The sequence below is a fragment of the Capnocytophaga sp. oral taxon 323 genome, from assembly GCF_001278825.1.
Lineage (GTDB): Bacteria > Bacteroidota > Bacteroidia > Flavobacteriales > Flavobacteriaceae > Capnocytophaga > Capnocytophaga ochracea.
The window spans coordinates 115,343-173,013 of sequence record NZ_CP012589.1 but is presented as its reverse complement, the minus strand read 5'-3'; the positions used below and the strand labels follow the sequence as shown (position 1 = coordinate 173,013).

The 57,671-nt window shown below is 39.4% G+C and carries 59 protein-coding genes and 2 pseudogenes (2 of these 61 running past the window's edge); 44 read left to right on the top strand and 17 right to left on the bottom strand.

All coding sequences use genetic code 11. The features are described from left to right. A protein-coding gene (locus AM608_RS00790; RefSeq protein WP_053580439.1) for a hypothetical protein crosses the window boundary here: on the bottom strand, positions 1-548 show its 5' portion. The gene continues 1,045 nt to the left of window position 1, outside the view; 548 of the gene's 1,593 nt are visible here — the first part of the coding sequence; its start codon is at positions 546-548; its stop codon lies off the left edge, out of view. 542 nt (positions 549-1,090) lie between these two features. Between AM608_RS00790 and AM608_RS00785 the strand changes: the two genes are divergently transcribed. The 5 genes from AM608_RS00785 (at position 1,091) to AM608_RS00765 (ending at position 5,556) form a co-directional block, all read left to right on the top strand. Continuing rightward, positions 1,091-1,774, top strand: coding sequence for a cell division ATP-binding protein FtsE (locus AM608_RS00785; RefSeq protein WP_053580438.1), 684 nt, complete (start codon positions 1,091-1,093; stop codon positions 1,772-1,774). A gap of 50 nt (positions 1,775-1,824) precedes the next feature. Continuing rightward, the gene (locus tag AM608_RS00780) at positions 1,825-2,784 is read left to right on the top strand and encodes a D-2-hydroxyacid dehydrogenase (protein ID WP_053580437.1); all 960 of its coding nucleotides are present in this window, start codon (positions 1,825-1,827) and stop codon (positions 2,782-2,784) included. A gap of 7 nt (positions 2,785-2,791) precedes the next feature. Continuing rightward, positions 2,792-3,187 (top strand): DUF937 domain-containing protein, encoded by a 396-nt coding sequence (locus tag AM608_RS00775; protein ID WP_009409989.1) that lies wholly within the window; start codon positions 2,792-2,794, stop codon positions 3,185-3,187. Positions 3,188-3,259: 72 nt separating this feature from the next. Beyond that, entirely contained in the window at positions 3,260-3,694 is a 435-nt protein-coding gene (locus AM608_RS00770; RefSeq protein WP_015782728.1) for a nucleoside deaminase, read from the top strand. Beyond that, positions 3,691-5,556: a hypothetical protein gene (locus AM608_RS00765; protein WP_053580436.1), complete on the top strand. Its 1,866-nt coding sequence runs from the start codon at positions 3,691-3,693 to the stop codon at positions 5,554-5,556. Before AM608_RS00770 ends, AM608_RS00765 begins: the two co-directional genes overlap by 4 nt. Here the strand turns inward: AM608_RS00765 and AM608_RS00760 are convergent. After that, positions 5,509-5,751 carry a hypothetical protein gene (locus AM608_RS00760; protein WP_172672727.1) on the bottom strand — a complete coding sequence of 81 codons (243 nt, stop codon included), beginning with the start codon at positions 5,749-5,751 and terminating at the stop codon, positions 5,509-5,511. The two genes, AM608_RS00765 and AM608_RS00760, sit on opposite strands and share 48 nt — an antisense overlap. A 147-nt stretch (positions 5,752-5,898) precedes the next feature. Between AM608_RS00760 and rsfS the strand changes: the two genes are divergently transcribed. Beyond that, positions 5,899-6,270 carry a ribosome silencing factor gene (gene rsfS / locus AM608_RS00755; protein WP_009421553.1) on the top strand — a complete coding sequence of 124 codons (372 nt, stop codon included), beginning with the start codon at positions 5,899-5,901 and terminating at the stop codon, positions 6,268-6,270. A gap of 4 nt (positions 6,271-6,274) precedes the next feature. Continuing rightward, complete coding sequence (gene ftsH / locus AM608_RS00750; protein ID WP_009421535.1) at positions 6,275-8,233, top strand: ATP-dependent zinc metalloprotease FtsH; 1,959 nt, start codon at positions 6,275-6,277, stop codon at positions 8,231-8,233. A 50-nt stretch (positions 8,234-8,283) separates the two neighbouring features. Here the strand turns inward: ftsH and AM608_RS00745 are convergent, their stop codons facing one another. Next, a complete protein-coding gene (locus AM608_RS00745; protein WP_053580434.1) occupies positions 8,284-9,003 on the bottom strand; it encodes a carboxypeptidase-like regulatory domain-containing protein in 720 nt (239 codons plus the stop codon). An 18-nt stretch (positions 9,004-9,021) separates the two neighbouring features. Continuing rightward, positions 9,022-9,663 carry an orotate phosphoribosyltransferase gene (gene pyrE, locus AM608_RS00740; RefSeq protein ID WP_053580433.1) on the bottom strand — a complete coding sequence of 214 codons (642 nt, stop codon included), beginning with the start codon at positions 9,661-9,663 and terminating at the stop codon, positions 9,022-9,024. A gap of 5 nt (positions 9,664-9,668) precedes the next feature. Here pyrE and AM608_RS00735 point away from each other — a divergent pair, with 5 nt between their 5' ends. The 3 genes from AM608_RS00735 to AM608_RS00725 all read left to right on the top strand — a co-directional run bounded on the left by AM608_RS00735 (position 9,669) and on the right by AM608_RS00725 (position 11,265). Then, positions 9,669-10,253, top strand: coding sequence for an NUDIX hydrolase (locus AM608_RS00735; protein ID WP_053580432.1), 585 nt, complete (start codon positions 9,669-9,671; stop codon positions 10,251-10,253). A gap of 108 nt (positions 10,254-10,361) precedes the next feature. Then, positions 10,362-10,556 (top strand): hypothetical protein, encoded by a 195-nt coding sequence (locus AM608_RS12205; protein WP_172672734.1) that lies wholly within the window; start codon positions 10,362-10,364, stop codon positions 10,554-10,556. Positions 10,557-10,917: 361 nt separating this feature from the next. Beyond that, complete coding sequence (locus AM608_RS00725; RefSeq protein WP_034575697.1) at positions 10,918-11,265, top strand: hypothetical protein; 348 nt, start codon at positions 10,918-10,920, stop codon at positions 11,263-11,265. Positions 11,266-11,340: 75 nt separating this feature from the next. Here AM608_RS00725 and AM608_RS00720 read toward each other — a convergent pair whose 3' ends face one another. Further along, positions 11,341-12,915 (bottom strand): Na+/H+ antiporter, encoded by a 1,575-nt coding sequence (locus AM608_RS00720; RefSeq protein WP_053580430.1) that lies wholly within the window; start codon positions 12,913-12,915, stop codon positions 11,341-11,343. 132 nt (positions 12,916-13,047) lie between these two features. Between AM608_RS00720 and AM608_RS00715 the strand changes: the two genes are divergently transcribed. From AM608_RS00715 to AM608_RS00605, 23 genes are all read left to right on the top strand, one after another. Then, complete coding sequence (locus AM608_RS00715) at positions 13,048-13,686, top strand: NAD(P)H-binding protein (RefSeq protein ID WP_053580429.1); 639 nt, start codon at positions 13,048-13,050, stop codon at positions 13,684-13,686. A gap of 124 nt (positions 13,687-13,810) precedes the next feature. Continuing rightward, entirely contained in the window at positions 13,811-14,752 is a 942-nt protein-coding gene (locus AM608_RS00710) for a DUF6268 family outer membrane beta-barrel protein (RefSeq protein ID WP_053580428.1), read from the top strand. A gap of 49 nt (positions 14,753-14,801) precedes the next feature. Continuing rightward, complete coding sequence (locus tag AM608_RS00705; protein WP_053580427.1) at positions 14,802-15,881, top strand: sensor histidine kinase; 1,080 nt, start codon at positions 14,802-14,804, stop codon at positions 15,879-15,881. Further along, positions 15,878-16,570, top strand: coding sequence for a LytTR family DNA-binding domain-containing protein (locus AM608_RS00700; RefSeq protein ID WP_053580426.1), 693 nt, complete (start codon positions 15,878-15,880; stop codon positions 16,568-16,570). The genes AM608_RS00705 and AM608_RS00700 overlap by 4 nt, the downstream gene beginning before the upstream one ends. Positions 16,571-16,698: 128 nt before the next feature. Then, positions 16,699-17,130 (top strand): hypothetical protein, encoded by a 432-nt coding sequence (locus AM608_RS00695; RefSeq protein WP_053580425.1) that lies wholly within the window; start codon positions 16,699-16,701, stop codon positions 17,128-17,130. Positions 17,131-17,284: 154 nt separating this feature from the next. Continuing rightward, complete coding sequence (locus AM608_RS00690) at positions 17,285-18,823, top strand: glycine betaine ABC transporter substrate-binding protein (protein ID WP_053580424.1); 1,539 nt, start codon at positions 17,285-17,287, stop codon at positions 18,821-18,823. Beyond that, positions 18,820-19,530 carry an ABC transporter ATP-binding protein gene (locus AM608_RS00685; RefSeq protein ID WP_053580423.1) on the top strand — a complete coding sequence of 237 codons (711 nt, stop codon included), beginning with the start codon at positions 18,820-18,822 and terminating at the stop codon, positions 19,528-19,530. The genes AM608_RS00690 and AM608_RS00685 overlap by 4 nt, the downstream gene beginning before the upstream one ends. 12 nt (positions 19,531-19,542) lie before the next feature. Further along, complete coding sequence (locus AM608_RS00680) at positions 19,543-20,502, top strand: zinc-binding dehydrogenase (protein ID WP_053580422.1); 960 nt, start codon at positions 19,543-19,545, stop codon at positions 20,500-20,502. Between the two features lie 51 nt (positions 20,503-20,553). Then, positions 20,554-21,003, top strand: coding sequence for a hypothetical protein (locus tag AM608_RS00675; RefSeq protein WP_053580421.1), 450 nt, complete (start codon positions 20,554-20,556; stop codon positions 21,001-21,003). Positions 21,004-21,219: 216 nt separating this feature from the next. Beyond that, a complete protein-coding gene (locus AM608_RS00670; RefSeq protein ID WP_053580420.1) occupies positions 21,220-22,038 on the top strand; it encodes an alpha/beta hydrolase in 819 nt (272 codons plus the stop codon). A 40-nt stretch (positions 22,039-22,078) separates the two neighbouring features. Further along, positions 22,079-22,573, top strand: coding sequence for a 3'-5' exonuclease (locus tag AM608_RS00665; protein WP_053580419.1), 495 nt, complete (start codon positions 22,079-22,081; stop codon positions 22,571-22,573). A 107-nt stretch (positions 22,574-22,680) separates the two neighbouring features. After that, positions 22,681-23,433: a helix-turn-helix domain-containing protein gene (locus AM608_RS00660; protein WP_172672757.1), complete on the top strand. Its 753-nt coding sequence runs from the start codon at positions 22,681-22,683 to the stop codon at positions 23,431-23,433. A gap of 62 nt (positions 23,434-23,495) precedes the next feature. Then, positions 23,496-24,338 carry a hypothetical protein gene (locus AM608_RS00655; RefSeq protein ID WP_053580417.1) on the top strand — a complete coding sequence of 281 codons (843 nt, stop codon included), beginning with the start codon at positions 23,496-23,498 and terminating at the stop codon, positions 24,336-24,338. Beyond that, positions 24,281-25,243, top strand: coding sequence for a hypothetical protein (locus AM608_RS00650; protein ID WP_053580416.1), 963 nt, complete (start codon positions 24,281-24,283; stop codon positions 25,241-25,243). The genes AM608_RS00655 and AM608_RS00650 overlap by 58 nt, the downstream gene beginning before the upstream one ends. Before the next feature lie 4 nt (positions 25,244-25,247). After that, on the top strand, positions 25,248-26,048 hold the full coding sequence (locus tag AM608_RS00645; RefSeq protein WP_053580415.1) for a hypothetical protein: 801 nt from the start codon (positions 25,248-25,250) through the stop codon (positions 26,046-26,048). A gap of 75 nt (positions 26,049-26,123) precedes the next feature. Beyond that, positions 26,124-26,501, top strand: a complete 378-nt coding sequence (locus AM608_RS00640; protein ID WP_053580414.1) for a VOC family protein — start codon at positions 26,124-26,126, stop codon at positions 26,499-26,501. A 154-nt stretch (positions 26,502-26,655) separates the two neighbouring features. Next, positions 26,656-27,507, top strand: coding sequence for a hypothetical protein (locus AM608_RS00635; RefSeq protein WP_253273490.1), 852 nt, complete (start codon positions 26,656-26,658; stop codon positions 27,505-27,507). Between the two features lie 62 nt (positions 27,508-27,569). Next, on the top strand, positions 27,570-28,139 hold the full coding sequence (locus AM608_RS00630) for a Crp/Fnr family transcriptional regulator (RefSeq protein ID WP_053580412.1): 570 nt from the start codon (positions 27,570-27,572) through the stop codon (positions 28,137-28,139). 80 nt (positions 28,140-28,219) lie between these two features. Next, the gene (locus tag AM608_RS00625) at positions 28,220-29,089 is read left to right on the top strand and encodes a pirin family protein (protein ID WP_053580411.1); all 870 of its coding nucleotides are present in this window, start codon (positions 28,220-28,222) and stop codon (positions 29,087-29,089) included. A gap of 75 nt (positions 29,090-29,164) precedes the next feature. Continuing rightward, complete coding sequence (locus AM608_RS00620; protein WP_053580410.1) at positions 29,165-29,881, top strand: pirin family protein; 717 nt, start codon at positions 29,165-29,167, stop codon at positions 29,879-29,881. Between the two features lie 211 nt (positions 29,882-30,092). Then, complete coding sequence (locus tag AM608_RS00615; RefSeq protein ID WP_053580409.1) at positions 30,093-30,647, top strand: NAD(P)H-dependent oxidoreductase; 555 nt, start codon at positions 30,093-30,095, stop codon at positions 30,645-30,647. Between the two features lie 62 nt (positions 30,648-30,709). Continuing rightward, on the top strand, positions 30,710-31,162 hold the full coding sequence (locus AM608_RS00610) for an EVE domain-containing protein (RefSeq protein ID WP_053580408.1): 453 nt from the start codon (positions 30,710-30,712) through the stop codon (positions 31,160-31,162). Further along, entirely contained in the window at positions 31,137-31,586 is a 450-nt protein-coding gene (locus tag AM608_RS00605) for a MarR family winged helix-turn-helix transcriptional regulator (protein WP_053580407.1), read from the top strand. The genes AM608_RS00610 and AM608_RS00605 overlap by 26 nt, the downstream gene beginning before the upstream one ends. A 136-nt stretch (positions 31,587-31,722) precedes the next feature. Here AM608_RS00605 and AM608_RS00600 read toward each other — a convergent pair whose 3' ends face one another. Beyond that, positions 31,723-32,100, bottom strand: coding sequence for a helix-turn-helix domain-containing protein (locus AM608_RS00600; protein ID WP_009745231.1), 378 nt, complete (start codon positions 32,098-32,100; stop codon positions 31,723-31,725). Between the two features lie 94 nt (positions 32,101-32,194). Here AM608_RS00600 and AM608_RS00595 point away from each other — a divergent pair, with 94 nt between their 5' ends. From AM608_RS00595 to AM608_RS00560, 9 genes and pseudogenes are all read left to right on the top strand, one after another. Continuing rightward, positions 32,195-32,740 carry an NAD(P)H-dependent oxidoreductase gene (locus AM608_RS00595; protein WP_053580406.1) on the top strand — a complete coding sequence of 182 codons (546 nt, stop codon included), beginning with the start codon at positions 32,195-32,197 and terminating at the stop codon, positions 32,738-32,740. Between the two features lie 128 nt (positions 32,741-32,868). Continuing rightward, positions 32,869-33,483: an endonuclease III domain-containing protein gene (locus AM608_RS00590; protein ID WP_053580405.1), complete on the top strand. Its 615-nt coding sequence runs from the start codon at positions 32,869-32,871 to the stop codon at positions 33,481-33,483. 14 nt (positions 33,484-33,497) lie between these two features. Then, a pseudogene (locus AM608_RS00585) lies at positions 33,498-33,811 on the top strand (hypothetical protein). Further along, entirely contained in the window at positions 33,790-33,930 is a 141-nt protein-coding gene (locus AM608_RS11945) for a hypothetical protein (RefSeq protein WP_172672733.1), read from the top strand. Before AM608_RS00585 ends, AM608_RS11945 begins: the two are co-directional and overlap by 22 nt. A 24-nt stretch (positions 33,931-33,954) precedes the next feature. Further along, positions 33,955-34,329, top strand: a complete 375-nt coding sequence (crcB, locus tag AM608_RS00580) for a fluoride efflux transporter CrcB (protein ID WP_053580403.1) — start codon at positions 33,955-33,957, stop codon at positions 34,327-34,329. A gap of 72 nt (positions 34,330-34,401) precedes the next feature. Beyond that, on the top strand, positions 34,402-35,016 hold the full coding sequence (locus AM608_RS00575; protein ID WP_015782710.1) for a DUF4230 domain-containing protein: 615 nt from the start codon (positions 34,402-34,404) through the stop codon (positions 35,014-35,016). Positions 35,017-35,084: 68 nt separating this feature from the next. Next, complete coding sequence (cdd, locus tag AM608_RS00570) at positions 35,085-35,567, top strand: cytidine deaminase (protein WP_002671252.1); 483 nt, start codon at positions 35,085-35,087, stop codon at positions 35,565-35,567. Between the two features lie 627 nt (positions 35,568-36,194). Further along, the gene (gene sprA, locus AM608_RS00565) at positions 36,195-43,277 is read left to right on the top strand and encodes a cell surface protein SprA (RefSeq protein WP_053580402.1); all 7,083 of its coding nucleotides are present in this window, start codon (positions 36,195-36,197) and stop codon (positions 43,275-43,277) included. A 9-nt stretch (positions 43,278-43,286) separates the two neighbouring features. Then, positions 43,287-43,892: a YigZ family protein gene (locus tag AM608_RS00560; protein ID WP_053580401.1), complete on the top strand. Its 606-nt coding sequence runs from the start codon at positions 43,287-43,289 to the stop codon at positions 43,890-43,892. Between the two features lie 281 nt (positions 43,893-44,173). On the opposite strand, the gene tyrS is transcribed toward AM608_RS00560, so the two are convergent. The 4 genes from tyrS to AM608_RS00540 all read right to left on the bottom strand — a co-directional run bounded on the left by tyrS (position 44,174) and on the right by AM608_RS00540 (position 48,840). Further along, on the bottom strand, positions 44,174-45,469 hold the full coding sequence (gene tyrS / locus AM608_RS00555; protein ID WP_053580400.1) for a tyrosine--tRNA ligase: 1,296 nt from the start codon (positions 45,467-45,469) through the stop codon (positions 44,174-44,176). A gap of 118 nt (positions 45,470-45,587) precedes the next feature. Then, the gene (locus AM608_RS11940; protein WP_157466219.1) at positions 45,588-45,878 is read right to left on the bottom strand and encodes a hypothetical protein; all 291 of its coding nucleotides are present in this window, start codon (positions 45,876-45,878) and stop codon (positions 45,588-45,590) included. A 51-nt stretch (positions 45,879-45,929) separates the two neighbouring features. Then, positions 45,930-47,756 carry an ABC transporter ATP-binding protein gene (locus AM608_RS00545; protein WP_053580399.1) on the bottom strand — a complete coding sequence of 609 codons (1,827 nt, stop codon included), beginning with the start codon at positions 47,754-47,756 and terminating at the stop codon, positions 45,930-45,932. Position 47,757: 1 nt separating this feature from the next. Next, positions 47,758-48,840, bottom strand: a complete 1,083-nt coding sequence (locus tag AM608_RS00540) for an AMP-binding protein (protein WP_053580398.1) — start codon at positions 48,838-48,840, stop codon at positions 47,758-47,760. A gap of 675 nt (positions 48,841-49,515) precedes the next feature. Between AM608_RS00540 and AM608_RS00535 the strand changes: the two genes are divergently transcribed. Both AM608_RS00535 and AM608_RS00530 read left to right on the top strand, forming a co-directional pair. Next, the gene (locus AM608_RS00535; protein WP_002671239.1) at positions 49,516-50,004 is read left to right on the top strand and encodes an Lrp/AsnC family transcriptional regulator; all 489 of its coding nucleotides are present in this window, start codon (positions 49,516-49,518) and stop codon (positions 50,002-50,004) included. A gap of 2 nt (positions 50,005-50,006) precedes the next feature. Beyond that, a complete protein-coding gene (locus AM608_RS00530) occupies positions 50,007-50,621 on the top strand; it encodes a deoxynucleoside kinase (RefSeq protein ID WP_002671237.1) in 615 nt (204 codons plus the stop codon). A 56-nt stretch (positions 50,622-50,677) separates the two neighbouring features. Here AM608_RS00530 and AM608_RS00525 read toward each other — a convergent pair whose 3' ends face one another. The 7 genes and pseudogenes from AM608_RS00525 to AM608_RS00495 all read right to left on the bottom strand — a co-directional run. Next, positions 50,678-51,532, bottom strand: coding sequence for a hypothetical protein (locus AM608_RS00525; protein ID WP_009419361.1), 855 nt, complete (start codon positions 51,530-51,532; stop codon positions 50,678-50,680). 82 nt (positions 51,533-51,614) lie between these two features. Beyond that, complete coding sequence (gap, locus tag AM608_RS00520) at positions 51,615-52,613, bottom strand: type I glyceraldehyde-3-phosphate dehydrogenase (RefSeq protein WP_053580397.1); 999 nt, start codon at positions 52,611-52,613, stop codon at positions 51,615-51,617. Between the two features lie 53 nt (positions 52,614-52,666). Further along, positions 52,667-53,647 (bottom strand): 6-phosphofructokinase, encoded by a 981-nt coding sequence (gene pfkA / locus AM608_RS00515; protein ID WP_053580396.1) that lies wholly within the window; start codon positions 53,645-53,647, stop codon positions 52,667-52,669. Positions 53,648-53,765: 118 nt separating this feature from the next. Next, positions 53,766-54,958 (bottom strand): annotated as a pseudogene (locus AM608_RS00510) (pyridoxal phosphate-dependent aminotransferase). 104 nt (positions 54,959-55,062) lie between these two features. Continuing rightward, positions 55,063-56,262, bottom strand: coding sequence for a peptidase T (gene pepT, locus AM608_RS00505; RefSeq protein ID WP_053580395.1), 1,200 nt, complete (start codon positions 56,260-56,262; stop codon positions 55,063-55,065). Between the two features lie 64 nt (positions 56,263-56,326). Further along, the gene (gene lptB / locus AM608_RS00500; protein WP_009410048.1) at positions 56,327-57,070 is read right to left on the bottom strand and encodes an LPS export ABC transporter ATP-binding protein; all 744 of its coding nucleotides are present in this window, start codon (positions 57,068-57,070) and stop codon (positions 56,327-56,329) included. A gap of 6 nt (positions 57,071-57,076) precedes the next feature. After that, a protein-coding gene (locus AM608_RS00495; RefSeq protein WP_009410049.1) for a hypothetical protein crosses the window boundary here: on the bottom strand, positions 57,077-57,671 show its 3' portion. The gene runs 59 nt beyond the window's last position; only the last 595 of its 654 coding nucleotides appear in the window; its start codon lies off the right edge, out of view; it ends in the stop codon at positions 57,077-57,079.

The window sequence follows — 57,671 nt, the reverse complement described above, 5'->3', positions numbered from 1 at the left end:
GAGGCCTCGTTATTATCTATAATTCGATAACTTCCTTTGCGTTTGGGTACTATTTTATGAGTAATAACTCCATCTGTCATTCGGTAAGCCGAAAGAAAGACACCTTTAGTATCAAGCAAATAAAAATCAGCATTTATAATACGACGATCTGCCATAATACTATCTATCTGAGTAAGAAAAAGATATTGCTTAGTCTTCCCATCTTTTTTAAGGAAGAGTACTTCTCCATTGAGTTCTGTTTTAGAGATCCTCACAGGCACTTTGGCATAAGGCATTTCCTCAAAGTCTTTCATTTGCTCAAAATACCGCCAATCGGTTTCTAATTCAATAAACGGGTACTTCCTACGGCTTACACTGTTGGCTGTACGTTTCTGGTTTTCCGAAGCCTCAAAAAGGCTCTTGGCTTCGTCTAAGCTCACTACCGCTTGTGGGTCTACGGCAGGAACAGGGTCTTGTTGTGGTGCCTCAGGGGCATCTTCACGTTGGCAATAAGTAAGCGCAAGGGCTACCAATGCCAACATTCCAAATTTGATAATTTTATGACTCATTGTTTGTTTATTTTTGCCCCAAAAGTATAATGTATTTCTTTAAAAGTCAATAGGCAAAAGTAAATTTTAACATTTCGTTCCTCTTTCAAACTTTGCTGAAAAATAGGGTAAATCCTTCATTTTAACATTTTTTTCTCAATCATTTTGCCCAAACATTGCTGAAAACTCAAAGTTTAAGTCAAATCATTGTATTTTTTTCAATAACACAAACTATAATATTTAACACATTTTAACCCTCTACAATCTGTAAATTTAACTTATTTCTTTCTAAGCCTCTCCAAGAATTCCAAATAAACTCTCATTTTCTCATTCTCACATTTTCTCATTCTCTCATTTTCTAATTTTCTCATTTTCTAATTTTCTCATTTTCTAATTCTCCCACTTCCCTGCCATCGTGTTACGACCGCCTACTGTGCTACGGCTATTTTCTATATAACCTCCTTTTTTCACTTTTTCTCCAAAAAATTTCCATCATCAAAATATTTTTTCTACCTTTGCAGGAATTTTGTAAGGTAAATAGTTGCCTTACTGAACTTATATCAATGGAAGAACCAGTATTAGATTTAAAAGAAGTATCAGTATATCAAAAGAATACCCTCATTCTCTCCAATGTAAATCTCACCATTGGAAAAGGTGAATTAGTGTACCTTATCGGCAAAACAGGGTCAGGAAAGAGTAGCTTAATCAAGTTGCTCTACGGCGATTTACCCCTTACCAAAGGAAAAGGAAAAGTCGTTGGTTTCAACCTAAATAAACTCACCGAAGACGAAATCCCTCTGCTCCGCCGTAAACTAGGAGTCGTATTCCAAGATTTCAAACTGCTTACCGATAGAAGCGTGCACGATAATCTCGCTTTTGTGCTGAAAGCTACCGGATGGACTGATAAAGCAAAAATACAACAGCGCATAAAAGAGGTACTTGCAAAAGTAAAAATGCAGAATACAGGTTTTAAGTTCCCTCACGAGCTATCAGGAGGCGAACAACAACGCATAGCTATCGCACGTGCCTTGCTCAACAACCCCGAACTCATCTTAGCCGATGAACCTACAGGTAACTTAGACCCCGAAACCAGTGTAGAAGTAATGCAAGTCCTAAAAGAAATCAACGCCTCCGGACGAACCATACTTATGGCAACTCACGACTATGCCCTCATTCTCAAGTTCCCTTCCAAAACCCTAAAATGCGATGGCGAACGCATCTTTGAGGTTGTACAGAGAAGGGTATAATTGAAATTGGCAATTTGCTAATTCACTAATTTACTAATTAAATTAATATAATGGCGATGAAGATACTTGCAAACGATGGAATTTCCGATTCAGGAAAAGAAGCGTTAGAAAAAGAAGGTTTTGAAGTTATCACTACCAAGGTAGCTCAAAACCAATTGATAGACTATATAAACAAACACGCAATCGATGTGCTCTTAGTGCGTTCGGCTACACAAGTGCGAAAAGATATCATCGATGGCTGTCCGTCACTCAAACTCATCGGTAGAGGAGGCGTAGGAATGGACAATATAGATGTGGCACACGCCAAAAGCAAAAACCTACACGTGATTAATACCCCAGCCTCTTCGGCTAATTCGGTAGCCGAGCTCGTTTTTGCTCACCTTTTCAGTGGCGTACGCTTTCTACACGATGCCAACCGCAATATGCCTTTGGAAGGCGACACTCAGTTTAACGAACTTAAAAAAAACTATAACAATGGCGCCGAATTGCGCGGTAAAACCATAGGCATTATAGGGTTCGGGCGTAGCGGGCAAGCGGTAGCTCGCATTGCTATCGGTTTAGGTATGAACGTAATGGCTTACGACCCCAAAGTAACTGAGGCAGTAATAACCCTCGACCTTTTCGACGGACAAACCTTGCCTTTCACTATCAAAACCGTAGAAAAAGAACACCTACTCGCAAAAGCTGATTTTATCACTCTCAACAACAGCCCAGCAGAAGGAGGTTATATACTCGATGCAAAAGAGTTTGCCTTGATGAAAGATGGTGTAGGAGTCATCAATTTAGCACGTGGAGGTGCTTTAAATGAAGTAGCCCTTATAGAAGCCTTAGATAGTGGCAAAGTAGCTTTCGCAGGTTTAGATGTATTTGAAAACGAACCCAACCCCGCTATACAAGTGTTAATGCACCCTCAGGTATCGCTTACCCCACACATAGGGGCAGCTACTAACGAAGCTCAGAACCGCATAGGTTTTGAGTTAGCCTCACAAATTATAACCTTATTTAAATAATTATTATATGGCAGGAATGTTAGATTTTTTAGGAGGTGATAACCTTCAACAACTCGTAAAAGGATTGAGCGAGAAAACAGGTATCGGTAGCGATAAAGTAAGCTCGGTAATGGATTCACTCAAATCGATGCTCGGCAAAGCCGAAGGTAGTGAGATTTTAAACAAACTCACAGGCGACGGGCAATCGTCTACCTTAAAAGCTATCAGTGAGAAAACAGGTGTTTCATTGGATAATGTAAGCAAGATTTTCCAAAACTTAACCCCAATGATATCCAACTTTTTCTCAGGTAAAGGAGGTAACATCAGTGAAATGATGAACTCTTTCTTCGACAAAAACAAAGACGGAAATGTAATGGATGATATTATGGGAGGTATTGGCAACCTCTTTGGCGGTAATAAATAATTACCTTATAACCGTATTTTTAACATTACTTTGGCAAAGTTTTTGTACTTCGCCAAAGTAATTTTTATTTCAATGAATACTGACGAATACTTTATGCAAAAGGCTTTAGAAGAAGCACAATTAGCTTTCGAGGAAGACGAGATTCCCGTAGGAGCCATTATCACCATTGATAACAGAATTATCGCCAAAGCCCATAACCTTACCGAGCGCCTCAACGATGTGACAGCACACGCCGAAATGCAAGCCATTACTATGGCTGCTCACTATTTGGGAGGCAAATACCTCATAGGTTGCACTATGTACCTCACGTTAGAGCCTTGTGCAATGTGTGCAGGTGCTTTGTATTGGAGTCAGTTATCGCGTTTGGTCTATGCTGCCCCCGATACCCATAGAGGTTACAGCGTAATGGGGGGCAAACTCCACCCAAAAACCGAAGTAGTTACTGGCATTTTAAGCCAGGAAGCTACAACCTTGTTAAAACAGTTCTTTCAGCAAAAAAGGAAATGAGAAAAACCTTTACTCTTATAGCTCTCTTTCTCTTGGGAATGAATTATCTTCTTTCTCAAGAAATAGATACTTTAAAGGTAAAAGACTCGCTATTAGAAGGCATTTCACCTGAAAGAGAAGCTAAAAACAGAGTATTTTATGAGAGAATCAAAAACTTCTTTAGCAAATATAAGCTCACTAAAAATCTCAATAACTTTATTATAATTGAGGAAAAGACATCCGAAGGTACAAGCACCTCTACCGTTACTCCTAAAAAAGCCCCTTCTTATCAAGGGAAAATCATTAGAAATATCGTTATTACTACCTTAGACCCTTTTGGGTTTGACGAAAGAGATTTAAGCAAAGTACCAAACACTCGTTTGGAGCGTTTTGGCAATGCACTTCACGTGAAAACCCGCGAAAGTACGGTACGCAAGTTTCTTCTGTTTAAAAAGGATAAGCCCTTAGATACCCTTTTGCTGAGTGAAACCGAGCGTGTATTGCGCAATCAGCGGTATATCCGTAGGGCACAAGTGTGTGCTATCCCTGTGAGTCAAACCTCCGATTCAGTAGATGTGCAAGTGAATGTGCTCGATAGCTGGTCTATATACGTCGACGGCGACTTGGCAGGCAGTAGAGGCTGGACACGACTTACCGAGCAAAATCTCTTTGGGATAGGACACGAACTCTCGCTCACCTATCAACAATACTTTTCAGGAATCGGGAACAATGGTAAAGGTTTTAACTATGTGGTGAGAAACATCAAAAACACTTACATCAATGTGCGAACCGGTTATTATTCCGATTACGAGAACTATTTTTCAAAGAGCATACAGGTAGAGCGACCGCTGTATTCACCTTTGGCACGCTGGTCGGGGCGCTTAGGTTATTACGAATACCGATATGAAGACGAAGGCATTAGTTATCGCGACTCTATCTATATTCCTATCCTAATGACACGCACCTTCGATGCTTTTGGTAGTTGGGTAAAGCCCCTCAGAAAAGTAGAAAACAAGCGCATCAATAACTTTATCATAGCTGGGCGTTTTCGCAATATAAATTATTACGAGAAACCTTCTCCCGAGATAGACCCCGAGCAATATTACGGCAACGAGAACTTATATCTCACCCAATTCAGTCTCAATAGTACAGGCTTTGTGAAGGACCGCTATATATTTCGCAACGGCGATATCGAGGACGTAGGAATAGGACGCTCTTTGTTTCTCACCTCAGGGATACTGCGGAAGAACTACGCTACTTTGCCCTATCTCGGTATAGGCTTTGCTGAGGCAAACTATACCAAGCGTGGTTACCATTCTATCAACTTTGAGGTAGGCACATTCCTCAAGGACGGCACGAACAAAGAAACTGTGCTAAAAGGGGAAGGCACCTATTTCAGTAAATTGTTCGACATAGGCGATTGGCATTTTCGTCAGTTCTTGCGTTCCTCATTTGTAGTAGGTTTTAACCGAAATGTATACCAGCGCGACAGAATCAACTTAAATGAATCTAATGGTATCTTAGGCTTCAGTAGTCGTGAAGTATACGGCACACGCAAACTTATTCTCACCTCACAAACGCAAGTATATGCTCCTTTTCAGCTGATAGGTTTTAGGTTTAGCCCGTTTCTCTCAGCCGATATAGGTTTTATAGGTAGGGAAAACACTGCCTTTCTAAAAACAGAAGTATACTCTAAGGTTTCCATAGGTTTTTATATCTCCAACGACTATTTTCCCTTTGGAGCCATACAATTCTCCTTTGGGTATTATCCTAATATCCCAGGTACAGGTAACAATATCTTCAAATTTACAGGCGTTACCAACGACGATTTCAGGCTACACAGCTTTTCTCAACGCTTGCCTAATATCGTATCGTTTAGGTAACTTCGCCTCACCTTCGTTCATTCTTCGTTCATTCTTCGTTCTTTCTTCGTTCATTGTTCGTCTTTTCTTCGTCCATCGTTCGTCTTTCCTTCGTCTATCGTTCGTCTTTCCTTCGTTCATCGTTTGTCTTTTCTTCATTTGTCCGTGCGGCTCGCACCTTCCCGTGTAACTCACACCTGCTCGTGCGGCTCGCACCTCCACATCTTTAACTACGTGACAAAATGTCTGAAACTAACTGACAGAAGAATAATGGCAATGTTTTTGCTTTTCTAAAAGGAATGTTTTATCTTTGCGCGCTTTCAAGAGAGATACAACAAGTTTAAACTGTAAAAATAAAGAACATTGAATAAGGAAATATCATCAAATCAGCTTATTAGTAATATTATAGCTGGTATAGAAAAAGTAAAAGGAACCGATATTACCATTATGGATTTGCGCGAGGTAGAGAATACCGTGTGCGATTATTTTATTTTGTGCAATGGGTCTTCTAATACCCAAGTGTCGGCTATCTCTGGTGCTATCCAAAAGGTAGTGAGTCAAGCCGAAGGTCATCAACACCCGTGGCACGTAGAAGGTGAAGCTAATGCCGAGTGGGTACTCATCGATTATGTGGATGTAGTGGTGCATATCTTCCAAACACAAATACGTGAGCATTACGACCTCGAAGGACTTTGGGGAGACGCTAAAATTATCAACTTAGAAACTAACTATTAAAAATATGTCGGACAATAAAAGCAACGGGTCTCGTTTTTCAGCCTATTGGTTATATGCCATATTACTGCTGATACTTATAGGTTTTAATTATTATTCAGGAGCCAGTTTTTGGTCACAACCCAAAGAGATTCCGCAATCTAAATTTGAGGAATACCTTAGCAATGGTGATGTATCCAAAATCATCATCTTAAACCATAAAGAAGCTAATGTATATCTCACCCCCGATGCTCTTAAAAAAGAAGAGCACAAAGAGGTAAAACCTACGGGAAATACCTTTATGCAAGGTGCTAACGCAGGCGACGTACCCCAATACCGTTTTGAATTAGGCGATTTGAGTAATTTCGAAAACCGATTCGACCAAATTGTAAAAGATAACAACCTCAGCACTACTCGTGAGAACAAAACCCAGCAAAACATCTTCGGCGATTTGCTGTTCTCTATTTTGCCTTTTATAGTCATCATAGGCTTATGGATTTACGTAATGCGTCGTATGGCAGGAGGCGGAGGAGCTGGTGGTATCTTCAGCATTGGTAAATCTAAGGCGCGTGTATTCGATGAAAAGAAAGAAACGCGTGTAACTTTTCAAGATGTAGCAGGCTTAGAGGGAGCAAAAGAAGAAGTACAAGAGATTGTAGACTTCCTCAAAAACCCCGATAAATACACTTCATTAGGAGGTAAAATACCACGTGGAGCCCTATTAGTAGGTCCTCCTGGTACAGGTAAAACTCTTCTTGCGAAAGCTGTAGCAGGTGAAGCCCAAGTACCTTTCTTCTCACTCTCTGGTTCTGACTTTGTAGAGATGTTCGTAGGGGTAGGTGCCTCTCGTGTGCGCGACCTTTTCAAGCAAGCTAAAGAAAAGTCTCCTTGCATTATCTTTATTGATGAAATTGATGCTATAGGTCGTGCTCGTGGTAAAAATGTAATGACGGGAGCTAATGATGAGCGTGAGAATACTCTCAACCAACTCCTTACCGAGATGGACGGTTTTGGTTCACATACTAATGTTATCGTATTGGCAGCCACTAACCGCGCTGATATCCTCGATAAAGCACTAATGCGCGCAGGACGTTTCGACCGTCAGATTTATGTGGAGCTTCCTAACTTAAATGAGCGCAAACAGATATTTGAAGTACATTTGCGACCTATCAAAACAGCAGAAACATTAGATATAGACTTCTTAGCAAAACAGACCCCAGGATTCTCTGGCGCTGATATTGCTAACGTATGTAATGAAGCAGCTCTTATTGCAGCACGTAAAGGTAAAACAGCGGTAAGCAAACAAGAATTCCTTGATGCAGTGGATAGAATTGTAGGTGGTTTGGAGAAGAAAACTAAAATCCTTACTCCCGAAGAACGCAAGACAATAGCCTTCCACGAAGCAGGTCACGCTACTGTAAGTTGGCTCTTAGAACACGCCGCACCACTTGTAAAAGTAACTATCGTGCCTCGCGGACAGTCGTTAGGCGCAGCTTGGTATTTGCCAGAAGAACGCCAAATAGTGCGTACTGAACAGATACTCGATGAAATGTGTGCTGCCCTTGGCGGTAGAGCTGCAGAGAAAGTGATATTCGATAAGATTTCTACAGGTGCTCTCAGCGACCTTGAGAAGGTAACCAAACAAGCGCGTGCAATGGTAACCATTTATGGGCTTAATGACAAGATAGGTAACCTTACTTATTACGATTCAGCCCAAGCCGATTATAGTTTTACCAAACCTTATAGTGAGAAAACAGCGCACCTAATAGATGAAGAGATTTCTAAGATTATAGAAGAACAATATCAGCGTGCTATTGATATTCTCACCGAGAATAAGGATAAGCTTACTACTTTGGCAAACTTGCTCTTAGAACGTGAAGTAATCTTCCGCGAAGATCTTGAAAATATCTTTGGTAAGCGCAAGTTTAAAGACCCACACGATATTATTGAGGAAGAAGAAGATAAATCCTCAGAAGTTGTATCGTAATTACAATAAAAAAGATGTATCAAACTCTCTTTGATACATCTTTTTATTCTTTATTTTTCTGCTTTTGCTAATCTTTGGTACTCACCCCACGCTTCTATAAGCATAAACTCCATTTGCTTATTTTCCTTCTTCCTTACAAGATCGTGGAACTCGGTTCTCTCCATTACATAATAGGCTAAAACGTCTATTTCCTCTTCGTTTAGTTTGAGTTCTTTTTGTAGAAAGACTTTCATATTTTCACGTATATAGTTAGCGACAGCTAAGTTCTGTTCATTAGCTACAATTTTCTTTAAGAGCTTCTTTCGTCCACTTATAGTATTAATGAGTAAATCAATGCTTAATAAATTTCCTCCTGCACTATGAGTAGCACTATACAACCGTTTTTCAGCAAAAGTACGCTCTACAGGAGTATGCTGTAAAATACCTAACCTTTGAGCAGAAACCCCTTGATATTTTGATACTTCAACTTCATCAAGCTGATTGACCTGTTCTTTCATCTGTATTAAAACTCCTCCGAAACCAAAATCAGCTTTTGTAAGAGTGTGATAAACAGTTTGCATTCCTACAAAAGTAATTTGCAAAGTATTACGTTCACTTGCTTTTAGTGTAAAATAACCATTGGCATCAGTAGTAGTAACAGCATTGGTATAAAGATTCATCACGTGCGCTCCTGACAAAGGTATTGTATCACGCACCACTCTACCACGCACTTGTTTTTGTGCAAAGACTCCTACACTAAAAAACAACCATATAATTGTTAGATATTTCATAAAATTACTATGAATATTTTACTGTTTCCAAGTATCCGGACTTTTGCGCCATTGCTGGAGCATCTCTAAATCTTCTTTTTTGATACGACCAAAAAGCAAGGCTTTTTCTAATAGACTGTCGTAATCGCCAGCAGTGTAAAGCGGTACCTTTTCCTCGGTAAAACGCTCATTGGCTACATCAAAATTGTAAGAGAAAAGGGCTATCATTCCCAATACCTCAGCACCACTATCGCGTAGGGCTTTTACCGCATTAAGGCTACTCATTCCGGTACTTATCAGGTCTTCTACCACTACTACCTTTTGTTCAGGGCGCAAAAAACCTTCAATTTGGTTTTGTCTGCCGTGTTTTTTAGGTTCAGGACGCACATACACGAAAGGCAATTGGAGTGCATTAGCTACCAACATACCGATGCCAATAGCCCCCGTAGCTACCCCTGCAATAACTTGTACTTCGGGAAATTTCTCTTTTATGCCTCTTGCCAATACGCTTGCAAAGTACGAACGAACCTCTGGAAATGAGAGAATTATACGGTTATCGCAATAAATTGGTGACTTCCAACCGCTCGCCCAAGTAAAATAATTTTCAGAATTCAATTTAATTGCGTTAATTTGCAATAAAAATTCAGCGGTATTTTGTGCCGTAATACTATCTAAAATCATAGGTTATGTATGAAATATTTTTAGACGAAAAGTCGATTATTTTGACAAATGTACGAGAAAATATTGAGAACGTCAAATGTTTTCCAATAAAAGATGTTACTCTTGATGTTATCTTGGAGGAACTCAAGCGAAAAGAGGTAGAAAAAATCTACTTATATCACCCTAAGGAAGAAAAACTTATGAAGAAATTTAAGCAACTTATTCCTACCATAAAAGCAGGGGGTGGCATTGTGTATAATCAAGATGGAAAAGTACTGATGATTAAGCGTCACGGCAAGTGGGATTTGCCCAAAGGAAAGAAAGAAAAGGGCGAAAATATCGCTACTTGTGCTTTGCGTGAGGTAGAGGAAGAAACAGGTGTTAAAAAACTGCTTATCCAGCGCTTCCGAATGATTACTTATCACATATTCAAACGCGATGGACAATATTTTTTGAAAGAGACCTATTGGTATGATATGACTACTACCTTTAAGAAGAAATTGGTACCCCAAACTGAAGAAGATATAGAAAAAGCGTGTTGGAAAGACGAGGTAGAAGTACGAGAGTTGGTGAAGGATTCGTATAAAAATATTCAGAAGCTATTCAATTAGCAAAGAATCTCTCTCACAAGCTGATGCGAACAAAACGCTCGTGTCCTTTTTATTACTACCTACACCGAAGCTATACCGAATCTTCAGTGGTTCTTCAGTGGTTCTTCAGTGGTTTTTCAGTGGTTCTTCAGTGGCTCTACAGTGGCTCTACAGTGGCTCTACAGTGGCTCTACAGTGGCTCTACAGTGGCTCTACAGTGGCTCTACAGTGGCTCTACAGTGGCTCTACAGTGGCTCTACCCAGAACACTAAGCGAAGTTATAGCGAATACCACTGGAATACAATCACTATATCAAACGGTTAATTGTTAATGGTTAATTGAAAATTTATCCTTACCTTTGTATCACTAATCTAATTCCTAAAACCTGACCTCTAAACTCTAAGTAAACTATGGCGAAAACAAAAAACAACTACCTAACAGAAGAGCTTTTGGGAAAAGTCGGTAACCAATTCTTCTTCCGTAAAGTGCGGAATAAGACTACCAACAGCTAAGAGTAAAAGACAATTTCTATATGGTATAATAATAACATCACACACAATTTTGGTATCTTTGCGTCATTTAATTCTATTAACCAATTTTTATGACTTTACAACAACACTTTGCTAAATATATTTTTGGAGAAACCGAACAAATAGACATATCAGCTAATTAACAAATTAACATTATGACCTCAGACGAATTTGCAAAGAATTTTTATATTGAAAAGCTAGAGTTTTTAAAGTCGTGCTTTCAGGTACAACCAGACTATCCTTCAGCTGTAAATACCAAAATAAAAAAAATGGCACTGAGCAGTACTCAAAAAGAACAATTAGAAGAAGTGATTGACCTGTTGTTAAACGATGTGTTTTACAGCGTGCTATTAGGCTTAGACGGTGAATGCCCCATAGGCAACATTCAGCAAGTTTATAGTATATACGATGAAGAAGGGTGCCTTATTTCTGATTGCGGGGAATTGGAAGTGAGTGCTTACGAATACTTTCACGGAGGCAAATACGAAAAAGAAACTGATTAATATAAAACAATATGTTCTGAGGGCACGAGCGAGACGCTCGCGCCTACAAGACAAATTGGCAAATCGGCAAATTAACTAATTCATCTCCCATTTTTCTTCTTCTAAATTCAACTGTCGTTGGAAATTGCGTATTTGCTCTTCATCAATACGTGGATTTTTATTCAGTTGGTGCAATATCTCCCGCTGATGATGCAAAATAGCAATGTATTTCTTTCGCACTTCGGGAGTAGTATTGCACTTAGGCATATCGAGTTGGTATTGCCATATATCTTTCTGATTCTGTAATAGAAAACTATCAGTAATTCCTTCTTTGTAATGCTTTTGCATATAATCCAAAGCAGCTTGCGCTAAAGATTTTCGAATAAGGCTTTCGGCTTCGGCTTCAGGAATATGGTCTTTATAATCAGGAAATTTTGCCCATCGGATAAGCGCTGGCAGGCTGAGACCTTGTAGCAATAGGGTTGCTAATATCACTATAAAAGTAATGTAGAGAATCAGGTTGCGATGCGGAAAAGGTTCGCCATTCTCTAAAGTTAGAGGAATAGAAAGCGCTACTGCCAATGAGAGTACCCCGCGCATTCCTGCCCAACCTAATACCAAAGGCACCCGAGAACCAGGGTTTCGCTCATCGGCAACGGTGATAAAGCGTTTCATTATTTGGGTAATAAGTACTGCCCCATAAGATGATAGCAGTCGCACCCCTACCACTACCCCTGTGATGAGCAGTCCGTAGTTGGTAGCAGTGGCAAGACTCATACCTTCGGCTTCTATACCCTTGAGTACTTCAGGCAAGTCGAGACCTATCAGCATAAAGGCAAAGCCATTGAGTATAAAACCTAAAATACCCCATACCGCAACCCCTTTGTTACGTGTGGAGGTAGCAAAAATATTAGTAAGATGCAGCGACATATACATACCGCCTGCCACTACTGCCAACACCCCCGAAGCACCCACTTCGTTTGCTACAATATACATTATATAAGGTGCTATAAGTGAGAGGATAACATCTATATTAGCATCGGTAGGGAGATATTTATACATTTTGCTCATCACCCAAGCGATAGCCAAACCTATAAGTGACCCAGCAATAACTACCCAAAGGAAATTCAATGCTATATCCGTCCACACCAGCTGACCGGTAGTAACTACCAAAGCCGCAAACCTAAATACAATTAGTGAAGAGGCATCGTTGAGCAAACTCTCGCTTTCTATTATCGTTGAAATACGTTTAGGCACCTTCACAAAATTCATAATCGCTGAAGCACTCACGGCATCGGTAGAGCCTATCACTCCTCCTAAAAGAAACCCTAAGGCTAATGAAAATCCTGGAAATACCATATTAGCCACCCACGCCACCGCAGCCGCTGTAATAAACACTACAATAAAAGCAAAACTAAAGATAATGCGTCGCCATTTCCACATCTCTTTTAGCGATATCGAAAAAACATCAGCATATAAAAGTGGCGGCAAGAAGATGATGAGTACCAAATCGGGGTTGAGTGTAATAGCAGGCACATTAGGGATAAGACTAATCGCTAACCCTCCTAAAACCAAGAGAATAGGGTAAGCCACTTTAAGCCGGTTAGCCAACATAATCAGTAGCATAATAGCCACCATCAAAAGCAATAAGTAAGGGAAGTATTGTACCATAGTTCTTTAATTATGAGGCGACAAAAATAGTAAAAAATACTTTTCATTCATAACCGATGAGTATTTTTTTGTATCTTTGCAGCCTTGTGCAGCACAACAAATTATCTCTTAACTCTTATCTCTTACCTAAAAATGAAAGCCCTTATCATCGGCGCTACAGGCGCTACCGGAAAAGATTTAGTAACACAACTTTTAACCGACGATACTTATAGCGAGGTGCATTGTTTCGTGCGCAAACCCTTACCCCTCTCCCACCCCAAGCTACACGCTCACATGGTCAATTTCGATACCCCTGAGGCGTGGGCAGATTTGTTGCACGGCGATGTAGCTTTCTCTTGTTTGGGTACTACCTTAGCCGTTGCAGGTAGTAAAGAAGCCCAATGGCGCGTGGATTACGACTATCAGTACGCCTTTGCCCAGCAGTGTAAAGCTAATGGGGTACCTACTTTTGTACTCGTCTCGGCAACAATGGCAAATGCACAGTCTAAAATGTTCTACAACCGTATGAAAGGACAGTTAGAAGATGCTGTGAAAGCACTTGGTTTCTCGCGCTTGCTCATTTTCCAACCCTCAGTATTAGTGCGCAAAGGGTCAGATAGAAAAGGAGAGCAATTTGGACTCAAAATGATTGTTCTCCTCAACAAAATAGGACTCTTCAAACGTTACCGCCCTATGCCTACCGAAATATTAGCCGAAAAAATGCTATCAGCGGTATACAACTCCCCTAAAGGAACTTTTACCTTTGCTTTAAATAAAATTTTTGAGCTATAATAAATTGGTCAACAGCCTCAAATTAGTCTAACAATTCCCGCTTTTGGTATAGAAAAACAATTCTTTTTCTTCTAACAATCCGTTTTTCTGTACTTTTGCCTCTGTAATACTTAATAATTTTATAGTGAAAGAAATAATAACTCTTATAACATTACTCTTTGCAGTAAGTGTTTCAGCGCAAATCAGTGTAAAAGCAGAGTATATGAGCAATTCCAAGTTCTACGATGCGGTGAGCGATAGCAATATAGGCGATGGCTCTGCTATGATTTACTCTGTGGGAGCAATGGCACCCCTCTCTATGCAACCCCCTGAGGAAGACGACCCTTACCAGCGACCTACCGTATGGGGTGTAGGGCTTAACGGCACTTTTGTAAAGATGAACAACCTCAACTTTCCTATTGGGAAAAAACTACCTTCAGAGGTGATGAACCTCGGCGTGAGCGCTATTCATCTCCGCCCTTTAAAAACACGTTGGTCTATGCTTATGGCGCTCGGTGCAGGAAGCTATACCCCCGAAAATCGTCTTTCGTCTATTCATATAGGTAAAAATGTAGTAGCAAATGGAGCTTTGGTATTTGTATGGCATTGGCGGCACAACCTTGAAATAGGTGGTGGTGTAGCTCTTAATAACAGTTTCGGTTATCCTATGGTGTTCCCTGCTTTTTATTTTAAATACAATGGTGCTTTTAGCGATAAATTTACTATTGAAGTAGAGAGTATTGATGGGCTAAAAGTTGCCTTAGGGTATAACTACCGCGAAAACCTCAGCCTTAAATTAATAGCTAATATGGGAGGTTATTCAGCTTACCTCAGGCGTAATGGAGAAAAGGAAATATTCAGTCAGCAGACTTTTGTTGTAGGTTTGCAACCTGAGTTCAAGATAGGTAAACACGTGAGTATTCCACTTACTGTAGGGGGGAGTTTTATCCGCTCAGGACGTTATAGAGAGCGCAAACTCAGTGCTATGTTCGCCTCTGAAGCTAAAAATGAAGATGGCACTTCTCGCTCCAGTCAGTTTAACCCTGCTTTTTACCTTTCGGCAGGGATTACAATTGGAGGAAACTAATAATAGGATTCAAAAATCTAAAAAGGTATGACTTTACCAAATAGAAACTATGGACGAAAATCCCTATATTTTTCTAAAAAACAATCTCTTCTTGCAGTTTCTTATTGCCGATAGATATCGCATCTATAGGCATATAACTGCTTGTGTATCATTATTGTTGTTTTTCCTAATTACTAAAGAATGGGGAGCCTACAAAGGTTTTGTAGACCACTTGGATTGGATAGAGAGATGTATGATTATCACAGCAGCTTTTTACTTAAATATCTATGTGCTTATTCCGCGCTTTTTGTTTAGAGGAAAACTTGTTACTTACACCTTTAGCCTTATAGGGATACTTTTCATCTGTCAAGTGATTACCTACTACTTAAATGCCGTTATATGGAGAGAGTATATTATCAGTGAAGACCTAAAAAAAGCAATGGCTTTGCCTATCCCTACCCTATTTATCTTTTCATTATTGAGTTTATTGCCCTTTATAATGCTATCCACACTCATAAAAATATTCCAATTGTGGATAAAAAGCACCGAAAAGATGCAAGAATTAGAGCAACAAGCTGCCAAAAGTGAGCTACAAGCTCTCCGTAGCCAGATACAACCACACTTTTTGTTCAATATGCTCAATAGTATCAACACATTGTTGTATATCGACCCCGAAAAAGCTTCGTACACCCTCACAAAATTATCCGATTTCCTGCGGCATTTGCTCTACCAATCGCACGAAGAACGATTTTTTCTCTCTTCTGAATTGCGTTTTCTCACCGATTTTCTTTCTTTGGAAGCAATGCGCCGTGATGATTTCACTTATAAGATTACCTACAACGAAAAGAATATACAAGGCATACAACTGCCTCCTAATATACTGCTTATCTTAGCCGAAAACGCTGTAAAACACAGTATTGATGCCCTTGCACCTACCTATATCTATATGAAATGCGAACAAAAAGAAGGATGGTTACACTTTTCTGTGCGCAATTCCGTACCTTTGCAACCTAATCCTCAACAAAAATTCAGCGGTATAGGATTAACTAACCTCCTCCGGCGGTTAGAACTGCTCTATGGCGACCGTTTTAAGCTGTTGCAAGAAGCTCTACCACAAGAATATATAGTAACCTTAGTTCTACAACTATGAATTGTTTGATAATAGACGATGAACCCTTAGCGCGTATCGGTATGGAGCGCCTTATCAGGCAATACAGCCATTTGAATGTAGTGGGTACCTTCAAAAACACTGTAGGCATTGCCGACTTTCTGAAAAAGAACGAAGTGCACTTACTCTTTTTGGATATAGAGATGCCTGGGGTCAATGGCTTGGAGTTTACCAAAACCTTACCTGAACATACTTTGGTTATCTTTACTACCGCCTACAGCCAATATGCCTTAGACAGCTATGAAGTAGATGCCCTCGACTATTTAGTGAAACCCATTACTCCCGAACGCTTTAAAAAAGCCGTTGCCAAAGCCGAAAGTTACCACCAATTGCTCACTCAGCAGAAAACCAACTTTGAAGCTACCGATACGCAATACATCAGTATCCGCGCCAATAGACGCAATTACCGCATTCCTCATAACGATATCCTATATATAGAAGCATTGAAAGATTACGTGATTATCCACACCTTCACCGACCGCTACATCACGTGGATTAATCTCAAAAACATACATAGCCAGCTCCCCGATTCGGTATTTGTACGCGTTAATAAGAGTTATGTAGTGAATATACAACACATTACCTCCTACACCCAGCAATTTGTGTATATAGGTGAAACAGAAATTCCTATAGGCAGAGCGTATGAAGTAATTAACAAATTTGCTAATTAGCAAATTATTCACTACTTTTGCACTCATCATTCGTCATTCATCATTCATCATTCGTCATTCGTCATTCATCATTCGTCATTCGTAATTCGTAATTCGTAATTCGTAATTCGTAATTCGTTATTAAAATTATGCCTCATACCTCTTCATTACTTTGCAAAGCAATTATAATAGAGACTATAATTGTTGTTATTTCAGTATATATATTAGGAATAATCTATGGAGGAACAGATGCCGCCGATTCAATTATAGGGATTATCTTTATCCCCTTACTTGCAGGAGTAATTCCCTCTTTCTTAATAGCTAAAATCATAGAAAAGTACATAAAACTCACTTCTAAAAACGCAATAATAAGTGTTCTTCTATTTTTTGTGCTCACCTTTATTTCTGTAAATATAGGCGCCATAGTTTTCAGTTTTTTAGAAGATGGTAAATGGATTGATAGACATCATTTATATGAAATACGAGAAGCATTCTTATATTCCTGTGGTATACAAACCTTAGGGGTAGCCATTTGGTTAGGGATAAAACTCGATAAAATCAAGCAATCCTCTAAAAATTAACCTGTAAAAACTCTGCTATATTTTCCTTTACCTGAACAAATGAATACTTTCATAACCTTAGACTTTGAAACTTTTTAAGTAAGAAGAAGTCAATTATCAAATTGGCTAATTTGCTAATTATTTTCGTATCTTTGCAACATCATTTGCTAATTATATGAATTTTATTTCTCTTCTTCGTGAGGAAGCCCCTTTCTTCCTGCACCTGACTGCTGAGCATTTACTTATCTCGCTCTTGGCAATTGTTATCGCAACGTTTATAGGGGTGCTATTGGGGATCTTTATCAGCGAGTACCGCAAGTATGCCGTTTGGCTCTTGGGGGCTGTGAATGTGCTCTATACTATCCCTTCTATCGCTTTATTGGGTTTCTTTATCACTATTACGGGGGTAGGGAACCTCACGGCTCTTATTGCTCTAATACTCTATGCTTTACTACCTATTATCCGCAGTACTTATACGGGTATTACCCAAATCAATCCGCTGATTGTAGAAGCTGCAGAGGCAATGGGTAGCACTCGCAGGCAACTGCTTTGGAAAATCAAACTCCCCTTAGCCCTGCCTGTACTGATGTCGGGCATTCGCAATATGGTAACGATGACCATTGCGCTGGCAGGGATTGCTTCGTTTGTAGGTGCCGGGGGCTTGGGTGTGGCTATCTACAGAGGTATCACTACCAATAATAGTGCGATGACCCTCATAGGCAGTGTGCTGATAGCCCTCTTGGCTTTAGGTTTTGATTTTCTTTTGGCAAAAGTAGAGCAACGATTGGTGCACCGTGAAGTTGCCTATAAGCGGAATCCGCTAAAGCTGGTAGGGATAGGAGTGTTGGCTTTACTCATCACTCTCTTCTTTGTGCTTTCACCAAAAAAGACGAAAGATATTCATATCGCTACCAAACCGATGACTGAGAGCTATTTGCTGGGGCAGATGCTTTCTTTGCTTATTGAGCAAGACACGGGGCTTTCGGTACGACTGACCAATGGTGTAGGAGGTGGCACCTCCAACATTCACCCAGCAATGTTGCGCGGAGACTTTGATATGTACCCCGAGTACACCGGCACCGCGTGGGAAGCAGTACTCAAACGCAAAGACCCTTACAACGAGTACAAGTTCGCCGACTTAGAAACTGCCTATAAAAAGCAATACGGATTGGAATGGGCTAACCTATATGGCTTCAACAATACTTATAGCTTGGCAGTGAGCAAGGAAATGGCTCAAAAATACCAGCTCAAAACCTTTACTGATTTAGCTAAGGTGAGCGAGCGACTTATCTTTGGGGCTGAATACGATTTCTTCGAGCGCGAAGACGGCTACAAGCAACTGCAAGAAGTCTATGGTATGCACTTTGGTAAAGTAATCGATATGGACATCGGACTGAAATACCAAGCGATGCGCGATAAAAAGATTGATGCTATGGTAGTATTCACTACCGACGGACAGCTATCGGTAAGTGAGGTGGTGGTACTGCAAGACGACCGCAATATGTACCCCTCCTACAAGGCAGGTACGGTAATACGCACCGAGCTACTGACCTCCTACCCCACCCTGCGCACTACTTTGGCAAAGCTGAACCAGCTAATAGACAATACTACGATGGCGTACCTCAACTTCTTAGTAGAAACTGAAAGGAAACGACCTGAAGAAGTTGCTAAGAACTATTTGCTACAAAAAGGACTTTTAGACCCACAACGATGATTACTTTTTCTCATATACACAAAAATTATAATGGTAAGGAAATTATTGCTGACTTCAATCTGACCATTGAAAGCGGTACTTTCCTCACTATCATAGGCACTTCAGGCTCTGGCAAAACCACCGTACTAAAAATGATTAACGGGCTGGTATTGCCAGACAAGGGCGAAATATACATTGACGACAAGAATATTTTGGAGGAAGACCTCATTGCCTTACGCCGCAACATAGGTTATGTAATTCAAGGGAATATCCTCTTTCCGCACCTCACTGTTGCTGAGAATATTGCTTATGTACTCCGTCTGAAAAACTACTCTAAAACCGACATCACACACATTGTAACCGAAAAACTACAACAGGTAAACCTCGACCCTGAACTCGCCAACCGATTCCCACATCAGCTTTCGGGCGGACAGCAGCAGCGGGTAGGTATTGCAAGAGCCTTAGCGGCAAGCCCTTCAATCATCTTAATGGACGAGCCTTTTGGGGCGTTAGACATCATTACCCGTCAGCAGCTACAGCGAGAGCTCAAAGTGCTGCATCAGCTCTCAGGGGCTACTATCGTATTTGTTACTCACGACATAGCCGAAGCCTTAACACTGGGTACTAAAGTATTGGTGTTGGACAAGGGAGTTATTCAGCAATACGACACCCCCGAAATGATTAAACAACACCCTGCCAATGAATTTGTAAGACAATTGGTTAATTAGTAATTTATAAAAATGAAAGCAATCGTTATTCATCAAGCAGGTGATGCCCAACAATTACAGTTAGAAGAACGCCCTATCCCTACACTCAAAGAGGGGTGGACGTTAATTAAAATCAAAGGCTTCGGCATCAACCGTTCGGAGATATTCACGCGGCAAGGGCACTCACCTTCGGTTATTTTTCCGCGTATCTTAGGCATTGAGTGTGTAGGGGTAGTGGAAGCTACTACCAGTCCTACTTTGCAAAAAGGGCAGACTGTTGTTTCGCTAATGGGCGAAATGGGTAGAGCTTTTGACGGTAGTTATGCCGAATATACCCTCTTGCCCAATACACAGGTATATCCTATAACCACCTCACTAAGTTGGGACGACCTTGCGGCAGTACCCGAAACCTACTACACTGCTTTTGGCTCTATGCAGAATCTACAAATCAAACCCACCGACACCGTACTGGTGCGTGCTGCTGCCAGTGGGGTAGGCATTGCTTTTTTACGATTGGTAAAAGCTCAATACCCTACGCTGAGGGTAGTAGGTTCTATCAGAGGTAATAACACTGAGAAAGCAGCTGTACTCTTGGGGTTGGGTTACGATGCTATTATCGCCGATAATGATAACGTTTTGGCTACCGATGAGTGTTTTGATAAAATATTAGAGTTGGAGGGACCTGCAAGTATTAAGGATTCATTTGCCCATATAAAAGAATATGGCATCATCTGTGCTACAGGAATTTTAGGCGGTAAGTGGTATTTAGAGGACTTTGACCCTACTCGCGACCTCCTGCACAATGCCTATCTTACCACTTTCTATTCAGGTAGTGTAAATACCGAAAAGATTATCCAGTTATTTGCTTATATTGACGAACACAATGTACCCGTTGCTCCCGAAAAAGTATTTGCCTTAGAAGAAATAGTTGCTGCTCATCAATATGTTGAAAGCAGTGCAGGTTATGGCAAAGTAGTAGTGCGCATTAACTAATTTACTAATTATTTTCGTATCTTTGCCCCTAAATCATCAAATACAAATCCAATGAAAAAGATTTTTTTATTCTGTTTAGCCCTTGTGGGCTTTGTAGCTACAGCACAAACCTACGAATTTAAAGTAGTAACCGCTGTAGAATCGGTTATACCTTCTGGAATGGGGCGTTCGCGCTTGATTTCGGCTAACGATGAGCGCAATTACAAAGATTTTACCACCACCCGCTCCGAAGACGGCGATGAACGCAACAAAAGTGACCGTGATGAGATTCGTGTCAAAGGTTTTGACGAAACCAAATTGCTGAACTTCTTTAACATCGGGGGGATTCGCTTTCAGAATATCGCTGCCAACGATGCCCTTATCACTTCCAAACTCAATGCAATGAGTGAAGAAGGATGGGAGCTCGCCTTTGTTACCAGTGGTGTAGAAAGTAATTCAGGTAAAGACGATTCTACAGGGCTTTTTATCACCCGCTTTGTTTTCAAACGATTGAAAAAGTAGTCTTCAAAATTAGTAAACGTAAAATTGTCAATTTCGTGAAAATTTATCTTCCACATTACCCAGCAGCGCCAACTCGCTGGTTTTGTGGAAGATTAAAATACTTTGCTGTTTTTTAAATAATTACTTACGTTGAACTCTCATTATTTATCACAGAGTCATTTCAAATGGATAACTATATAGTCCCCGTAAAATAATAAACACTAAATATCAGATAAGATGAAAAAAGTATTGACTTTATTGTTCTTAACGACGTTTTTTTGGGCTAATGCCAAAACTGAACCCATAGAAATACAAGGTGCGGTAGGCAAACTCCGAGGTGTGCTTACTACTCCCGACAATTTTAACCAAAAGAAAATCCCCGTGGTGATTATGTTTCACGGTTTTACTGGAAATATCAACGAGAAAATAAACATTACTATAGCCGAAACCCTTGCCAAAGAAGGCATTGCTTCTGTGCGCTTCGACTTCAACGGACACGGGAAAAGCGATGGCGACTTCGAGAAAATGAGCCTCGATAACGAATTAGAAGATGCACGCCGTATTGTTCAGTATGTTGAACAACTGCCTTTTGTGAGCAAAATAGGCATCTATGGTCATTCACAAGGAGGGCTGATCTCAATACTGCTCAGTTCAGAACTCGGCAAGAGCAAAATCAAGGCAGTGGCAATGCTAGCTCCAGCAGTTATCATTCACGATAATATGTTACAAGGGTCTTTTTTTGGCACTACCTTCGACCCCCTAAATGTCCCCGATAAGGTGAGCCTCTTCTCAGGCAAAATTACCGTAGGCAAGGACTATATTCTTTCAGGGCAACGCATAAAGCCTTTTGAAGCCGCTAAGCGTTACAAAGGAAAGGTAAAAATCATTCACGGAACAGGTGATAGAGCCGTACCTTACTCGTATAGTGAATATCTTTTGTATTTCTACAAAAACGCCGAATTAACAATCACTCCAAAAGCCGACCACGTTTTCTCTAACCAAGAAGATATCCCCGCCACCGAGGTAAGTCAATGGATGAAAAAACAACTTAAATAACGTGAGTTCGATATAAACACTGACTTTACTTGTTACCTAAATGAACACTTTCGCAGCCTTAGACTTTGAAACCGCCAACCAATACCGCAGTAGCGTATGCAGTATCGGACTCGTTTTTGTAAAAAATAACGAGATTGTCGATACTTATTACCAACTGATTAAACCTGCACCAAACTTTTATAGTTATTTCAATACCCAAATACACGGTCTTTCACAGCGCGACACCGAAAATGCATCACTCTTCCCCGAAGTATGGGCAGAAATATTGCCAAAAATAAAAAAATTACCCCTTGTAGCTCATAATAGTGTGTTTGATGAAGGTTGTTTGCGGGCTGTATTAGCTTATTACGAACTCCCACAACACACTAATCCTTTCTTTTGTACTTATCAAAAAGCGCGCAAACTCCTCCCTCAGCTTGTGAATCATAAGTTAGACACTGTATCCGCTTATTTTGGGTTTGATTTAAAGCAACATCACCACGCCTTAGCCGATGCCGAGGCGTGTGCGCATATCGCTTTAGAACTTTTCGAGTGAGATCGCAACCTTTATTTAGCAAATCTGACAAATTGGCTAATTATTTCTATCTTTGCACTTCATCAATAGCAAATAACGTGTTATCACTTCGTCCCTATTATCACCCTATGCAATCAGTTATTCCTGCAGAAGAAAAAGAGGTTACCTATACCGAGTTTCTTCCGTGTGAGGCTTTGCGCCCGTTTATCTATTGCTATTGGGAACTAAAATCACCTCCGCGTAACACACCTTTTTGCTACCGAGTAGTTGCCGATGGTTGTATAGACCTATTTTTTGACTGCAACGCCCCGCAGATGAGTTCCGTTATGGGCTATTGCAATACGTATGTAGAGTTTCCCATAATGGGCGCCTTTCACTATGTAGGGGTACGCTTTCTGCCCAGTGCCTTTCCACTACTTTTTGGTCAGGATGCTTTTGAAATCAGCGCACAAGAAATTCCCTTGTGCGAGGTAGTTCCCGCTTTGGCTACTTTTATAGCCGAGCAGTTAGAAACTCCCCTTTTGTTAGCTACCATAGCACAACACTTGGACAACTATTTTCTCCGCCACCTATCACAACGCCCTTTGCAGATGGACAAGCGCTTTTTCTCGGCACTTTTGCAGATATTGCAAAGCAAAGGCAGCATACACATCAGTGAGTTAGATACTGGTATCAGCACCCGACAGTTGCGCCGCCTTTTCGACTACTACATAGGCGATAACCCAAAGACTTTTAGCAATATTGTGCGCTTCCAACATATACTAAGTGCAAAAGCCTATCACAAACATTCCTTTTTAGACACTTATTACGACCAAGCCCACTTTATCAAATCGTTTAAAACATTCTATGGCGATACCCCGAGCAAGGTGTTTACAGAGTAATTTGTTAAAAAGATTTTGAAGTAAAGAAAATTTAACTAACTTTGTACTCAAAAAAATAAAAAATGGTACAAGAAAAAATACAAAGTATAACAATTGAGAATATTAAAGGAATAGAGAAAAAAGTATTTAATTTAGATATTATTCCTAATAAACCAAGCATACTAGTAGCTCCCAACGGATTTGGTAAGAGTTCATTTGCTATAGCTTTTAATTCACTGAATAGAGATAGAATTAAATTGAAAGATGAACATTTTCATAAAAATGATCTTAATTTTATTCCTAAAATAAGTCTTTCTATTGAAAGATGTGGAAATCTGACTACTCTTGAAGCAGATAGCTCAAAGAATGAAATTTTTCAAGAATTTTCTTGTTTTGTAATAAATAGCCAGCTTTATGCAAGAGGAAAAGGTTCTCAATATGGAAGAGCAACAGCTACTTTAGAAATAGAAGATATTGTATTAGAGAATAAAATACCTAGAAATGAAAAGTTTAATTATTCTTTAAAAGAAAATCAAAAACGCTTTGGAAATAACTCAAAAGTGTTAACAAGTATTCGTTATTTGTTAGATAAAAGAACTTTAATCGTAGAATTATTTGAAAAAGAAGAAGGAAAAAAGAAATTATTTGATGAAGCTATCAAGGTAAAAAATCAAAAAGTAATTAATAGTTTTATCAAGAAGATTAACACCCTACCTTCTAATAAAACAAAGGATGAAATACTCACACATATAGAAAATAATCTATCTGAACTAAGAAATATTACTTGTTTGAAATGCATTGCCGATATTATAAAAAATATGAGGATAATGAAGTTAGCTGTTATTTATCAGCAATACAATTTATATGGTTGTACGATGATGATAAGAAAGGATTTGAAAAAGTCTATGAATATAGTAAATACATAATAAAAAAAGCTAATTTTAAAGCTTTTCTTTCTACTTTTGATTCAACTTGGAAAAAAATAGAGGCAAAAGAAGAGCAAAACCAATTAGTTGTAAAGTTTCCTCCTGCTAAAGACATTTCTAATGGGCAAAGAGATGTACTTTCGTTTATATCTATGCTGTTCAAAGCGAGAGAAAAACTCACTAAATCTTCTAATATTTTAATAATTGATGAAGTTTTTGATTATTTAGACGATGCAAATCTTGTAGCTGTTCAGTATTATATTACTAAGTTTATAGATGAAATGAAACAAGAAGGTAAGAATATCTACCCTCTAATACTAACACATTTAAACCCTTCCTATTTTACAACTTTTGCTTTTAAAGATTTAAAAATATACTATCTCAATCAACAACAAGCACAAACAAGTATTCATTTTGAAAAATTACTAAAATGTAGAAATGAAGATTCTATAAAAGGTGATGTATCAAAATATTTATTACATTATCATACAGAGGAAATTAATAAAAGAGATGATTTTAGGAACTTAGGACTTAAAGAAACTTGGGGCAAGGGGAATAATTTCAAAAATTATATTAATGAAGAAGTTCGAAAATATCTTAATGATAATGAAGATTATGATCCTTTTGCTGTTTGTTGTGCTGTAAGAGTAAAGATTGAAGAAAATGTATATAACTGGCTAAATAAGGAAGAGGATAAAGTTTTGTTTTTAGGTACTCATAAAACAAGAGAGAAATTAGATTTTGCAGAAAGTAAGGGAGTATCTTCTCCTGAAATTTATTACTTATTAGGTATTATATATAATGATGGAATGCATTGGAAAAATAATTATGACAATGTAACTCCTATTGTAACTAAGCTTACAAATCTAACTATAAAACAAATGATTAAAGAAGTTTTTGAATAGTAGAATGATTGAGCACGAGAGAATAAGTTGGTTAAAAAGAATCTATCCAGAATTCAAAGAAGAAAAATGCTTTGAAGAAAATGTATTTCGCCCCTATGATCTAATATATTTCGATTTTTTTGAACAGGATAATACTTTTGGTTATACAGAAAAGATAAATCCAAAAGATATAATAGGAATAGAATACGATTTTGATTATAATTTTAGTGAAAAGATAAATTGGTATGAATTATTATGCAAATTGAGACGATTAAAACGCGTTATTAATAATTTTAAGACAAAAGAAGATATTATTAATCATATCCATTACAAATATGGTGGTGCGGAAAGCAAATATGTTTGGAAATTTGGGAAACATTATTTTACTACGTCTGGACAACATAGGCTATGTTTAGCTAAGTTTCTAAATATAGAATCTGTTGAGGTATATGTTACTACATTTAAATTGAACAAAGAACGCTTAGTAAGATATAAGAAAATAAAGGCTTTTGCTAATAACTTATATAAATACCATTTTATCCATAGAATAAAAGATGAAGAACTAAGAGAAGATTCTGTCAATAAAGATTTTTACATATTTATATCTAATAAATTAGTTATTATAAATATTGACCTAATTCCCGAATTTATCAAATATTACGAATCTTTTAGAATATATAAATCAGTTTATAAAATTCAAATCTTCATAAATGATTTTCTTTACCCAAATGAAAAAGGAAAATATATAGAATTAAAAACAAAGAAGGATTTTAATAAAGTAAATACACTTATTATTAAGCATAAAATAAAATATCATAGCTTATAAGAATGTCCGTTTTTTACAATTGTATTCCCTGCACTTGCGGTACTTTTGCCACCGAATAACAAATACATTATCAGAATGAAATTAAACGCAGGTATTATCACTGAGAAATTAGCCGAGAGCAAGGCTTTCTACACCCAAGTATTGCAATTTGGTGTTACTTTTGAAAACGACTTTTATTTGCTGTTGCACACCCCCAATCAGGAGGCAGAAATCAGTTTTTTGTTGCCTAACCACCCTTCGCAACAGCCTCTCTTCCAAAAACCTTTTACCCAACAGGGCGTATATCTCACCATTGAAGTAGAGAACGTAGACGACTATTACCACAAGCTAAAAGAGCGGGGCGTACCCATTGCCATAGAACTTCGCAAAGAGCCTTGGGGCGACCGTCATTTTGCCATTATAGACCCCAACGGCATCGGGATAGATATTGTAACCTATTCCGCACCTGAGTAAAAATAAAAAATCCGCGCTGAAAGAGAAATCTACCGACGGGGATTTTTTAATTAGCTAATTATTCACTACTTTTGCACTCATCATTCGTAATTTGTAATTCGCCATTTGGTTAGGAATAAACGATAAAATTGAACAATCCTCTAAAAATTAGCCTATGAAAACATTCCTATTCTTAATCTTTATACTTAACTATTCTCAAAATATGTTTAGTCAAACTAAGACAGATATAGACACCATCTACAAACAAGATTTTAAGGACTTTTCTCTACAATTAGTCAGAGATGATAGTGGTGAGAAGCAAGCCGAATTCCAAACACTTTATATAGACAAAAAATCAGGAGAAGCAACTAAAATATTTATCTCTACTTATAAAAAGGACTCTAATTGGACAACAAGTAAATATTTAGGAGAAGGTGCATATCATACTTATAATATCATCAAAGGATTTCATTTAGAAAATAAGCTACTTGTTTTTTATTCTTGTTGGGGAGTAGTAACCGCCGTAAGTTTTGATTTAACTACAATGACACACAAGACCTATTATATAGGATTATACCCTCATACGGGAGCTTTTGCATATCTTTCACATAGTATGGAAACCAAAGAATATAAAGGTGTATTCTATTTTCATATACAAGCAGGACAACAATACGGTGGGAGAGCTAATATATTAGGCTACTTTAACCCTAAAACCAATGAAATGTATGACTATATCCCTGATAATAATCTTGGAAAACACATTTCCGATATAAATAAATCTTTTGAAACCCTAAAAGAAGACAAAGAAACTTCTCTTTTTATAAAAAAGCTACTCATAAGGCTCAAATTAGTCCCTGATAATGTAGCAATTTCTTATCTGTTTAGGTCTGAATATCAAAATTTCACTTATTTTTTCTATATCAAGGACAATTCATCTGTAGAGATTCTAAGATATGATAGCGAAAAAAAGGAATGGTTCGTTGGAGGCTATAATGCCTCTCCTTCACTAACATCTGAAAAGCTATAGAACCTTTCCATTAGTAGAAAAAACTACCTTGTTTGACTTTTTGTAAGATTTATAAAACGCTTATGTTACTCAATTACTTTTCTTCCCTTACTCCCCTTACTGAAAAAGAGAGTGCCCTTATAGACAGTCTCTTTGTAGAACGTACTTTCCGCAAACGCGAAACATTGTGGCAGGAAGGCGACCCTTGTAAGTATTTCTATTTCGTAGAAGAAGGCTGTCTAAAACTCTATAAAGTAGACGACAAAGGGGGTGAACATATCTTCCAATTCGCCACCGAAAACCATTGGCTTACTGATATGAGGAGCTTCCAAGAAAAAACACCTTCCCTACTTACTGCCGAGGCATTGGAAGAGACCTCCACAAGAGCCATTACCTTAGAGAACCTCAACAGATTGTATGAAGAAATTCCTGCGCTGAACCTTGTATTTAGAAAACTCTCTGAACGCAACCAGCAAGTGCTACAAGACCGTATTTTGGAGCTACTCAGCGGGAGTGCTCAAGACTGTTATGTGTCTTTTTCAAAACATTATCCTCAACTTATTCACCGCTTACCACAAACACAAATAGCTGCTTTCTTGGGTATTACACCTGAGTTTTTCAGCAAGATGAAAGCCCAATTACTCCGTCAATAGCATTTCTTAATCTACATTAAGGCACAGCTTGTTTTCCTGCCGTACTTTTGCACCCGAAATCATAAAGAAAGGAACAACAAATGAAAACAAGAACTGTAGAATTGGTAGCTTCGCCTCCTGAACCTCACTTTGTAGGCGATGGCTTTAGAGTACATAATTTTATCCCCAGCGGGTTTAGAATGGATATGGAGCGTATGGATCCTTTCATTCTATTAGATTACAATTCCAAATATGAATTTCCTGCTAGTGAAAAGCCTAAAGGCGTAGATGTACACCCTCATCGCGGTTTTGAGACCGTAACTATTGCCTACCAAGGTAGCGTAGCCCATAACGATAGCAACGGAGGCGGTGGCGTTATCAGCCAAGGCGATGTACAATGGATGACCGCTGCCAGTGGCGTACTCCACAAAGAATTTCACGAAAAAGAATGGAGCAAAAAAGGGGGAATCTTCCAAATGGTACAACTATGGGTGAATTTGCCTTCTCAATACAAGATGTCTGCTCCTAAATATCAGGCTATCAAGAACGCCGATATCCCTCGCTATACCAGTGAAGGCGTAGAAATAGAAGTTATCGCAGGTGATTATAAGGAAGTAGCGGGTGCTGCTAGTACTTTCAGCCCTGTAAATATGCTCAATGTAAAATTGAGCAAGGGTGCCACTGCCGATTTTAGCTTCCCAGCACATTACAATACGGCTGTTTTGGTGATAGAAGGCAATGTATTGGTAAACAATACCGATGAAGCCCCTACTGATCACTTTGTACTAATGGAAAATGACGGCGAAACCTTTAGAGTAACCGCTCAAGATGATGCCATTGTATTAGTACTCAGTGGCGAACCGCTCAACGAGCCTATTGTAGCCTACGGACCTTTTGTGATGAATACTCGTGAGGAAATCGTGCAAGCCTTTGAAGATGTTAGAGCTGGAAAATTCGGGTACTTAGATTAATTAACCAATTAACTAATCAGCAAGTTAGTTAATTAGCTTATATATCAAACTTAATTTAAAGAAAGGAACAAGAAAATGAAAACCATTTTACACAAAGTTGAAACTCGTGGACACGCTAACCACGGCTGGCTTGATACTTATCACACTTTTAGCTTTGCTAACTATTACAATCCTGAACGCGTGCACTTTGGTGCTCTTAGGGTGATTAACGACGATACTGTAGCTGGGGGAATGGGCTTTAGCAAACACCCTCACCGCGATATGGAAATCATCTCTATTCCTACCGAAGGCGACCTTCGTCACGGCGATAGTATGGGCAACCAAGGCATCATTAGCAAGGGTGAAATACAAGTAATGAGCGCAGGCACCGGCATTATGCACTCCGAAATAAATGGCAATAGCAATAAGCCCGTGAAGTTCTTCCAGATTTGGGTAGTGCCCAACAAGATGAATGTAGAGCCTCGTTACGCACAAATGGAAATTGCCAGTGAAGCCAAACCTAACGATTTCCAACAAATCGTTTCTCCAAACCCCGACGATGCAGGTTTGTGGATACACCAAGACGCTTGGTTCAATTTAGCCAACTTCACCGCAGGCAACGCTAAAGAATACCGCTTGCACAATGCTTCCAATGGCGTGTATGTATTTGTCATCAGCGGACAGGCGAAAATAGGCGACCAAGTGCTTGATGCACGCGATGGTTTAGGTATTACCGAAACCGAGGCATTCACCTTGGAAGCTACCACCGACAGTGAAATCCTCCTTATGGAAGTACCGATGTTGGAATTATAAGATAATGAGCCAATTTGTTAATTAACAAAGTAACAAATTATGCCCTCCCCGCTTGTAGAAAAATCTACTGGCGGGGAGTTTTTATATCCCTAACTCATAGTAATACCTACACCTTAAAAAAATATTTATAAAATAATATATAGTAAGTTTGCTTATTATATAAAAACATATTACCTTTGCACCCGAATAAAGAAGTAAATTTAAATTTTATATGAAAGTTCTAATTATCAACGGGCATCCTACTATGGAGACGTCTAACGCCAATAAGGCTATTTTAGAAGAAGTAAAACGTCTGCTCCCTGAGGCTGAAGTAAGTAACTTGCAAGCCCTTTATCCTAACTATCAAATTGATGTAACTGCCGAACAAGCTAAACTTGTAAAAGCAGATGTAATTGTATGGCAATTCCCTGTGAATTGGTATTCGCTTCCTGCCTTGTTGAAAAAATGGTTAGACAACGTATTTTCACACGGCTTTGCTTATGGCGACAACAAGCTGATGGGCAAGAAACTCATCCTTTCTTTCACTACCGGAGCACCTGAAGAGGCTTACCAACACGGTGGCGCTCAGAACTATCCATTTACCGATTTTCTCAATATTCACCAACAAACTGCCAATCACTGCAAACTGCTATTCCAAGAGCCTGTAATCTCTTATGGAATGAAGTACATCCCAGAAGTAATGCCCAAAGAAGTGCTTATAACCCTACAACAAAGAGCCAAAGATCACGCCGCTCGATTGGTTGCGCAAATCAAGGAATTAAGCTAATTTTGCAATTGATAAAAATCGCCGTGTGGCAGTGTGTCACACGGTTTTTATTCCATTTATAAATGAAAAAGAGACCTATCAAATATTGGATTATCGTGGCGAGCAGAGACCACGTACAAATGGGCGTTGCGGGAGGATTTGCCCAAGCCTGCCACGGCAAGGCACAGCCTTTGAGGCGTATGCAGGAGGGGGACGGTATTCTCTATTACTCTTCCAAACGCTATTTTGGAAAAGAAGACAAATGCCAAGCCTTCACGGCTATTGGCAAAGTGAAAGACGAGGAAGTCTATGCCTTTCAGATGAGTGAAAATTTCTGTCCGTTTAGGAGAAATATTACTTTTGTGGACTGCGAAGAAACGCCCATAGCCGACCTTATCGAGCTATTGGACTTTATCCCCAACAAAAAAGTGTGGGGATATCCTTTTCGCTTTGGTATTTTGGAAATATCCGAGAACGATTTTAAACTTATAGCCTCTAAAATGTTACACAATGACCTCTCAACACTCAATTTTTAGTTTAAGAGCCGAAGAAAGCTCAGGGCTTTTACTTTGGCAGGTAAGTATGCTATGGCAACGCGGAATCAAAAAAGTGTTGCAACCTTTCGACCTCACACACCCCCAGTTTGTACTCTTGGCGAGTGCCCAGTGGTTTGCCCAACAAGGAAAGGAAATCACGCAGGTATCTTTGGCAAATTTCACCAAGATAGACCCAATGACCACCTCGCAAGTGGTGCGCACTTTGCAGAGCAAAGACCTCATCACAAGAGAAGAACACAAGACCGACACCCGCGCCAAAGTAGTTGCTATCACCGATAAAGGTGCCGAACTCATCGCGCAAGCTGTCGCTAAGGTCGAGGCTTTCGACGATGAATTTTTCAGTATTTTGGCAACCGAACAGCCCTCGTTCAACGCTCAACTGCACAAACTTTTAACAAATTAGCAGAATCGTTTTGCTCCTTGCTATCCTTGATATAGGTTTTTGTTTGGGTATTAATGGAGTGAATGCTTTGAAGGAAAAAGCGGAGAATAATTGAGCAATTAGCAAATTAGAAAATTTGGAAATTAATAATTGTGTTTTATTCCGTTAGGAAAGTTCCTTTTTCAAGCACAATTTTATTTCCCCATTGGGTAAGGGCATCGAGTATGGGCAAAAAAGATTTCCCTAAGTCGGTGAGTGAATAGATAGCCACCAAAGGAGGTTTTTCGCCATAGACAACTTTAGAAATAAGCCCGTCGTTTTCCAATTGTTTTAGCTGGATACTCAGCGTAGTTTCGGTTACCGAATAGAGGTCTTTTCTCAGTTCGCTAAATCGCTTTTCACCTTCTTTAAGGTGGTACAAAATCACGGCTTTCCATTTTCCTCCTATCAAATCCATCGCTACGGCAATGGTGCAAGGATAGTTTTTTTCTCCTAAGCGAACGCTGGGGGCAGTACACTCTATTTTTGTTTCCATAGTAGTTGAAATTATAAAGTATCTATTTAGATAGTTATTGCCAGATTGAAAGTTGTACTATAATTTTGCGCCAAAATTAAAAAATAATTTCAATATGGCATTAGTAATTTTAGCACACCCCCATTTTGACCAATCGATAGCCAATAAGGCTATCATAGAGGAGCTTTCTCGTAGCGATATAGATTTTGAAATCAGAAATTTATCAGCGCTATACCCTACCTTTCAAATAAATGTAAAAGCAGAGCAAGAAGCCTTACGCAAGCATCAAGAGGTTATCTTTCAATATCCTTTTTATTGGTATAATATGCCAGCGATACTCAAGCATTGGTTTGATGAGGTTTTCACTTATCAGTTTGCTTATGGTTCACAAGGAGATAAGCTCAAAGGGAAATATTTTATCGCAAGTTTTACCGTTGGGGCACCCGAAAGTGAATATCACACTTTGGGAAAACACCATTTCAAAGTATATGAGTTTTGCAAGAACTTAGCGCAAACGGCTTATTATACGCAGATGAAGTATGTAGAACCTTTATATTTTCACGGGACATCAGTAAATGCAGGTTATACCAAAGAAGATATAGAAGCAAAAGCCAAAGCGCAAGCCCAACGATTGTTAGCATTTCTTTCTTTGCTGAAATAACACACAAATTAGGATTAAAAAACACCCTCCCCACTGGTAGGAAATACTACTAGTAGGGAGGGTTTTATCAATTATCAATTGCCAATTGTCAATTGTTTTGTACCTTTGCCTCATCGGAAGGTTATTTTATGTCTCAAAAAATCAAAGTTTTCAATAAATTATTAGCCCATTACGGCAAGCAACATTGGTGGAATGACCCCAATCGCATTACCGACTGGATTTCGATGATTCTCATTCAGCAAACTACCCAAGAGAATACCGAAAAAGCCCTTGCTAACTTAGAGGGCAAGCTCTCGGTAGAGGCTTTGCACGCTATGGAACTGAACACTTTGCAGGAATATATACGTCCGGCAGGCTTCTACAAGCAAAAAAGCACTTACATCAAAGCACTGATGGAATGGTACGTGTCGCACGGAGCTTCCTTACAAAAGTTTGAAGCTATCCCTACTGAGGAGCTTCGCAAGGAACTGCTCTCTATCAAAGGTGTGGGCGAAGAAACTGCCGATGCAATGTTGTTGTACATCTTTGAGCGAAAGGTGTTCATAGCCGACCAGTACGCTATACGACTTTTGAACCGACTGAACCTTTCTACTGCACAAACCTATAAAGCCCTACGCGAAGAGTGTATGCCCTTAGTTGCTGAAATTCCCTTAGAGACCTGTCAAGAATGGCACGCTGTGATTGATGTACACGGCAAGGCTTACCGCAAAGGTTTTACCGATGAACAGTGGTTATTAGAATAATAAATAAAAAAATTATGAGCAAAATATGGAAAATATCATTGCCCAAACACAAGAAGAGGTAAGGGCAACTTTTCAAGAACTATACGCTTCTGTGGATTTCGGAGCTTATATAGCCCCGCAAGATTACTTTGTGTCTTACATCTTTAAAACAGAGGAAGAATTGAGCAAAGCAAAGGAAACAGGCTTACTGCAAAAGATAAACGACTATCACCAAAAACTATTGCGTGAGCAACAATACCCTGAGGAAGGTATAAAGGACTGTACTTTTGCCTCTCAGGAAGATTGCGACAAGGAGTGGAACGGAAATTGGTATTATTATTACAAGTAAACAAACAACATCACAGCGAACTATCAAGAGAAGATTTCTTCTTTGTAGGCTATTGCGAAGCCCTCGAAACTCATTTAATGACGGTTTTTGTGAGTTGGGCAGACGATAAACAAATCTAACAGTATTACCAAATAATTGTAAGTATGATAAAATCAGTTTTAATAGTAGGACTTGGGAGCTTTATGGGCGGAGTTTTTCGTTATGTGCTTTCAGTAGGATTGAGTAGATGGGGTAAAATATTGTCCTTCCCAATAAGTATTTTTATGGTAAATATATTGGGGTGTTTCTTGATAGGAATACTCTACGGTTATTTCAAGAATAGAGAAGTAGATAGCTATTTAGTTTTATTACTAATGACAGGCATTTTGGGAGGCTTCACCACGTTTTCTACTTTTTCATTGGAAGTACTGCAATTATTTCAGCAAAATGAACTACTAAAAGCTACTTTTTATGTAGTAGGAAGTGTAGGATTAGGAATTTTGGCGTGCTTTTTGGGATACATTATAGGCAACAGGTAAAAGGTAATAGATTAAGCCAGCGATAGCTGGTGTTTAAATAAGAAGTTTTTACATTAAAAAATATATACGACAATGAAGAAATTTTTGTTAGGAGTAGCTGTGGCTGTAGTAGCCTTGCTATTAGTAAAGTATTTTACTGATAAGAAAGAAGACAAAGAGAGATTGGAGGCTGATACGGCTCTGATACAAACGCAAATAGCCAACGTAAGCAAGTTGGTTGTTACTGAAGGACATTTTGCAGAAGTACTCTCGTATACCGATACTCAAAAGTACTTTATGGATTTGCTTTCGTTTGATAAGAAAATCCTCACAGTAGTAAATGCTGATGTAACGGTAGCTTACGATCTGCACAAAATCAGCTATGAGGTAAACGAAGAGCAAAAGAAAGTCATCATTAAATCGCTACCAGAGGCAGAGGTAAAGATATACCCAACGATGAAATATTACGACGTGAGCCAGAGTCAGGTGAACCCTTTTACTCCTACCGATGTAGAGAAGATACAGAAGAAGGTAAAAGCCGAGTTGGAACGCAAAGTGAATGCTTCAACCCTAAGGAGCAATGCCGAAAATCGATTACTTACCGAACTTTCTAATCTTATTTTTGCTACCCGAGCTGTGGGCTGGACGTTAGAGTACCAAAATACGCCTATTGAGAGTAGAGAAGATTTTAAAATGCTGAAACCATAACAAAAGTGTATTAGTTTTGATTATTTTCTGTATATTTGCCCCATAAATCAAATATTGAATATTCACTTATGAAAACGGAAAAACAATTAAATATTAAATATAGCGTTTTTGAGGGGGTTACTGACCTGCCAAAAAAAGCACAAGAACTAATGCAACAAGCTATTATGGCTAGAGAAAATGCTTATGCTCCTTACTCCAAATTTAAAGTGGGAGCGGCGGTTCGTCTTAAAAACGGACAGATTTTCATAGGTTCTAATCAGGAGAATGCTGCTTATCCGTCGGGGTTATGTGCTGAAAGAGTGGCTATTTATCAGGCTTCTACCCAATGTCCTGATGAAGAAATAGAGATGATTGCTATTTCGGGCACTGCCGAAGACCCTACTTGTTACCCTGTTTCTCCGTGTGGAGCGTGTAGGCAATCACTTTCAGAATACGAGACTAAGCAGAAAAAGCTAATACCTGTTTATTTTATGGGAGCAGAAGGGAATATCATCAGAACAGCTTCTATCAAAGATTTACTACCTTTCCTTTTTGACGGTAGTTTGATGTAAAAGTGCGAGCCACAAGGGCAGATGAGAGTTAATAGATAAACGCGAAAAAGAAATATAAAGAGTAACTGCTATAAGGCAATGGTATGAAAAACCATTGCCTTATTTTTTGCAAAAGAAAGGGATTTGCAAAAGCACATTATCGGAGTATTTCGGATATACACGGAAGATATCGAAGATAGGGTTATGGTATAGTTAGCTTATAGAAAGCTTATAGGAAGCTTATACGAATCTTGGACGATTGGTATAGAAAGGGTATATAAGTAGTTAATAATGAGAGGTTAAGAGCAGATATTAAAAAGTTAAAAAATGTTAATTAAGTGAAGTACAAAGAGAGGAAAAACGAAAGTGAAGAGCGAATTAGGAGGAGGAAGGTGATTTCAACTGGGGTGGTTATCCGTTTAAAAGGCGAAGGTAGGATAATGATAAGATAGGGTGAAGGTGAAGTATATTTAAAAAAATAATTTACACATTTGGTGTAGAAAAAAAGTGATATCCTTTGCTAATTATACTTTATTTTATATTTTTGCACCAAATTACATTATCTCATAATGTACCTATCTGCCAAAAAAGAGGTTATAACGTTATAGCAATAATTTGGTTTATAGGTGTTTAATTATTTCTTATAAGATGTCAGTAAAGCAACGTTTAACCTTATTTCTACTACTTTTAGCAGGATTCAGTGTTCAAGCACAAGTAACCCCTACGACCCAAACCGCTACGAGTACTCAAACTGAGACGACTGTGCGGAATGGCATTGGGCGTATAGGGTTAGAGCAACCTAAAAGTATTGTGCATCAGTATACCTATAACCCGACGCTCGACCGCTATGTATACACTGAGAAATTAGGAAATTACGACCTTTCTACCCCTATGTTTCTCACGGTACAACAATATGAAAACTTGGTGTTGCGTGAGCGTATGAAGGAATACTACCGAACTAAATTGGACGCCATAGGCGATACCCAAAGCAATACTGCCGATAAGAAAAAAACGCAACGTGACCTCTTGCCCGAATTATACGTAAATTCTGACTTTTTTGAAAGCGTGTTCGGGGGGCGCAATATAGAACTAATTCCGCAGGGAAGTGTAGGGGTAGATTTAGGTGTACGCTATACGCGTAACGACAACCCCGTAGTGAGTCCGCGTTACCGCAGTTCGTGGGGCTTAGATTTTGAACAGCGCATCAGCTTAGGGCTTACCGGTAAGATAGGTACACGCCTAACACTTAACGCTCAGTACGACACACAAGCCTCCTTTGATTTCCAAAATGTATTTAAATTAGAATATACCCCTGATGAAGACGATATCGTACAAAAAATAGAATTGGGTAATATCTCAATGCCGATGTCTAACTCACTCATCACAGGTTCACAGAGCCTTTTCGGGGTGAAGACAGAACTTAAATTTGGGCGTACTACTATCACGGGTGTTTTCTCTGAACAGAAATCGGAGCGAAAGACCGTAAGTGCCCAAGGCAGTGGCACTATTACAGAGTTTGAATTTTCGGCTCTTGACTACGATGAAAACCGCAACTACTTCCTCGCACAGTTCTTCCGTGATAACTACGACCGCGCTTTAGAAAACTACCCATTTATCAATAGTAAAGTACAAATTACCCGTTTGGAGGTGTGGGTAACCAACCGCAATAGCCGTATGGGGAATATCCGCAATATCTTGGCTGTACAAGACTTAGGTGAACCCAAAATGGAGAATACGCGTTTGGGAAATAAAGCAGGAGCCAGCTTCTTTAATGCTACCACCAATAATATGCCTGCCAATGGGGCTAACAAATACGACCCTACACGTTTGGGCACGCCAAATTCGGTACTTACTAGCGCTATTCGCGATGTGGCTACGGTACAACAAGGTTTTGGCACGAACAGCTCCTACGTGAGTCAGGGTTACGACTACGCCGTTATAGAGAACGCTCGTAAACTTGAAGAGGGAGTGGACTATAAAGTAGATACCAAACTCGGTTATATATCGCTGAACACAGCCCTTAGTAGCGATGAGGTATTGGCGGTGGCTTATCAATATACCTACGGTAGCCAAGTGTATCAAGTGGGTGAGTTTGCCAACGACGGTATCTCGGCAACTACCAATCAGTTCTACGGAGGTGGTAACAATGCAATTACCAACAACCTTTTGGTGTTAAAGATGCTTAAAAGTAACCGCCTAAATGTGAAAGACCCTATTTGGGATTTGATGATGAAGAACGTGTATTCAGTAGGTTCGGCACAGCTTTCACCAGAAGATTTCCGTATGAATATCTTCTACTCCAACCCCTCCCCTATTAACTATATCGAAAAAGTAAACAATAACGGTTGGCCCACAGGATTGGAAGACCGCATTTTGTTAAATCTCTTCAACTTCGACCGCCTCAACAAATACAACGACCCTCAGCCAGGTGGTGACGGGTTCTTTGATTTTGTTCCGGGCATTACCGTAGACGAACAATACGGAAAAATATTCTTTACCAAAGTAGAGCCTTTTGGTGAATACCTATACAACACCTTAGGTGGTGGTGCAAATTATGATGACCCTGCAACTTATAATGACAACCAACGAAAATACGTATATACTTCACTATACAAAAATACGAAAACCCAAGCCCAGATGGACGGTGATAAGAATAAGTTCCAAATGAAAGGACGCTATAAGTCATCGGGAAGAAGAGGTATATCCTTAGGAGCTTTCAATGTGCCTCGTGGTTCAGTAACCGTGATTGCAGGTGGGCGTATACTGGTAGAAGGGTTAGACTATTTAGTAGACTATCAATCAGGAATTGTGGAGATTATCAATCCGAGTCTTGAAGCGAGCAACTTGCCTATACAGGTTTCAGTAGAGAACAATCTGATTTTTGGAGGGCAAACCACCCGCTTTATGGGCGTGAATGTAGAACACAAATTCAACGATAAGTTTATCATTGGAGGTTCTATCGTGAACCTACGCGAACGACCTTATACCCAAAAGACCAGCTACGGGCAAGAAGCCGTAAACAATACTATCTTCGGTTTTGGAGGAACTTACTCTACTGAGCTACCTTTCCTCACTCGGTGGGTAAACCGTATTCCTACGATTAAGAGCGATGCGCCGTCGAATCTATCTATACGAGGTGAATTTGCTTACCTAAGAGCCGGTACCCCTAAGGCAGATGATTTTGACGGAGAAACTACCGTGTACTTAGACGACTTTGAGGCAGCGCAAGCCACTATTGATATGCGTTCGCCCCTTGCGTGGAAATTGGCGAGCACGCCTTTGGAATTTGGACAAGGCAGTGGTACAGCTTCACGCACCCTATACGGTAATGGACCTGATGACCCCAATAACTTACGCAATGGTTATGGACGTGCTAAACTATCGTGGTATACCATAGACCCTGTGTTCTATTCAAACCAAAAGCCTTCGGAGATAAGTAGTAGCGAAATCTCTAAGAATAGTACGCGTCGTATTTTTATAGAAGAAATCTTCCCACAACAGCAATTAGCCCAAGGACAATCGTTAGTACAAACTACCTTAGACTTAGCTTATTACCCTAATGTAAAAGGGCCTTATAACAACGACCCAAGTTTTGCTTCTCGTACTCAAAACGACAAATGGGCAGGGATTATGCGCGGTATGAGCTATTCGGATTTTCAAGAAAGTAACATAGAGTTCTTGCAGTTCTGGGTAATGGATCCTTATTATTCAGGTGAATACAGTGGTAATGGAGAATTGGTTTTCAACTTAGGAAATATATCAGAAGACGTGCTTAAAGACGGTAGAAAACAATACGAAAACGGCTTACCAGGACTTTCTTCTACTTCAAGTATTAATACCTCGTCTTGGGGTAAAGTACCTGCGGCACAATCACTGATATATGCTTTTGATGACAACTCATCTAACCGTGCTTTGCAAGATATAGGATTAGATGGACTCAACGACGCCGAAGAATCGAGAATATACAACAATAACGTAGCTACCTCACCTAACGACCCTGCGATGGATAACTACGAATACTTTTTGGCGCGTAGTGGTGGTATCTTAAACCGTTATTACAACTACAATGGTACGCAAGGAAACTCGCCTGTGGCAGTGACTAATACGAACAGAGGTTCGACCACAATTCCTGATTATGAAGATATCAACGGTGATTATACGATGAACACCGCCAACAACTACCTTGAATACAGAGTGCGTATTAAACCTAATATCACCACTGCTGACCCTTATGTGAATGATATTCGCGTGGTATCGGTAGAAGCACCTAACGGGCAACAAGTAAGTGCCCGCTGGATACAGTTTAAAATACCGATTGCCAGCGGTGAGATGTGGCGAGAAGGGTTCCAATATCCATTGAACAACAACGACAAGATGGATATCATCAACTCGATGACCCATATGCGTATGTACCTTACAGGCTTCCCTCAAGAAATGCTATTACGCTTTGGTACACTTGACCTTATTCGCGGTGATTGGCGTTATTACAACTATACCCTCAGCACTGATAAGGACGACCCAAGTGATGACGGCACCAAAGTAGAAATCAATTCAGTAAACTTAATTGAGAACGAAACTCGTCAGCCTATCCCTTACCGTATGCCACCAGGGGTACGCCGTGAGCGTATTAATACCAACAACACCTTGGTAGAACAAAACGAGCAGGCTTTATCTTACATAGTGGATAACCTTGAAAACAACGATAGTAGGGCGGTATACAAGGCAATGCGCTTTGACCTTCGACAATACAAGTATATCAAGATGTTTGTACACGCTGAAGCCTATAAGAACAAACCGCTGAGCGATAATCAGGCAGTGGCTTTCTTGCGGGTAGGTACTGACTTTAACGACAACTATTACCAAGTGGAAGTACCCTTACAGGTAACGCCTGCGGGTGCTTCGACAGAGCAACTGATATGGCCACAAAACAACCAATTGGTTATTCCAATGGACGTGCTCACCAAGTTAAAAGCTATAAGCATACGCAACCAAACAATGAGTGATGCAGTATACTACGATGCAAACTTCAATGTAGTACCTGAGAGTGCGCCACACGTAGCGGGACAAAACCGTTATGTAATCAAAGGGAATCCCTCGCTCGGTAGTGTAAGAGCCGTAATGATAGGGGTGAAAAACGTATCGGGCAGTAATGGACTGAGTGGGGAATATTGGTTCAACGAATTGCGTGTAGCCGAATTGGAAAACCACGGAGGTTGGGCAGCCGTAGGCTCTCTTGATGCGAATGCCTCCGAACTAATGAACATCTCGGCTACAGGACGTATGCATACCGTAGGTTTTGGAGCAGTAGACCAAGCTCCTAATCAGCGCGCCTTAGAAAGTACCCGCGAATACGATGTAATGATGAACATCAATGCGGGGAAACTGCTCCCTCCTAAGTGGAATATGCAAATACCAGTAGGTTTGAATCACTCGCAGAAACTCTCGACCCCAGAGTACGACCCCGTATATCAAGACATCAAATTAGAAGACCGATTGGACGTAGCACAAAACGCACGCGAGCGAGAAATTATTAAAGAACAAGCGGAAGATTATACACTAAGACGCGGTATTAACCTCATCGGGGTGAAGAAAAACTTAGGCGAAGGACAGAAAAACCGTATTTACAACATAGAAAACTTTACTTTTAACTACGCTTACAACGAGAAGAACCACCGCGATTACGAGTTGCGTTACGAAGATGAACAACAAGTGCGCGCAGGATTTATGTACAACTATACTTTCAAACCTACTGCGGTAGAGCCTTTCAAGAAAAGTAGTAAGTTTGCTAATAAGCGCTATTGGCAATGGTTAGCAGATATAAACTTGAACATTCTGCCTACCAGCATTATGTTCACTACTGATATCAATCGTTCTTTCACCAAGCAATTGTTCCGCGATGTGCATTTTGATGGTGTGAATGCAAATCAGCAAAAAGCACTCCCTGAGCTACAACAGCGCAATTACCAGATGAATCACCAATACGCTATCAACTACAATTTGACTAAATCATTGCGATTGAACTTCAATGCTACTAATAACAGTATCATTCGCAACTACTATGTGTACGATGGCAATGGGGATATATCAGGCATTAATAAAGAAGTATCACTTTGGTCAGATTTCTGGGATTTAGGAACTCCAGACCACTTCTTTTCGAAGTTCCAAGTGAACTACGATTTGCCTTTTAGTAAGTTTCCTTTCTTTGAGTTTATGAAAGCTAACTATACTTATTCTGGTGATTTCGACTATCAGCGCGGTTCACAAACTCTTTTACAGTTGGCACGCCAAGAAGTAAACACCTTGCAAAACGGTAATACGCATAACTTTACAGCAAACCTTACTTTCGACCAGCTGTATCGTTACTTAGGCGTAAAAGCTACTCCAAGAGGAGAAAAAGCCAGTGTAGCTAAAACTTTCTTGACAATGCTCAAAACAGTAGGAGTGAACTATTCAGTTACCAATGCCCGCACCATACCAGGATATACGCAACAAGTAGGCTTCTTAGGCACCTTTAAACCATCGGCAGGCTTTATGTTTGGCGACCAAACTGACTTGCGTTACGAGATGGCAAAACGCGGTTACCTTACTGAGTTTCCTGATTTCAACGACCAATACATCAAATCACAAGAAAGACAACTATTGCTTACGGCTAATTTGCAACCTGTTCCTGATTTGCAAATCAACTTAAAGGCTAATCGTCAGTATACCGAGAACTATACTGAAACCTTTGAAGTGCGGAACTTTGTTTATAATCCATTAGTAGGTAACCAAGTAGGTAGCTTCAATATTTCTACCAACTTGATAGCTACTACCTTTAATAAGATTGATGAATACAAGTCGGAAGCCTTTGAACGTTTCAAAGAAAACCGACTTACCGTAGCACGTCGTTTGGCTGAGGCGCGCGGTTTGAATCCAGCCAGCGTAGATGCAGAAGGTTACCCTATAGGTTATAGCAAAAAGAGCCAAGCAGTGATGATACCTGCTTTCTTTGCAGCCTATTCAGGAAGTAGCGCCAGTGGCGTATCGCTTGACGCTTTCAAGAATATTCCTATCCCTGAGTGGAATATACGCTATACCGGACTAATGCGCGTAGAGTTTATCAAGAATACTTTCCGTCGTTTCTCATTGGCTCACGGTTATCGTGCTAGCTACTCGCTTAGTGAGTTTCGCACTAACTTAGAATATGAACCGGCTAACCCTAATAAAACGAACGTAGCAGGTGATTTTCTCAATGAGAAACTCTATTCTACCGTTACTCTCGCTGAGCAATTCAATCCGCTTATTAGGGCAGATATGGAATTCAAAAACTCTATGAGCTTCTTGGCAGAATTCAACCGAGACCGTACTATTTCTATCAGTTTAGATAATGATTACCTAACTGAGATTCTCAAACGCGAATACAAATTCGGGGTAGGATACCGATTTAAAGATTTGCGTTTCGTTACCCGAGTAAATGGTAATCTCACTACCTTGAAGAGCGATTTGGTACTGAAAGGCACTCTTTCTTACCTTAATGAGTTTACGGTAATACGCAATATGGAAATATTCAACAACCAAGTAACGGCAGGACAAACCTCGTGGTTGGGTAACCTCACTGCCGAGTATGCTCTTACTCGTAACCTTTTGGCATCGTATTATTTCCAATACAATTTCTCTAAATCGGCTATCTCAACTGCCTTCCCAATGACGACTATTCGCACAGGACTTTCAGTGAAATATACCTTTCAATAATTAGCTGATTTGGATACTTACAAAACCATAGCAACCTCGGTAGAAGAGGTGATTTTTAAGGAGAAAAGCAGTAAGTTTTTAGGCTATGCTTTCCCGATTACTTCTGAAGAGGAGATAAAGGTGCATCTCGAAGCTGTGAAGAAAGCACATTTCTCGGCACGGCATTGGTGTTATGCGTGGCAATTGGGATATGGCACTACCCAGCGTTATCGCACTAACGACGACGGTGAACCTAACAATACAGCAGGGATTCCTATTTATGGGCAAATACAGTCGTTTGAGCTCACTAACGTACTGGTGGTAGTAGTGCGCTATTTCGGAGGGATTAAATTAGGGGTAGGCGGATTGGTGCAGGCTTACAAAACTACTGCTCAGCTCACCTTGCAAGAAGTAGAAATTGTAGAAAAGCTCATTACCGAGGAACTTATCATCAGTTTTGAATATCCACTGATGAACAAAGTAATGCGGGTAGTAAAAGAGCAGAACCTCACCATCACTCATCAACTGCTCACTGAAAACTGTGTGCTACATTTAGCCATACGACAAAGTGATTTTATAAAAGTAAAAGAGATTTTTAGTAATCTCTTTGGGGTACATATAATAGAAGAAGATTAGGGTGTTTCTTTTCTTGGGTGCTTACTTTCATTGATTGTCTATTTGTATCTATTTTTTAAAAATGCAACCGAAAGCTTTTTACTACTGCCTTTTGCTGTTGGTATTCCAAAAAGGCACATCATTTAGCACAGTCATATCTACTGTTTTACAAGCGATAAGTAAGAAACATAAAATAAAGGGTAAGAGGAGTTTCATTGTTAAGAGCTAGAAGTTAAAAACTTTGCCAAAGTTTTTCTGCCTGCACGGCTCGCTCCCTTGGCAAAGTTGAATATTATAGAGAGCTACACTTTCTTCACTATAAAGTAGTTTTTCTTTCCACGTTGTAATAAGATAAATTTCCCATCTACAAGGTCTTTTTTCCCTATCTGGTAGTCTTCACCTACTTTCTCTTTATTTACGGAAATAGAGTTCTCTTTCAAGGCACGACGTGCTTCGGAATTAGAACTGATAAAACCTGTTTTTGCTGAAAGAATGGCAATCATATCAAGTCCACCAGCAATATCGGCGGCACTTACTTCGGCTTGAGGTACGCCGTCAAACACTTCTAAGAAAGTTTTCTCGTCTAAAGTGCGTAAATCGGCAGAAGTAGAGTTACCAAAGAGGATTTGTGATGCTTTTTTGGCTTTCTCAAGCTCTTCGCGTCCGTGTACTAATAAGGTGAGTTCTTCTGCCAATTTGTTTTGCAATATGCGCAAGTGAGGCGCCTCGGTGTGCTGAGCGATGAGACTGTTGATTTCCTCTTTGCTGAGCATTGTAAAGATTTTTATATAACGTTCTGCATCGGCATCGGAAGTATTAATCCAATATTGGAAGAACTTGTAAGGCGAGGTTTTCTCAGGATCAAGCCACACATTACCACCTTCACTTTTACCAAATTTAGTGCCATCGGCTTTGGTAATCAGCGGGCAAGTAAGGGCATACGCCTTTCCGCCTGCAATACGGCGAATAAGTTCAGTACCCGTAGTGATATTTCCCCATTGGTCAGAGCCTCCTATTTGTAAAGTGAGGTTTTTCTCGCGATAGAGATGCAAAAAGTCGTAACCTTGCAAAAGTTGGTATGAGAACTCAGTAAACGACATTCCATCAGTATTTTCATTAGGGTCGAAGCGTTTTTTTACCGAATCCTTAGCCATCATATAGTTTACGGTGATGTGCTTACCAATATCGCGAATGAATGAAAGGAATGAGAACTCTTTCATCCAATCGTAGTTATTCACGAGTTCAGCGCGATTAGGCGCAGTGCTTTCAAAATCAAGAAATTTTGCTAATTGTTTTTTGATACCCGCTATATTGTGTGCTAATACTTCTTCGGTGAGCAAATTGCGTTCTACTGATTTACCTGAAGGATCGCCTATCATACCTGTTGCTCCTCCTACGAGTGCATAAGGTTTATGTCCGCAATTTTGGAAGTGGCGCAATATCATTACGCCCACTAAATGACCGATATGCAGTGAGTCGGCTGTAGGGTCAAATCCCACATAAGCGGCGCGTAAGCCTTTCATAAGGTGTTGTTCCGTTTCAGGCATTATATCCTGAATCATACCGCGCCAACGCAATTCTTCTATAAAATTCTTCATTAGTTTTGTTCGTTTATAATCTATTTGGGTGCAAAGGTACGAAAAAAGTAAAAACACTCTTTTCTTCTTGCTAAAGTTCTAAATAAATAAGTATAAATATCTGTTTGTAGTTGATTTATTATTCGCTTTTTCTTCGGTTTAGATTCGTCATTTGTTCGCCTTTCCTTCGTTCATTGTTCGTCTTTCCTTCGTTCATTGTTCGTCTTTTGTTCGTCTTTTGTTCGTCTTTTGTTCGTCTTTTGTTCGTCTTTCCTTCGTTCTTTGTTCGTCTTTCCTTCGTTCTTTGTTCGTCTTTTGTTCGTTCTTTGTTCGTCTTTTGTTCGTCTTTTGTTCGTTCTTTGTTCGTCTTTTGTTCGTCTTTTGTTCGTTCTTTGTTCGTCTTTTGTTTATCTGCCCGTGCGGCTCGCATCTGCCCGTGCGGCTCGCACCTGCCTGTGCGACTCGCATCTATACCCTAAACTTATTGCTCAAACGATTGCATTTCCACTAACTTTTTATACATACCGTTCTTTTGTATCAGCTCAGTATGGGTACCCTGCTCTACTATTTGCCCTTTTTGCATTACTACTATTTGGTCAGCATTTTGGATTGTTGAAAGCCGGTGCGCAATCACTACCGAAGTGCGATTCTTCATCATATTTTCTAAGGCATTCTGTACCAAACGCTCGCTTTCAGTATCAAGTGCCGAAGTTGCCTCATCGAGTACCATTATAGGTGGGTTTTTCAGTACTGCACGAGCAATACTAAGGCGTTGTTTTTGCCCGCCACTCAGTTTACTACCTGCATCGCCTATGTTGGTATCGAAACCCTTGGGAAGGTCTTTTATAAATTCGTAAGCATTAGCTATCTTAGCCGCTGTCACTAGTTCTTCATCAGTTGCATCGGGCTTTCCTATCAGCAGATTGTTCTTTACCGTATCATTAAAAAGAATAGAATCCTGCGATACCACCCCTATGAGCTTTCGCAAGGAGGCAGTTTGCATATCTTTTACATTCACCCCATCAATAAGTACCTCTCCCTGATTTACATCGTAAAAACGAGTGATAAGGTTCGCAATAGTGCTCTTGCCACTCCCCGATTGTCCTACTAAGGCAATTGTCTTTCCTTTAGGTATTTCCAAAGAAAAATGACTGAGTACGGGCAGTTCAGCATACGCAAAAGTAATATCTTTCAGAGCTACAGCAGTGGTAAAATCAGAAATTACAACAGGATTTTCACACTCTTTAATAGGATTCTCGTAATCAAGAATTTCCAAAATACGTTCGGCTGCTGCATTCCCTTTTCGCATATCGTATGATGCCTTACTGATAGCCTTTGCGGGGGTGAGAATATTGTACGCCAATCCCATAAAGGCAATGAATTGAGTGCCCTCTAATGTTTTATCTACCAACACTAACGAGCCCCCAAACCACAGCAAAATAGCAATCATTAGAATACCGAGAAACTCACTCATTGGCGACCCTAAGTTCTGACGGTTCATTACCTTATTGCTCAATCGGTTAAAAGTATTACTAGATTCCTTAAATTTCTTAGAGAAAATACCCTCAGCATTAAATGCCTTTATAACGCGCAATCCCCCTATAGTCTCTTCTATAAGCGAAAGAAATCGCCCTTGCTCTTGTTGTAAAGCTATTGAATTCTTTTTTAGTGATTTGCCTATCCTCGAAATTACTGCCGCTGCAATAGGAATAAATACAAAGGTAAATACTGTGAGTTTCACGCTAATACCTAGCATCACCAAAATGGAAAAGAGAATAGTAAGAGGTTCTCTCACAAAAGCCTCCAATCCCGAGAGCAATGAGTATTGTACTTCGTTTACATCACCTACCATACGCGACATAATATCGCCTTTGCGTTGTTCTGAGAAAAATGCTATCGGTTGGCTTACAACTTTTTTGTAAAGAGCATCACGCAAATCGCGTAATACACCATTGCGAAGGTAAGTGATGAAAAAAGAAGCTAAATAGCTAAACATATTCTTCAGCAAGAAGAGTGAAATTACCAAAGCAATCACTATTCCAAGAGCCCAAATAGTATTTTCTCCCGCAAGAATTCCTACTTTGTAGTTTAAGTAGGCTTTACCATAACTCCCTAAATCCAACAGATTACCCGAATATACAGGAGCTTCAGCTACTGTTTGCGCTTTGCCAAAAAGTACATCAAGCATCGGGATAAGTGCCACAAACGAAAGAGCACTAAAGAGTGAATAAAGAATATTGAAAAATATGTTCAGTATTGCCTGTTTCTTATAAGGCAATATATAAGGGATAAATCTCTTGAGTTTCATCTTATTTCTTGTATTTCTTAACCGTTTCGTCCCTTCTTAGCTTTTGATTATCGGTATACACAAACTTAGGAACGAAATAGATTTGGCGAGGCACTTCGTATTTCAGCATATCTTTATCCATATAAATATCGTGTGCCAAAGTAGGATAATCCTTCTCCTCACCCTGTACGTAAAGCACTGCACGTTGCCCTAACTCATCATCAGGTTCTTTAGTAATAAAGTAATCACCTTTGATGTACTTCTTAATCTTGTGCTCTACACTTTCTGGAAAGACTTTAAAGCCTCCCGAATTGATAATATTGTCAAAACGCCCTAACCACTCGAATTCGCTATGCGATATGAGATTTACAATATCATTAGTAATCACAGGGTGGTCAGCAATCAAAGGTGCATTTATTACCAAACAATTGCGGTCGTCTTGGGTAAACGTAACATTAGGCATTGCTTTATAGGTAGTTTCGTGCTCCATCGTGTGATTTACCCTGCGCATCGCAATATGCGAAATGGTTTCAGTCATTCCGTAAGACGAATACACTTCTGTGGAAATATTCTGTAATTTAGCCTCTAATTCTCCATCAATAGAAGCTCCTCCTAATATTACCTTCTTCACACGAGGCAAATCAGTAAGAGATTTCGCCGCTTGCAAAGGTATCATTGCACAAAAATCATAATCCTTGCTGGTAAGCGATAAAGGCATAGACGAAGGGCGAATAATATCAAGGTGTAAACCTAAAATAATGGCGCGAATAAGCATCATCTTACCTGCAATAAAGTCAGCTGGCAAACACAACAAAGCACGATTCTTAGGTGAAAGATTAAGGTATTCACCCGTAGCCAAAGCCGAATTAACCATACCTTGTTTCTTAAGGTGAATTTGCTTAGGAATGCCAGTAGAACCAGAGGTTGTCGCTTCTATATAATCCCTGTCGTCAAGCCAATCCAGAAGAAACCTCCCCACCGATTTACGGTAAGGCAAACCATCTTTCACGTAGGCTACCGCCAAGATAATAAGTCGTTCTCTATCTATAGGAAATCCATTGATTCTAAAATCTTTATGTACAAATTTGTAGTCTATTTCGTTCATCTTAAATGTAATATTGTTTTAATAGCAGTGGCAAAGCTACAATAATTAAACGAAATGAGCAAAATTAAATGTAAAATCTTATATTTTCATCGTTACAATTCGCCCTCATTGGGATTGTCGGCAATTACCCAACCATCGCTCTATTCTCATTTTACCTTTCCATTACTTTCGCCTCGAAACCCCGTTTTTAGCATTTTTAGTCTTGCTGTATTACAGTATGAATCAATTACTTATATACCCTTTCTATACCAATCGTCCAAGATTCGTATAAGCTTCCTATAAGCTCTCTATAAGCTAACCCCACCCTCCTTACACCCTTTTTTCACCAAAAACCCCTCCAACCATCTTTTGATATTCTTCGCTTCCCTTCGATAGTACTGAGTCTCTCAAAAAGAACTCTAATGTGTTCTTTTTGCGACACACACTTTGGCAAAGCTGATTCAATTGATAATCAATTTAAAGACAATACAAACTATTATTGAAAATAACCTATTCTATAAAACATACTTTACTCAGAAAATATTTCTATAGTTATAGTCTTTTACAACCCAATTATTCATCTAAAAATAATAATGATTATGAGCCTTTTATAAAAAAACAGAAAAAATATTTTGTCTTTTCCCCTTCTATATCAAAAATATTTTCTAATTTTACCCCCAATAAATTTATAAAAGTATGTATGCATTAGACCGTATTGATTTAGCACTTTTAGATGAATTACAACAAGATAGCAAACAATCTATTAAAAAATTATCCGAGAAAGTAAGCCTATCAATCACTCCAGTTCACGAACGTATCAAACGATTAGAATCACTAGGAATAATTCAAAGATATGTAGCGGTAGCCAATCCTAAAGCTCTCGGAAAAAAATTGGTAGCTTATTGTCAAGTAAAACTTCTTAAGCATAGTGCCGAATTATTTAATGAGTTCGAAAAATATATAAGCACTTTAGATGAAGTGTTAGAAGCCTCGTATATGGCAGGAGGCTACGACTTCCTGCTAAAAGTTATGCTCAACGATATGGAAGATTATCAGAGATTTGTAGTACACAAAATATCTAAATTGGAAATTATCTCTAACATTCAAAGCTCTTTCGTAATACAAGAAATCAAGAACACCTCTATGATAAAATGTCTACGTGAGGAAGCTGAAAAAACTAATTAAAAATGCACATAGCAATTGCAGGAAATATAGGAGCTGGAAAAACTACCCTTACCTCTCTATTAGCCAAACACTACCAATGGGAAGCCCATTTCGAAGATGTGGTAGATAACCCTTATTTAGATGATTTTTATCACCAAATGGAGCGCTGGAGTTTTAATTTACAAATATACTTTCTAAACAGTCGCTTCCGACAGATTTTGGATTTTAGAGAGAAAGGAAATAACATCATTCAAGACCGCACTATTTACGAAGATGCTCACATCTTTGCCCCTAACTTACACGAAATGGGACTGATGAGCTCTCGTGATTTCGATAATTACAAGTCACTATTCGCTCTGATGGAGCGCCTTGTTCTCCCACCAGACCTACTGATTTACCTCAGAAGCTCAGTACCCAACTTAGTAAACCAAATACAAAAGCGCGGTCGAGATTACGAAAATACAATCTCGATAGACTATCTTAACCGCCTCAACCAGCGATACGAACAGTGGATAAAAAGTTATGACAAGGGGAAACTACTCATTATAGAAGTAGATAATATTGATTTCGTAAACAACCCTGAAGATTTAGGTGAAATCATCAATAAAATAGATGCTCTCCTCTACGGATTGTTCTAAAATAAAAAGACACCCACAATAGTGAGTGTCTTTTTTATTTTATCTTTTATTCGTTATTAAAAGAATTTGTTTACGTGGAAAGCAACCAAACCATCGATTGGTTTTCTTAGCACTGTACCCAATTTAAGATTGTTTTCTGTCAATATTTCTTCCAAAATATCTTGGAGGAAGAAAGCAATACTACCTACAAAGTTGATAGGCACTTCGTAACGGTCTTCATACTGAGAAATCCAGTGGTCTACAAATAGTTGCATACCTTTTCTCACCATCTCACGGCAATATTCGTGATTCTTATTTTCTACTACGAATTTCGCAAAAGTAGCCAAGTAACTGTTAGGGTTTGGCATCTTGTACAAATGATTTTTAATCACATCTGAGCCCAATTCATATTGGTTTTCAAATTTTTGTACAAGGTCTGATGGCATTTTCTTGAAGTAATAGTCAATAATTAATCGTTTACCATAAAAGTTCCCACTTGATTCGTCCATCAAAATATAGCCTAATGAATCTACTGCTTGGTATAATTCTTTACCATTCCAATAAGAGCAGTTAGCACCTGTACCTAAGATACATACGATAGCTTTATCGGTGGGAGCTGTAGTGGCAAACACAGCTGCATAAGTATCTTCTTTCACATCTATTTTAGCGTTTTTGAAGATAGTTGCCAAACTGCGTTCTACAAAGTAACGAATGCGTTCAGTACCACAACCAGCACCATAGAAATAAATTTCTGATACTGAATTTCTGTTCTCAAACAATTGATAATTGGTGGTAATACGCTCTACGAGAATTTCTTCTGTAAGAACTTCAGGATTTAACCCTAAAGTTTGAGTAAAAAATATTTTTTCACCTTTGCTATTTAAGGCTGTCCAATCCGCCTTAGTAGCTCCACTGTCTACAATTAAAATCATATCGTTTCGGTTTTATTAAGTTGTTTACTATTAAAAAAGGTGAGTATGCCTCCATAGGCAACTCACCTTTTTTCTTTATGAATTACAATTTAGCAATGTGCTGTGCCAAATCTACCAATTTGTTTGAATAACCAGTTTCGTTATCGTACCAAGAAACTACTTTGAAGAAGTTAGCACTCAAACCGATACCAGCTTTAGCATCAAAAATAGAAGTGTTTTTGCAACCTACGAAATCTTGAGAAACTACAAGGTCTTCAGTGTATCCAAGAATACCTTTCAATTCACCTTCTGATGCTTTTTTCATAGCAGCGTTGATTTCCTCTAAAGTAGTTGATTTTTTAGTGCGGAAAGTCAAATCTACTACTGAAACATCGGCAGTAGGTACGCGGAATGCCATACCTGTAAGTTTACCATTCAATTCAGGGATTACTTTACCTACAGCTTTAGCAGCACCGGTAGTAGAAGGAATGGTGTTGCAAAGTGCTGAACGTCCACCTCTCCAATCCTTTTTAGAAGGACCGTCTACAGTTAATTGTGTAGCGGTTGTAGCGTGAACTGTAGTCATCAAAGCCTCTTCGATACCGAAGTTATCATTCAATACTTTAGCGATAGGCGCCAAGCAGTTAGTTGTACAAGAAGCGTTAGACACGATAGTATCAGTAGATTTTACTGATTTGTGGTTCACACCCATTACAAACATAGGAGCATCAGCTGATGGAGCAGAAATAACTACTTTTTTAGCCCCTGCATTGATGTGAGCTTGTGCTTTTTCTAAGGTAGTGAAGATACCAGTACATTCAGCAACTACATCGGCGTGTACTTCGTTCCATTTAAGGTTGTTAGGGTCTTTTTCAGCGGTGATACGCACTTTTTTGCCATCTACTACTAAGTGACCATTTTCTACTTTCACATCACCTTTAAAGGTTCCGTGAACTGAATCGTATTTCAAAAGATAAGCGATGTAATCTACATCCAAAAGGTCGTTAATACCAACGATTTCTACGTCGGCTCTTTCATAAGCAGCACGGAATACGAGACGTCCAATACGTCCGAAACCGTTAATTCCAATTTTTACTGACATAATTCTCTTTTAATTTAATTTATTCGTTATTTAATTTTAAGTTTGTTACGTTACTAAGTTGCCATTATTTCGGCTACACGGAGGAGTTCCGTATCTATTTTAGAACTACCTTTGATAGCTTTTTCAAGCGGAGTGAGTTCCATTTTATTATTGCGGATTCCTACCATATAGTTAGATTTCCCTTCAAGGAGTGATTCTACTGCTTTTACCCCCATACGGCTTGCCAATACGCGGTCGAAGCAAGAAGGAGCACCTCCACGTTGCATATGCCCTAATACTGATACACGCACATCGTAATCGGGGTGGTGTTGCTCTACATATTCTTTAAGTTCGAATACGTTTTTACCTATTTTATCGCCTTCAGCAACCACTACCAAGCTAGAAGTTTTACCAGTCCTACGACTTTTTTCCAAAGATTCAAGTAGCTTTTTAAGTCCTATATTCTCTTCTGGAATCAAGATTTCTTCAGCACCTGCCCCTACTCCAGAGTTCAAGGCGATGTGTCCTGCATCACGCCCCATTACTTCTATGAAAAACAAGCGGTTGTGAGAGCTTGCAGTATCTCTAATCTTGTCGATAGCCTCAATTACAGTGTTGAGAGCGGTATCATATCCCAAAGTAAAATCAGTACCATAGATATCGTTATCGATAGTACCAGGGATTCCCATTACGGGGAAACCAAATTCTTTGTTGAACAAGAGTGCTCCAGTGAAAGAGCCATCACCTCCTATTACTACAAGAGAATCTACTCCTGCAGCTTTTAATTTTTCATAAGCTGCCTTGCGCCCTTCAGGAGTTTTAAAATCTTTAGAGCGGGCTGATTTCAAGATAGTACCTCCTCTATTGATAATATCTCGAACGCTACGTGCGTTCATTTCTTCAAAATCGCCTTCTATCATTCCCTGATAGCCACGATATACACCTACCACTTTGATGTTGTGGTATGCACAAGTACGTACCACTGAACGAATGGCGGCGTTCATACCAGGAGCGTCTCCTCCTGATGTTAATACTGCTATTTTTTTTACTGACATTGTCTGTTTTTAATTTTCCGCCTCAAAAGTACAAAATATTTTTGATATAGCAATAATTTTATGTGTTTTTTTAACACTAAAAAATATAACTGTTTAGTTTATTAGGAATTAGAAAATTTTAATGTTTGTTGTATTCCTTTAGAGCTTCACCTAATATGTGAATAGCTTTTACTATCTTCTCCTTCTCGAGTACATAAGCTATACGCACTTGGTTGCGCCCTAAACCTTCGGTAGCATAAAAACCTTCGGCAGGAGCCAACATTACCGTTTCGTTATTTACTGAAAAATGGCCTAAAAGCCATATACAGAAGTCTTCTGCATTTTCTACAGGCAATTCGGCTATACAATAGAAAGCCCCCTTAGGCATCGATACACGTACACCTTCTACTTTTCGGAGTTCTTCAATGAGCACGTTCCTACGCTGAGTATATTCCTTTAATACCTCTTCAAAATAAGTTTCGGGTACATCAAAAGCGCGTTCGGCTCCTATTTGTGAATAAGTAGGGGGAGACAAGCGGGCTTGAGCGAATTTCAAAACAGACATCATCACGTCCTTATTCTTAGAGACTACCCACCCGATGCGTGCTCCACACATACTAAAACGTTTAGATACCGAATCTATCATTATAGCATTTTGTTCAATGCCTTCTACTTGCATAATGGAATAATGGGTAGCACCATCATATACGAACTCTCGGTATACCTCATCGAAAATAAGGAAAATATCGTATTTTTTAGCTATTGCTGCCAATTGCAAAATTTCTTCTTTAGAATACAGATAGCCTGTAGGATTCCCGGGGTTACAAATGAGAAAAGCTTTAGTTTTAGGAGTTATCTTTTTCTCAAACTCTTCTATAGGAGGTAAGGCAAAGTTATCATCAAAAGAAGACGTAATGGGCACACACACTGCATCAAAGGCTTCTGAAAAGCTAATATAGTTCGCATAGTAAGGTTCTGGAATGATAATTTCATCATCAGCATTGGCAACAGTAGCAATTACATAGGTAAGAGCTTCAGAACCTCCACAAGTGATGATAATATCACTACTTTCTACCTTAATATCGTGTTTTTTGTAGTATTCCACCACCTTTTCTCTAAGAGAATCGATTCCCTCACTTTTTGTATATTCCAATACCTTAGGGGTAAAATCTTTTACGGCTTGTACGGCTATTTCAGGGGTTTTAATGTCAGGCTGACCAATATTGAGGTGATAAATAGTCTTACCTTCCTTAGCTGCTTTTCAGCGTAAGGGGTCAGTTTTCTAATGGGTGACTGAGGCAATATTTGCGCTCTATGTGATATTGTAGGCATTTTTTTAATGATTAATGGTTAATTATTAATGGTTAATGAAAAATTAGCAAATTAGCCAATTTGTCAATTAACACATTGGCTAATTGATAAATTGGCTAATTATATTATTTTTTTGCTACTAATTCAGCAATGCGAATAATCACTTCGGTAGCTTTTTCGAGGTTTTCTACGGGTACAAATTCGTATTTGCCGTGGAAATTATGTCCGCCTGCAAAGATATTGGGACAAGGCAAGCCCATAAAGCTAAGTTGAGAACCATCGGTACCACCGCGGATAGGTTTGGTAATAGGGGTAATACCCAATTCTTTCATCGCGCGTTCGGCTACTTCTACAATATGCATCACAGGTTTGATTTTTTCACCCATATTGTAGTATTGGTCTTTTATTTCGGCTACTGCCACATTAGGGATTTGCTTGTTAAGGTCGTCTACAATTTGCTGTACTACGGCTTTGCGTTTGTTGAAAAGGTCGCGGTCGTGGTCGCGGATGATAAGCTGTACTACTGTATTTTCTACATCTCCAGAAATATCGGTAATATGGTAGAATCCTTCGCGACCTTCGGTGCGAGCTGGAATCTCATCGGCTGGTAGTGCATTGATAAACTGAGTAGCTACGAGCATTGAGTTTATCATTTTGTTTTTGGCAGTACCAGGATGCACGTTCTTTCCTTTGAAGTGAATTTTAGCTCCTGCTGCATTGAAACTCTCGTATTCAAGTTCGCCTATTTGTCCGCCGTCCATTGTATAAGCCCAGTCGGCAACGAATTTTTTCACATCGAATTTATGTGCTCCACGTCCTATTTCCTCATCAGGGGTAAAGCCTACGCGTATTTTGCCGTGTTTGATTTCGGGGTGTTGCACAAGGTATTCCATAGCGGTTACGATTTCGGCAATCCCCGCCTTATCGTCAGCTCCTAAAAGGGTAGTACCATCGGTTGTGATAATGGTATTGCCTTTATAGAGCAACAAATCCTCAAAATAAGAAGGTGATAACACTATGTTTTGTTCTTTGTTGAGGACAATATCTCCCCCATCATAATTTTCTATAAACTGTGGATTTACGTTTTCACCAGAGAAGTCAGGTGATGTATCGAAGTGAGAAATAAAACCAATGGTAGGCACTGGGTAATCTACATTCGATGGCAACGTAGCCATCACGTAGGCGTTTTCATCTACAGTTACGTCTTGCAAACCAATGGCTTTCAATTCTTCTACCAATAGGTTTGCCATATTCCATTGTTTTTCGGTGCTAGGAGTTGTTTCGCTCTCAGGATTGGACTGAGAGTCTATTTTTATATACTTAATAAAACGGTCTACTAAATTTTCATTATATTATAGTTTTTAGTTATTTCTTTTTATTGTTAATTGGCTAATCTTCTAATATTTTCTTGCGTCTCAATTCAAAGTTTCTTCCAAGGTATACTTTTCTTACCATCTCATCAGCTGCCAATTCTTCAGGCACTCCTGATTTGAGGATTCCTCCCTCGAACATCAAATAAGTGCGGTCGGTAATGGCTAGTGTTTCCTGCACATTGTGGTCGGTGATGAGAATACCTATATTCTTGTCTTTGAGCTGTGCTACAATGCGTTGGATATCTTCCACTGCTATAGGGTCTACCCCTGCAAAAGGCTCGTCGAGCAAGATAAACTTCGGACTGGTAGCCAAAGCACGTGCAATTTCTGTACGACGACGTTCTCCCCCTGAAAGCAAGTCTCCACGATTTTTACGAATATGTCCTAAGCCAAACTCTTCTATCAGCTCATCGGTTTTGCGTTGTTGTTCTGCCTTAGAGAGTTTGGTGAGTTGTAGGACACTTTTGATGTTGTCCTCAATACTCAGCTTTCTAAATACCGAAGCCTCTTGTGCCAAATACCCAATACCGCTTTGAGCACGCTTGTACATCGGATAACTGGTGATTTCGGTATTATCCAAAAAAATAGTACCACCGTTGGGCTTGATGAGTCCCACTATCATATAAAAGGAAGTCGTTTTTCCTGCTCCGTTAGGCCCCAAGAGTCCTACAATTTCGCCTTGGTTTACTTCCAGCGAAACGCCTTTTACTACTTTTCTTCCTTTGTATATTTTGATGATGTTATTTACTACTAATTTCATATAATCTTAAAACGAAAAGCGATAAGGCATTTCGTTGAGTTCTGTTTCTAAATCTACCCAATCGTGCACTTCAGTTACGATACTGTACACCATCTCTTCGGTAAGCACTTTCCCTTCGTAAAGGTCGGTAATGGTTTGTTCGCTCATTACTTCTTGCAAGAAGCCTTCGTCGCCCAAGTATTCCACTGCCCATTCTTTGTATTTCATAGGGTCAGTAGAAATATACTCAAACTTATCGATGTGTTCTTCCACAGGGAAGTTCTCTACACATTGCCACGTTTCGCCATCTAAAGAGTATATCACGAAAGGAATATCACTTTCTGAAAAGTTTTTACGATAGTACGGCAAGAACACCTTCGGGATACGCTTCTCGAAGTCGTGATTATCGCCTCCTTTGCTATCTTCGGCGCTCGAAGAGGGAACGATTAAGCAGGCTTTATCAATAAAATAAAACGACAGCGACGAACCGTCTTCATCTTCAAAGCCGTGCCCCCATTGGGCTTCATAGCCTTCATATTCTTCTTCATTTACTTTGTAGTAGGTGTGATAAACTTCAAACTCGTGACCACAAATAATCCAATCTAATACGGCTTCGCCTTTG

Excerpts from the sequence above, each read along its gene's own strand:
- AM608_RS00785 (WP_053580438.1), top strand. The coding sequence starts at position 1,091 with ATGGAAGAACCAGTATTAGATTTAAAAGAAGTATCAGTATATCAAAAG.
- AM608_RS00780 (WP_053580437.1), top strand. The coding sequence starts at position 1,825 with ATGGCGATGAAGATACTTGCAAACGATGGAATTTCCGATTCAGGAAAA.
- AM608_RS00775 (WP_009409989.1), top strand. The coding sequence starts at position 2,792 with ATGGCAGGAATGTTAGATTTTTTAGGAGGTGATAACCTTCAACAACTC.
- AM608_RS00770 (WP_015782728.1), top strand. The coding sequence starts at position 3,260 with ATGAATACTGACGAATACTTTATGCAAAAGGCTTTAGAAGAAGCACAA.
- AM608_RS00765 (WP_053580436.1), top strand. The coding sequence starts at position 3,691 with ATGAGAAAAACCTTTACTCTTATAGCTCTCTTTCTCTTGGGAATGAAT.
- ftsH (WP_009421535.1), top strand. The coding sequence starts at position 6,275 with ATGTCGGACAATAAAAGCAACGGGTCTCGTTTTTCAGCCTATTGGTTA.
- AM608_RS00745 (WP_053580434.1), bottom strand. The coding sequence starts at position 9,003 with ATGAAATATCTAACAATTATATGGTTGTTTTTTAGTGTAGGAGTCTTT.
- pyrE (WP_053580433.1), bottom strand. The coding sequence starts at position 9,663 with ATGATTTTAGATAGTATTACGGCACAAAATACCGCTGAATTTTTATTG.
- AM608_RS00735 (WP_053580432.1), top strand. The coding sequence starts at position 9,669 with ATGTATGAAATATTTTTAGACGAAAAGTCGATTATTTTGACAAATGTA.
- AM608_RS00725 (WP_034575697.1), top strand. The coding sequence starts at position 10,918 with ATGACCTCAGACGAATTTGCAAAGAATTTTTATATTGAAAAGCTAGAG.
- AM608_RS00720 (WP_053580430.1), bottom strand. The coding sequence starts at position 12,915 with ATGGTACAATACTTCCCTTACTTATTGCTTTTGATGGTGGCTATTATG.
- AM608_RS00715 (WP_053580429.1), top strand. The coding sequence starts at position 13,048 with ATGAAAGCCCTTATCATCGGCGCTACAGGCGCTACCGGAAAAGATTTA.
- AM608_RS00705 (WP_053580427.1), top strand. The coding sequence starts at position 14,802 with ATGGACGAAAATCCCTATATTTTTCTAAAAAACAATCTCTTCTTGCAG.
- AM608_RS00700 (WP_053580426.1), top strand. The coding sequence starts at position 15,878 with ATGAATTGTTTGATAATAGACGATGAACCCTTAGCGCGTATCGGTATG.
- AM608_RS00695 (WP_053580425.1), top strand. The coding sequence starts at position 16,699 with ATGCCTCATACCTCTTCATTACTTTGCAAAGCAATTATAATAGAGACT.
- AM608_RS00690 (WP_053580424.1), top strand. The coding sequence starts at position 17,285 with ATGAATTTTATTTCTCTTCTTCGTGAGGAAGCCCCTTTCTTCCTGCAC.
- AM608_RS00685 (WP_053580423.1), top strand. The coding sequence starts at position 18,820 with ATGATTACTTTTTCTCATATACACAAAAATTATAATGGTAAGGAAATT.
- AM608_RS00680 (WP_053580422.1), top strand. The coding sequence starts at position 19,543 with ATGAAAGCAATCGTTATTCATCAAGCAGGTGATGCCCAACAATTACAG.
- AM608_RS00675 (WP_053580421.1), top strand. The coding sequence starts at position 20,554 with ATGAAAAAGATTTTTTTATTCTGTTTAGCCCTTGTGGGCTTTGTAGCT.
- AM608_RS00670 (WP_053580420.1), top strand. The coding sequence starts at position 21,220 with ATGAAAAAAGTATTGACTTTATTGTTCTTAACGACGTTTTTTTGGGCT.
- AM608_RS00665 (WP_053580419.1), top strand. The coding sequence starts at position 22,079 with ATGAACACTTTCGCAGCCTTAGACTTTGAAACCGCCAACCAATACCGC.
- AM608_RS00660 (WP_172672757.1), top strand. The coding sequence starts at position 22,681 with ATGCAATCAGTTATTCCTGCAGAAGAAAAAGAGGTTACCTATACCGAG.
- AM608_RS00655 (WP_053580417.1), top strand. The coding sequence starts at position 23,496 with ATGGTACAAGAAAAAATACAAAGTATAACAATTGAGAATATTAAAGGA.
- AM608_RS00645 (WP_053580415.1), top strand. The coding sequence starts at position 25,248 with ATGATTGAGCACGAGAGAATAAGTTGGTTAAAAAGAATCTATCCAGAA.
- AM608_RS00640 (WP_053580414.1), top strand. The coding sequence starts at position 26,124 with ATGAAATTAAACGCAGGTATTATCACTGAGAAATTAGCCGAGAGCAAG.
- AM608_RS00635 (WP_253273490.1), top strand. The coding sequence starts at position 26,656 with ATGAAAACATTCCTATTCTTAATCTTTATACTTAACTATTCTCAAAAT.
- AM608_RS00630 (WP_053580412.1), top strand. The coding sequence starts at position 27,570 with ATGTTACTCAATTACTTTTCTTCCCTTACTCCCCTTACTGAAAAAGAG.
- AM608_RS00625 (WP_053580411.1), top strand. The coding sequence starts at position 28,220 with ATGAAAACAAGAACTGTAGAATTGGTAGCTTCGCCTCCTGAACCTCAC.
- AM608_RS00620 (WP_053580410.1), top strand. The coding sequence starts at position 29,165 with ATGAAAACCATTTTACACAAAGTTGAAACTCGTGGACACGCTAACCAC.
- AM608_RS00615 (WP_053580409.1), top strand. The coding sequence starts at position 30,093 with ATGAAAGTTCTAATTATCAACGGGCATCCTACTATGGAGACGTCTAAC.
- AM608_RS00610 (WP_053580408.1), top strand. The coding sequence starts at position 30,710 with ATGAAAAAGAGACCTATCAAATATTGGATTATCGTGGCGAGCAGAGAC.
- AM608_RS00605 (WP_053580407.1), top strand. The coding sequence starts at position 31,137 with ATGACCTCTCAACACTCAATTTTTAGTTTAAGAGCCGAAGAAAGCTCA.
- AM608_RS00600 (WP_009745231.1), bottom strand. The coding sequence starts at position 32,100 with ATGGAAACAAAAATAGAGTGTACTGCCCCCAGCGTTCGCTTAGGAGAA.
- AM608_RS00595 (WP_053580406.1), top strand. The coding sequence starts at position 32,195 with ATGGCATTAGTAATTTTAGCACACCCCCATTTTGACCAATCGATAGCC.
- AM608_RS00590 (WP_053580405.1), top strand. The coding sequence starts at position 32,869 with ATGTCTCAAAAAATCAAAGTTTTCAATAAATTATTAGCCCATTACGGC.
- crcB (WP_053580403.1), top strand. The coding sequence starts at position 33,955 with ATGATAAAATCAGTTTTAATAGTAGGACTTGGGAGCTTTATGGGCGGA.
- AM608_RS00575 (WP_015782710.1), top strand. The coding sequence starts at position 34,402 with ATGAAGAAATTTTTGTTAGGAGTAGCTGTGGCTGTAGTAGCCTTGCTA.
- cdd (WP_002671252.1), top strand. The coding sequence starts at position 35,085 with ATGAAAACGGAAAAACAATTAAATATTAAATATAGCGTTTTTGAGGGG.
- sprA (WP_053580402.1), top strand. The coding sequence starts at position 36,195 with ATGTCAGTAAAGCAACGTTTAACCTTATTTCTACTACTTTTAGCAGGA.
- tyrS (WP_053580400.1), bottom strand. The coding sequence starts at position 45,469 with ATGAAGAATTTTATAGAAGAATTGCGTTGGCGCGGTATGATTCAGGAT.
- AM608_RS11940 (WP_157466219.1), bottom strand. The coding sequence starts at position 45,878 with ATGCGAGCCGCACGGGCAGATAAACAAAAGACGAACAAAGAACGAACA.
- AM608_RS00545 (WP_053580399.1), bottom strand. The coding sequence starts at position 47,756 with ATGAAACTCAAGAGATTTATCCCTTATATATTGCCTTATAAGAAACAG.
- AM608_RS00540 (WP_053580398.1), bottom strand. The coding sequence starts at position 48,840 with ATGAACGAAATAGACTACAAATTTGTACATAAAGATTTTAGAATCAAT.
- AM608_RS00535 (WP_002671239.1), top strand. The coding sequence starts at position 49,516 with ATGTATGCATTAGACCGTATTGATTTAGCACTTTTAGATGAATTACAA.
- AM608_RS00530 (WP_002671237.1), top strand. The coding sequence starts at position 50,007 with ATGCACATAGCAATTGCAGGAAATATAGGAGCTGGAAAAACTACCCTT.
- AM608_RS00525 (WP_009419361.1), bottom strand. The coding sequence starts at position 51,532 with ATGATTTTAATTGTAGACAGTGGAGCTACTAAGGCGGATTGGACAGCC.
- gap (WP_053580397.1), bottom strand. The coding sequence starts at position 52,613 with ATGTCAGTAAAAATTGGAATTAACGGTTTCGGACGTATTGGACGTCTC.
- pfkA (WP_053580396.1), bottom strand. The coding sequence starts at position 53,647 with ATGTCAGTAAAAAAAATAGCAGTATTAACATCAGGAGGAGACGCTCCT.
- lptB (WP_009410048.1), bottom strand. The coding sequence starts at position 57,070 with ATGAAATTAGTAGTAAATAACATCATCAAAATATACAAAGGAAGAAAA.